Raw genomic sequence first — 57,671 nt, 5'->3', positions numbered from 1 at the left:
CAAAAACCACCTGAACGTTTTTGAAGAAACTACCATCGTTTACTTCTATAAACCCAAATGCGTTAGATGCTCTTAAAGTTCTTATCCATCCAGATATAACAATATCCTTAGAGAAAAACTCTTCAGAATTTCTGTAAAGTGATTTAACTAAAACTTCGTTTTTCATAAAATTTTACCTCCTTGTAACATTATTAAATAAAATAAAAAAACCTCTCGTTCCCATAAAATATGGGACGAAAGGATTACTTACGTGGTACCACCCAAATTGCCTAAAAAGGCCACTTAGTAAATTATTAACGGTATTTAGCCGTCTAAGCCTACACAAGCAATTGCTTTTTCGGTTAGAAACTCCGAGATGTTCTTCGCTTTTAACTTCGTATAAGGCTTACACCATCCCTTACTCGCTAAGACTACATTTAAAAGTTACTCTTCTCATCATAGTTAATATAATTATATGAATAAATCTTAATTAGTGTTAAGGTTATAAGTTAGATTTATTAAACTCTACCTTAATTTTAATAATTCGATTTTACAATACTTTACTAACATTTGCAACCTAAATTCATAATATATATTTATAGAGTATTCATTGGAGGTTGTAATGAATAAGAAGGATTTTTTACAAGAAAAATATGAAGAACTAAATAGACTAAAGATATCAATTCAAGACTATCCTAAAGAATCTATAGATAACATACTTAAATCTATTAGTAATATATGTGATGAGATAAACAAACATTTAGAAAATAAGAAACATAAAGAGGATAAGGATATTAAGAATACTAAAGAGAATAATGAAAATGATTATAATGATGAGTGTATTGATAATAATATCGAAGAGAAAGAAAATGATAGTAATGAAAATAGGAAAAGAAAGAAAAAGAGTAACGAGAAACATAATATTGAAAGAGAGGAGATTATACTTACAGAGCAAGAGCTTTCTGAGTTTAATGGGAAAGATGGAAAGCCGCCTTATATAGCTATAGATGGGATAATTTATGATGTAAGTAAAATAAATAAGTGGAAAAATGGACAACATCATGGAATGTTAGCAGGCCAAGTATTAACTGAAGAGTATTATAAGTGTCATAGTAAAAAGTTAAATTTAATAAAGAAAGCAAGAGTAGTTGGTAAGTTAAAAGAAGAAAATAGAGGAGATAGGGTTTTTACTAAGCAGGAATTAAGCAAGTATAATGGTAAAAATGGAATGCCAGTTTATGCAGCTGTAAATGGAGTCGTATATGACTTTACAAAAATTCTACAATGGCAAGGTGGAATGCATTATGGTTTAATGGCAGGACAGGATTTAACAGCATACTTTGAAGGGTGTCATTCAAATAATTTGGATATATTAAAAAATGGAACTGTTGTAGGTACACTTAAAGAGTCATAGAATGAAAAATATAAATTTAATTAATAAAAAAGCCTTCGGCTAGAATATACACTAGCTGAAGGCTATATTTATCTCTTTGAATAAGCAAATTACTTCTAAACATCAAAGAAATATAATTATTTAACTAACGGTACTAAAAGTTATTCTTGGCCACTTTCATAAGAGTGAGTTATTGAATTAGGGAAGTTTAACATAGCACAATCCTTAACTATTCTTTTGAATTCATATTCAATTTCTCTAATAGAAACATTTACTTCACCGTCATCAGAAATATCTATAAGTGCATAAGTGCAGTTAGGGCGACCAATTTTAGGTTTTCCTACACTACCTACATTAATATAAAGTTTATTATCAAATTTTTTGCAAGAAGGTATGTGGGTATGTGCACAAACTAAAACATCACCTGTAAAGTTGTTCATTGCTTGAACGGTATTTTCTCCATTTTCAAATAAGTACTCATTTATTTTTTCAGGACTTCCGTGAGTAAATACTATATTAACTCCATTAATAGAATATTCTAATTTAAGAGGTAGAGAATCTAAATAGTATTTATTAGAAACTCTAACTTCATTAACAGCCCAAGGTAAAGAAAAAGAATTTATAGTTGTATTTCTAATATAAGTATAATCACCATCTACAACAGAAGCATCGTAATTACCCTTTATACATGGAATCTCTCTTCTTCTTATTAAAGCAACTACTTCATTAGGATGTGGTCCATATCCTACTAAATCACCAAGACAGATTATCTTATCAACTTTTTGTTCATCTATATCTTCAAGCACTTTCATAAGTGCATATAAGTTTCCGTGAATGTCTGAGATTGCAGCTATTTTCATAAATTTATTTCCTCCTATTTACTAATAATATAATTATAACATTCAAATTTATTAATAAAAGAATAAATTCAAAGTTATAGATATTATAAAAATTTTGAAGTATTATTTATTAAAGAAACTCATTTTTTTATAAATTAAAATGATTAAATAGGAATATGAATGGAAGGTATGAAAAATGAAAGATTCAAGAGTTAAAAATGTATTAGTTCAAATGGAAAAAAATAATTTATCTCAAATACTTGTTACATCGCCTGAATCTATTTTTTACTTAACAGGAAAAATGATTCATCCAGGTGAGAGATTTTTAGCATTATATTTAGATGCTAATGGAAATCATAAATTTATAGTAAATAAGCTTTTCCCTATACACGAAGACTTAGGTGTAGAAATTGTTTGGTACGATGATATTGAAAATCCAATAGATAGATTAGCTAAGATAGTTAAGGCTGGGGAAGTTTTAGGTGTAGATAAAGATCTTCGTGCAACTTTCTTAATTGACTTAATGGAGAGAAATGTAGTTAAAACATTTACAAATTCATCACCAATAATTGATATGTTAAGAGCTATTAAAGATGCAGAAGAGATTCAAATAATGAAAGAAGCTTCTAAAATTAATGATGCCGTTATGCTAAAGCTTTGGAAGAATTTAAAACCAGGAAATTCTGAAAAATATTATGCTAATCTTTTATCAGAGATATATGAAGAAGAAGGTGCATCAGGATTTTCATTCTCTCCAATAATAGCTACTAGTCCAAATGGAGCAGATCCTCATCATGGAACAGGTAAGGATAAGATTAAAGTTGGAGATAGTGTAGTTTTAGATATTGGTGGAAGATATAAAAACTACTGCTCTGATATGACTAGAACAGTCTTTATAGGGAAAGAACCAAGTAAAGAGCATGCTGAAATTTATAATATAGTTAAAAATGCTAATGAAAAGGCTATTTCTATAATAAAAGAAGGAGTTAAATTCTCAGATATAGATAAGGCTGCTAGAAACTTAATAACTGATGCTGGATATGGAGAATATTTTACTCACAGAACAGGGCATAGTATAGGAATTGAAGTTCATGATTTTGGTAATGTAAGTTCAGTAAATCATGATGAAGTAAAGGCTGGAATGATATTCTCTGTAGAACCTGGTATATACCTAAAAGATAATATAGGAGTAAGAATTGAAGATTTAGTTCTTGTAACAAAGGATGGATGTGAAGTTCTAAATTCAGTTACTAAAGAAATTACTGTAATTTAAATAGGCAATAGTTAATTAGGTAATATGTAAAAGATAGTTAATTATAATAAGAGTTAAGTTAAACTTAGCTCTTATTTTTTTATGATAAAATTTTTATATGGAAAGTGTAAGATTAATATAAATATTTCGTTATATAAAGTAGAGGCTCAGTAAGGGGAATGTTATGAGAATAAATGAAAAAAATTTTCTTTCAAAATTGAGAAAAAAAGATGAAAAAGCCGGCTTTATGCCGACTTTTTATTAGAAAGTTATATTTTTAAGTATTAAATTACTTCAATAACTCTATTCATTAATTTTATAAAGTCATTTTTAACTCTAGCAGAAGTTTCGATAACTTCTTCATGATTTAAAGGTTGATCTAAAATACCTGCAGCCATGTTAGTTAAGCATGAGATACCAACTGTTTTGATTCCACAGTGATTTGCAACTATAACTTCAGGAACAGTAGACATACCAACAGCATCTCCACCCATAATTCTAGCGAATTTTACTTCAGCTGGAGTTTCATAAGTTGGACCTGAGAACATTACATATACACCTTGTTTTAAATCTATTCCAAGTTCTTTACCTACATTTAATACCTTATTTCTTAATTCTAAGTTATATGCCTCAGACATATCTGGGAATCTTGGCCCAAACTCATCTAAATTATGTCCGAATAAAGGATTTGAACCAGAGAAGTTTATATGGTCAGTTATAACCATTAAATCTCCAGCGTTAAAATCTTTATTAACAGCACCACAAGCGTTAGTTACTATAAGCTTTGATACTCCTAATAATTTCATAACTCTTACTGGAAAAGTTATTTTTTCCATAGAATATCCTTCGTAATAGTGGAATCTACCTTGCATTGCAACAACTTGTTTTCCACCTAAAGTTCCTATAACTAATCTTCCAGCATGGCCTTCAACAGTTGAAGTAGGGAAATTAGGAATATCAGAGTAATTATAGAATTCTGGGTTTTCTATAGAATCAGCTAAAGATCCTAGTCCAGAACCAAGTATTAGTCCAATTTCAGGTTTGTAATTACTTTTGCTTAATATGAAATCAGCAGAAGCTTTAATTTGAGTTAATAAATCCATTAAAATCACCTCTTAATTTTTATCTATTTAGTAAAAGTTCTCCTACTTTAACAACATCTCCAGCTCCAACAGTAAGAATTAAATCGTCTTTTTCAACCTTTGAAGCAAGATAATCTGCAACATCTTTATGAGTATGAAGATTTATACAATTTAAACCAGTTGCTCTAATTGCATCTCCTAATTGATCAGATGAAATAAGACCAGTATCTTTTTCTCTTGCAGCATATATGTCCATTAAAATAAGTTCATCTGAATCTTTAAAGCAATTAGTAAACTCTTCAAAAAGAGTTTTAGTTCTTGTGTAAGTATGTGGTTGGAAAACACAATATATTTTTTTATGAGGAATAATCTTAGCTGTTGATAAAGTAGCAGCAATTTCTACAGGATGATGAGCGTAATCATCAATTATTGTAGCCCCATTAAATTCACCTTTATGCTCGAAACGTTTGTGAGCTCCCTTACAATCAAATAAACCTTCAACTATATATTCATGAGGTATATTTAATATAAGAGAAGTACAAATACTAGCTAATGCATTTAATATATTATGCGATCCTGTTGTATTTAATTCAATATCGAAAAGATAGGTATCATCTTTAAATACTCTAAAGCTTGCGCAACCTCTATTATTGAACTTTATATTACGTGCAGTTACATCACCCTTATTTATACCATAACTTATAGTATTACATTTTGCATAATTTAAAACTTCCATAACTCTAGCATCTTCTGCACAACCAACTAAATATCCATCTGATGGAATTAAGTCAGAGAATTTTTTAAATGTGTCTTCTATATGATTTATATCTTTATAATAATCTAAGTGATCTGCATCAATATTTAATATTATTCCTATGTAAGGAAAGAATTTTAGGAAAGATGCCTTATACTCACAAGCTTCAGTAACGAAATATTCACTTTCACCTATTTTAAAATTACCATGTATAGCGTCAACATCACCACCAACTAAAATAGTTGGGTCAAGGTTTGCATTTAAAGTTATATGCGAAAGCATAGAAGTAGTTGTAGTTTTACCGTGAGTACCAGCTACAGCTACATTATATTTATGACCTTTCATTATATATCCTAAGAACTCGGCTCTATCCATTAGTTCAATGTTTTTTTCTTTTGCTTCTATTATTTCTGGATTACTAGCAGGAATTGCAGCAGTATATACTATTAAATCCACATTTTTAATGTTGTTTTTATTGTGACCTATGTATATTTCAGCACCAGATTTTCTTAATTTATTTAACACTTCAGATTCTTTTGCATCAGAACCAGAAACTTTATATCCTTTAGTTAATAAAACAGCAGCAAGTCCACTCATACTTACTCCGCCTATACCGATGAAGTGAACTTTCTTGTTTTTATCAGTATTTAAATCAAAAGACAAAATATCAACTCCTTTTAAATAGAATAGTTTCATTTATAATTATATACAAATTTATGAAGTTGAACACAAATTTTCATAAATATATAAAAAAATTATGGATATAAATATAAAATTCAATTATAATTGTAAGAATTATTTAAAATTAAGTAGTTAAAACTATTGATAATAGAAGTAATATAGAATAGAATATGAATATTAGGGCGAATTGAAGTTGGAATAATTCGGATTTTGAATAAAAAGGAAGGAAAAGGGTTATGGAAAAATTAAGTAGAAACAATAGAGTTGTTGCCATTACGAAGATATTGACAGAGACTCCTAACAAAGTTGTTGGATTAAATAAATTTTCGGAACTTTTAAATGCTGATAAATCTACAATAAGTGAAGATATAGTAATAGTAAGAGAATTATTAGAAAAATTAGAGATGGGTAAAATTGAAACTATTTCAGGAGCAGCAGGTGGAATAAAGTTTATACCAGATATGGGAAGTGCAAGTAAGTTAGAATTTTGCAATGAATTATGTGATTTACTAACAGAAGAAGGCAGAATAGTACCAGGAAATTTTGTTTACTTAACAGATATAATGTATAATCCTCAAATAATTAGTAAAGCAGGTGTAATTTTAGCTTCATATTTTAAAGATATGAATATTGATTATATAGTAACTGTAGAAACTAAAGGTATTCCATTAGCTTATGAAGTTGCTAAATGTTTAGGAATTGAGTTAGTTATAATAAGAAGAGATAACAAAATAACAGAAGGACCAACTGTTACTATAAATTATGTTTCAGGAACAAGCGGAAGAATTCAACAAATGTCCTTAGCTAAAAAGTCAATGAAACCATCAAGCAAATGTGTATTTATAGATGACTTTTTAAGAGGTGGTGGAACTGCTCAAGGGATAAAAGACCTTTTAAAAGAATTTGATTCTGAATTAGTAGGAACAGGTGTGTTAGTTGATAATATAGGTATAAAAAATAAGAGAGCTAGTGAGTACATAGCCCTTATTGAATTAGAATTTGATGAGAATACAGAAGAACTACATGTAAGACCATCAGAATTTATTAAATAATATAAAATCTACAGTTGCTTTTAGATAAATAAGAAATTTTAGTAAAAAAAAGGGTTTTAAAACTTTTTATAGAAATATATCTATTATAAAGCAACTGGAGGTGAAGTGAAGTGACAATCACAGACGTTAGAATCAGAAAAATAGCTACAGAAGGAAAAATGAAAGCTATAGTTTCTGTAACTTTTGATAATGAATTTGTTGTCCATGATATTAAAGTTATCGAAGGACAAAATGGTTTATTCATTGCAATGCCAAGTAGAAAGACACCTGATGGAGAGTTTAAGGATATCGCACATCCTATAAACACTGACACAAGAGAAAAAATGCAATCTTCTATATTAGCGGCTTATGAAGAAGCTATGCAAGAAGATGTCAATGTTGTAAACGAATAATTGCAAAAATAAAAGGAGATGAAACTCCTTTTATTTTTTTGGATAAATTAATGATATATATTCTTTTAGCAAAGGTTGAAATAATTATTCTTATGAAATATAATATATAAGAATACATACGAACGTTTTTGGATAAAATTAAAATTTTGTCCTTGATTTATATAAAAGAGGTGAATTTATGTATAAATGTGCTTTAATCTTAGCAGCTGGGCAAGGGACTAGAATAAAATCAGATTTACCTAAGGTTCTACATAAAGTTTGTGGAAAAGAAATGGTTAATCATGTTATTGATACTTTAAGAAAAGCTGACATTTCAGATATCAATGTAATAATAGGTAAAGGTTCAGAATTAGTTAAGGAAAAGACTTCATCAAGAGAAGTAAGCTACTCGCTTCAAGCAGAGCAACTTGGAACAGGACACGCAGTAAAGTGTGCTGTAGATTTCTTAAAAGATAAGAAGGGAACAGTTGCTATATTCTGTGGAGATGCGCCATTGATTACAGAAGAAACAGTAGTTAGCTTATTTGAAGAACATAATTCAAATAATAATAAAGCAACTCTTTTAACTTCAATTTTAGATGATGCGACAGGTTATGGAAGAATAATCAGAGATGGAAATGAAGTATTAAAGATAGTTGAGCATAAAGATTGTAACGAAGAAGAATTAAAAGTTACAGAGATGAATGCGGGAGTATATTGCTTTGATATAGAAAAATTATTAGAAGCTTTAGATAAGTTATCTAACAATAACTCACAAGGAGAGTATTACTTAACTGATGTTATAGGAATACTTAAATCTCAAGGAGAAAAAGTTGGAGCTGTAGTTATAGATTTTGAAGAAACTTTAGGTGTTAACTCAAGAGCTCAATTAGCTCAGGTTGAAGCTATACTAAGAAAAAGAATAAATGCAAAGCATATGGATAATGGGGTTACGTTAATAGATCCAAATAATACTTATATTGGTGCTGACGTTATTATAGGAAAAGATACAATAGTATATCCAGGTAACGTATTAGAAGGTAATACAGTTATAGGAGAAAGATGCACATTATATCCAAATTCAAGAATTAATAATAGTACTATAGAAAATGAAGTTGAAATTCAATCTTCAGTTATTTTAGATAGTAAGATAGGTGATAATACTACTGTTGGACCATTTGCATATATTCGTCCAGATTCAGTTATAGGTAGTCATGTAAGAATTGGAGATTTCGTTGAAATAAAGAAATCGATAATTGGTAACAATACTAAAGTATCTCACTTAACATATGTTGGAGATGCTGAAGTTGGAGAAAGCTGTAACTTTGGTTGCGGTACGGTTACTGTAAATTATGATGGTAAAAATAAAAATAAAACTATTATAGGAAATAATAGCTTTATTGGATGTAATACAAATTTAATTTCACCAGTTAAAGTTGAGGATAACACTTATATCGCAGCTGGATCAACTATAACAGATGATGTTAAGAGTGGGGAACTTGCAGTAGCAAGAGCAAAACAAAGAAATATTCCAGGATGGGTAGAAAAAAGAGGATTATTAAAGAAATAATTTAAATTAATATATATTTATTTTGTTTATAAACAAACTATGTAAAGCAATTTTAAGGAGGTTCTCATACTTATGATAACGCATGGAAAGAGTATAAAGATATTTACAGGAAATTCTCACCCAGAATTAGCAAAAGAGATTGCTGATTTACTAGGTATTCCACTAGGGCAAGCTAAAGTTTCTACTTTTAGTGATGGAGAAATATCTGTAGATATAAGTGAAACAGTAAGAGGATGTGATGTATTTATAGTACAATCTACAAGCTCTCCTGTTAATAATAACTTAATGGAACTTTTAATAATGATAGATGCATTTAAGAGAGCATCTGCAGGAAGAATTACAGCAGTTATGCCTTATTATGGGTATGCAAGACAAGATAGAAAAGCAAAATCAAGAGATCCAATAACAGCAAAATTAGTTGCTGACATTTTAACTGCAGCCGGAGCAGATAGAGTATTAACTATGGACTTACATGCAGCTCAAATTCAAGGATATTTCAATATTCCAGTTGATCACATGTTAGGTTCACCAATATTAGCTAAGTACTTCGTTAACAAAGGATTTGAAGATCAAGATGACGTAGTTGTTGTATCTCCAGACTTAGGAAGTGTTACAAGAGCTAGAAAGTTTGCAGATAAATTACATGCTCCTATAGCTATAATTGATAAGAGAAGACCAAAGGCTAATGTTTCTGAAATAATGAACATAATCGGAGATGTTGAAGGAAAGAGATGTATCTTAATCGATGATATGATTGATACTGCTGGAACTATAGCAAATGCTGCAAATGCGTTAAAAGACCTAGGCGCAACTCATGTTTATGCTTGTTGTACTCATGGAGTATTATCAGGACCTGCCTTCGAAAGAATAAATGGTTCTGCTATAGAGGAATTAGTTATGTTAAATACTATTCCATTACCAGAAAGAGATGACTTAGAAAAGTTCCAATCAATATCTGTAGCTCCTTTATTTGCAGAAGCAATAAAGAGAATTTACGATGATGAACCAATAAGTAAATTATTCGAGAACTAATAACATAGAGATAAAAAAAGAGGAGTTATTCAAAAATAACTCCTTTTTTTATTAATATTGTGTAACAAATGTAAACTTTATGAGAAAACTATTATTGTTTAAATATTTATAGTATAAAATATTTATAAGGGAAGGTGGAATTGGAATGGATGATAAATTTGGAAAAGTTTTAATTGTAGATGATGATACGCATATAAACGAATTAATAGATATGTATTTAAAAAGTTCAGGATACGAAACAAGACAATGTTTTAATGGAATAGATGCATGTAATATTGTTAATGAACAAAATATTGGATTAGTAATATTAGATATTATGTTACCAGGAAAAGATGGAATGGAAGTTCTTAAATATATAAGAAAGACGTCTAACATACCTGTGATAATGCTTACAGCTAAAGGTGAAGTTTTTGATAAGGTATTAGCCTTAGAGCTTGGAGCAGATGATTATATAGTAAAGCCTTTTGATCCAAAAGAGCTTATGGCTAGAGTTAAGGCTGTTTCAAGAAGATATACTACACCAACAACAAATGATGATTTATTAAAATTTAATGGATTAACTATAGATATTGGTGCATATGAGGTAGTTTATAAAGGGAATAATGTAAAGTTAGCTCCTAAGGAATTAGAATTACTTCACTTTATGGCTAGTAATCCTAATAAGGTATTTACAAGAGAACAACTAATGTATGAAGTATGGGGATATGATTATCCAGGAGATTCAAGAACTGTGGATGTTCACATAAAAAGATTAAGAGAAAAGATAAAAGGCGGAGAAGGTTGGGAAGTTCAAACTGTTTGGGGCGTTGGCTATAAATTTGAGGTGAAGTAAGCTTGAAAAAAAGAAGTATAGTAAGAAAGCTAATAATAACTTTTGCTTCAATAACAGGTGGAGTACTAACTTTAGTTGGACTTATATCAACTGTATGGATTAATGTTAGTTATACAGAACAAAGAATAGAGATTATTGATAAACAAATAGCTATAGTAGAGGAAACAGTAAGAGGGTATTTAAGACAAGAGAATGATTATAATGAAGTAGAGAAAATCTTGACTATGGCAAGTATGGCAAGTAATACTGATGGAATAGTAGTAGATAAATTAGGGTATATTTATATAGTTTCAAATTCTAAGTATGATGATATTAAGTATACAAAAGTTCAAATGCCAGAAAACATTAAATCTAAAATTGATGAAATGAAAAAGTATGGGAAAGCAGTTGTGCTATTAAAAAATGGACAGTTATTAAGTTATGTTAAGCCTATGTATTCTAATGGGGAAATAGAAGGATCTATAATCATGATTCCTAATAGTGCTTATGCAGGTAAAAATATAATGTGGATGATATGGATATCGATAGTAGTTGCAATGATAATTTCAGGTTTGATTATAAATTACTTCGCAAATAGATTAGTAGTTAAGCCTTTAGAAGAAATAAATAATGCCGCTAAAAGGTTAACTCAAGGAAACGTTAATGAAAGAGTTGATGTAAGATCAAATGATGAGATTGGTCAATTAGCGGAATCTTTTAATAGTATGGCTGAATCATTAGAAAAGGTTGATAATACTAGAAAAGAATTTATATCAAATGTGTCTCATGAGCTGAGGTCTCCGATAACTTCTATAAAGGGTTTCGTTGGAGGAATCTTAGATGGTGTTATACCAAAGGATAAGGAAACGTATTACTTTAAAATAGTATATGAAGAGATAAATAGACTTGCTAGATTAGTAAATGATTTATTAGATATATCTGCAATGGAAGCAGGTAAGTTTAATTTACAAAAGATTGATTTTGATATAAATGGAGTTATAAGTCTTTGTATATTAAATCTTGAAGGGAAAATTAAAAGTAAAGGATTAGATGTAAGAGCTGTTTTTGAAGAGAAGAGAAATTATGTAATAGCTGATAGAGATAGAATAATTCAAGTTCTAACAAATCTTCTTGAAAATGCTATAAAATATAGTAATGATAAAGGGCAAATAGAAGTAACTACTTATACAAAAGGAGAAAAGATATATATAAGTATATTTAACTCAGGTGAAAATATATCAAAAGAAGATTTAAATAATATTTGGGATAGATTTTATAAAAGTGATAAATCAAGAACCAATAAAGTAAGTACGGGATTAGGGCTACCTATAGTAAGATTGATTTTATCTCAACATAATGAAGATGTTTGGGTGGAAAATATAGACGGAAAAGGGGTAAAATTTACTTTTTCGTTAAAAAGAGCTGATTAACTAAGATGCATTTGGAGGGGATGCTATGGTCCGTAATAAGGTTCAAAGAGAAAAAATTAAAAATTATGAAGAGAAAGATTATAATATAAGTTTTAAAAAAAAGAGAACTAAATCAAGTATTAGATTTGGAGCTAAGCTTTTTATATATTTAATTATTGCAGCAGGATCAGGAGCAGTTTTTTCAGGAATAATGATGGATATTAAGTATGGAAATGCTATAAAAATTATTGAAGAATTTGCTAATGATGAAATGATTATAACGGATTATACAAAGATTATAAATACTATAAATCCTTCAATTGTTACTATTGAAAATTCATCAGAAGGATTTAATTTGAATAATGAAAATAATACTACTGGGATAATTTTAGATGAAAGTGGAAGTATACTTACAAATTATTCTTTGATAAAAGATTTTTCTAATATAGTTGTTAAGTTATCAGATAATAGCGTTGAACCTATAAATGCAAAATTAATGGTAAAAAATGAAGATATTGATTTAGCTATAATAAAAATAAAAACTGATGAAGAGTTAACGCCTGTGAAATTTGCTAAAAGCGATGAGTTGCTTATAGGACAGGGGGTTGCAGTATTAGGTAAAACTGTAGGTGATAATACTGTGGATACTGTCAGCCCAGGAATAATAACATCTATAGGAGAGAATACAAGATTAGAAGGAAAATCATATCAATTACTTCAAATAAGTGCACCTATAAATAAGAAAAATGCAGGTGGACCTATTTGTAATTCTAAAGGTGAAGTAATAGGTTTAGCAAGTTATAGTTTATCAGAGGCTAATAAAGATAGTGGGTTTTATTATGGAATTCAAATAAGAGATTTGCAGATTGTAATTAATTCTAGTAATGCATTTAAAAGTGTTCTGGGAATTAATGAAGGTGGTATAATAGCAGATAAAAACACTGAGTATAAAGGATTTTATGTTCAGGATTTAGATAAGAATGGAGATGCTTATAAAGCTGGAATTAAACCGACAGATATAATACTAGAAGTAGATAATACTCCAATAATAACTGTAGATGATGCCACTGCTGTACTTCAAAATAAAAAACCTGGAGATGTTCTAAAATGTACGGTTTTAAGAGAAGGAACTATAGAAGAGATAGAGGTAAATATAAATTAAAACTAAGATAATAGATATATGGTCATACATAATTAAAGGCAAATTATTTATAATTTGCCGTTTTTTTATTTGTCATTTAGGTTAAGATGTTTTGTACTTTTTTATATTGAAAATAAAATGTATAATAAAACGTAGCGATAAAATGGTATAATATACAATAGGTCTATATGCTTAGGAGGAAATTATAAGATGTTTTTAATAGTAGGATTAGGAAACCCAGGAAAAGAGTATGAAGGAACTAGACATAATATAGGTTTTGAAGCTGTAGATTATATAGCTGATAAGTATAATATAGAATTAAATAGGATAAAATTTAAAGGTATATTTGGGGAAGGTATGATAAATGGTAAAAAGGTTATCTTACTTAAACCAACAACATATATGAACTTAAGTGGAGAAAGTATAAGAGAAGTAGTTAATTTTTATAAAATATCTAATGAAGAAATAATTGTTATATACGATGACATAAGCTTAGAGGTAGGAAGATTAAGAATTAGAGAAAAAGGAAGTCATGGTGGACATAATGGGATAAAGAGCATAATAGCCAATTTATCAAGCGATGTATTTCCAAGAGTTAAGATAGGTGTAGGAGGTCCAAAGGGAGACCTAGTTTCTCATGTATTAGGAAAGTTTTCAAATAGTGAAATAGAAATCCTAAGAGAATCAATAATGGCAACATCAGAAGCAGTTACAACTATTTTATCAAAAGGTACAAAAGAAGCGATGAATAAATTTAACGGGTTTAAGGCAAGTGCCATAAGTGATTAAGGAAGGTGTATTTTGATGAGATTAGAGGGGATAATGAAGCCCTTAAGAGATAATGAAGAATTTAACCGTTTATTAGGATGTATGAATAAAGGTCAATATCCACTAAGTGCTTATGGATTATCAGAATCTGGAAAAAGCTATTTAATAAATGGTATTTTTGAAAATAGAGAAAACTCTATAGTTATAGTTACACATAGTGATATTGAGGCTAAGAATTTATATGAAGATTTAAGTCTTTACTCAACTGATGTTTACTATTTCCCAGTAAGAGAGGTAGTTTTTTATAACATAGATGCTATTTCGGGTGATTTGAGATGGGCTAGATTAAAAGTTATTAAGGAGATTTTACAAAATAAAGAGAAGAAGATAATTATAACTTCTATTGATGCTTTAACATCTTTATATACACCGAGAGAATATTACTATAATTATAGTATAAATATTGCACAAGGGTCTGAATTAGATTTAAAGGAATTATCTCAAAAGTTAATAGAATGTGGATATGAGAGAGTTGAAGCTGTTGAAGGAAAAGGTGAATTTTCTTATAGAGGAGGGATACTAGATGTATTTCCTCCTACGTCTGTTTATCCTTATAGAGTTGAACTTTTTGGAGATGAGGTAGACTCTATAAGAACGTTTAATACTGAATCTCAACGTAGTATAGAAAAGATAAAGAGTTTTGATATATTCCCTGCTAAAGAGATAATAATAAACTCTCAGGTTCAAGAAAAAGCAAGTGAAAAAATAAGAGAAGAATTAAATACTATATTAGATAACGCTAGTAAAAATGATAATGAGAGAATAGATAAGTTAACTAATATTGTTAGAAAGAACTTAGAATCATTAAAAGAAAGTTATACATTTGAGACTGTAGATAGTTATCTACCTTATTTTTATGATAAACCTGAAAGTTTATTTGATTATTTAGAAGGATATTTATTTATAATAGATGATATAAAGAGATGTAAAGGCAAAATCGACAGTATATATTATGAATTTAGTGAAAATTATACTGCATTTCTTCAAAGGGGAGATATTCTTCCATCTCAAAATAAGTTGTTATTAGATAAAGAAGAGCTTGCTATAAATATAAATAAAGAAGATGTTATTGCTGTAAACACATTTTTAGAAAATACTGATTTGATATCAACATATGAAGATATAGGGTTTAATCAAATGACATTAAGCCATTATCATGGTCAGTTAGATTTATTGATAGATGATATCAAAGATAAAAAAAGTAAGGGCTACAGAACCGTTATATTATCAGGTACAAGGGTAAGAGGTGAAAGGTTAGTTGAGACCTTAAGAGATAGAGAAGTTGAAAGTGTTTATAAAGATGTAATAGAAGATATTAAACCAGGTGAAGTTGTAATTACTTTTGGTAATTTACTTAAAGGATTTGAATATCCAGATTTAAATTTATGCATAATCTCAGATAAAGAAGTATTTGGAGAAGCTAAGAGAAAGCTTACTAAAAAAGTAGCACAAAGAAAAGGTGTTTCAAAAATACGAAGCTTTGCAGAGTTAAAGCCTGGGGATTATGTAGTACATGCTAATCATGGTATTGGTGTATTTAAAGGTATTAAACAAATTGAAGTCGCTGGAAGTACAAGGGATTATTTAGATATAGTTTATGATAAAGGTGATAAACTATATGTTCCAGTAGATCAATTAGATTTAGTTCAGAAGTATATTGGAAGTGAAGGAAAAACTCCAAAGATAAATAAACTTGGAGGAGCTGAGTGGCAAAAGGCTAAAGCTAAAGTAAGAAAATCTATAAATGAAATTGCAGAAGATTTAGTGAAGTTATATGCAGCTAGGTCTACTTTGACTGGTTATAAATATTCTAAAGATACAGAGTGGCAAAGACAGTTTGAAGATGAGTTCCCATATGAAGAAACACCTGACCAATTGACATCATTAGAGGAAATAAAGCATGATATGGAATCAGATAAACCTATGGATAGATTGCTTTGTGGAGACGTTGGATATGGTAAAACAGAAGTAGCTATAAGAGCAGCATTCAAAGCTGTTATGGATGGAAAGCAAGTTGCATTCTTAGTACCTACAACTATCTTAGCTGAACAGCACTATAAAAACTTTATAAAGAGATTTTCAGACTTCCCTGTTAAGATTGATATGATAAGTAGATTTAGAACAGCAAAACAGCAAAAAGCTACTTTACAATCTTTAAAAGAAGGTAATGTTGATATTTTAATAGGAACTCACAGATTAGTATCAAAAGATATAATGTTTAAGGATTTAGGTTTATTAATTATAGATGAAGAGCAAAGATTTGGGGTTGCTCAAAAAGAAAAGATTAAAGGATTAAAGAAAAATGTTGATGTATTAACATTAAGTGCAACGCCAATTCCTAGAACACTACATATGTCATTGACTGGGGTGAGAGATATTTCGGTTATTGAAACACCACCGGAGGAGAGATATCCTATCCAGACATATGTAGTAGAGCAAAATGACCAATTGATAAGAGATGCTATATTAAGAGAAATAAGTAGAGATGGTCAGGTTTATTTTGTTTATAACAGAGTAGGCACTATTCAGGATATGGCTAATTATATTAAAGATTTAGTTCCAGAATGTAAAGTAGGAATAATTCATGGTCAAATGACTGAAAAGGAATTAGAAAAAGAAATGATTGCATTTATGAATAAGGAATATAATGTTCTTGTATGTACAACGATCATAGAAACTGGTATAGATATTCCAAACGTTAATACCATGATAGTTCATGACTCAGATAAGATGGGATTATCCCAACTTTACCAATTAAGAGGAAGAGTAGGTAGATCTAATAGAATTGCTTATGCATACTTTATCTATACTAAAGATAAGGTGCTAACTGAAGTTGCAGAGAAAAGATTGAAAGCCCTAAAAGATTTTACAGAACTTGGATCAGGATTTAAAATTGCAATGAGAGACTTAGAGATAAGAGGTGCTGGTAATATGATGGGATCAGCACAGCATGGACATATGGCTACTATAGGGTATGATTTATATTGTAGAATGCTAGAAGATACAGTAAAACTTATTAAAGGAGAGATTGATAAGGAACCTGTTGAAACAACAGTGGATATAAAGGTTGATGCTTATGTTCCTTCAAGATACATTGAAGATGAAATTCAAAAGATTGAAGTTTATAAAAAGATTGCTGCTATAAGTAATATTGAAGATTATCAATATATTAAAGAGGAACTAGAAGATAGATATTCTAGTATACCAGATGCTGTTTATAATCTTATGGATATAGCTTATATTAAGAGCTTAGCTAAGGAATTGTATATAGAAGAAATAAAAGAAATGCCAAAAGAAATTAGATTTAAATTTGCATCAGATTTTAAAGGATACAACAATATATATAAGATTTTATTAAAACATTATAAAGAAAATGTAGTTATATATTTTGGAGAAAACCCTTCTTTTGCAGTTAAGCTAAACACAATAAAGAAGGAAGAAGCATTAAAATTCTATAGAGAAATGCTATTAAAGGTTATTGAAAATTCATAGAAAAATCAGATGGTAAAGTTTGAATAAAAGGAATATTATTGATATACTAGTATAGATAGCAACTATAATATGTAAAGTGAGGGAAATGATTTGAGAAGAATAAAAAGAATAGTACTTGCTGCAGTCGTTGCAACAATGGCTTTTTCAATGGCAGGATGTAATTTAATACAAAAGACTCCAGAAGCTATACAAAATACTGTTTTAGCTAAAGTTGGAAGCGAAAAAATAACTCTAGGTGATGTTGATACTGAGTTAAAGGCTGATATTGATTATCTAAAGGAACAATATGGTGAAGACTTTGAATCAAATATAGATGATGATCTTAAAGCTAGACTAAAAGAAGTAAGACAACAAGTTTTAGAAGCTTTAGTAGAAGAAAAAGTACTTTATTTAGAAGCTGAAAAGAGAGGTTTAGTACCTACTCAAGAAGAATTAGATAAAGAAGTAGCTGAAAGAACAGCTGAAATACAAGAAGCTTGGGGTGGAGAAGAAGCATTTGCACAAGCTAAAGAGTATTATGGATATACTGATGAAACTTTTAAAGAGTTTTTAGAAAATCAAGTAGTAATTCAAAAGGTTAAAGATGATATGTTTAAAGATATAAACATAACTGATGACCAAATAAATAAATATTATGAAGAACACAAAGATGAATATGTAAATTACGGGCAAGCTGACGCAAGACATTTATTATTCCAAACGGAAGAAGAAGCAAATGCTGCAAGTGAAAAAATAAAGAGTGGAGAAACTACTTTTGATGCTTTATTTACAGAATATGAAGGAAATAAAGCAAAAGCTACAGCTACAGATGCTACTGAAGAAGATCAAGCGTTACCTATAGCTGAAGATTTAGGTACAGTTTCTCATAATCAATCTAATTATGATCCTTTATTCTTAGAAGGATTAAAACCTCTTAAAGAAGGAGAAGTTTCAGAACCTATTAAAGGATATTATGGATATCATATAATAGAGGCTACAAATGTTACAGAAACAACTCCAAAAGAGTTTAATGATGAACTAAAAGAGGAAATAAAAGCTACTTTAGAAAATGAAGAGAAAAATAGTATATATGAAAATGAACTAGCTTCATTAAAGAAAGAATATAAAGTAAAACTTTACGAAAATAGACTTTAATTAAATAAAATATAATTAAAATTCAGAGAATGTTATTATTCTCTGAATTTTTTTATTATAAAAATATATTAAAATAAGCTAACATTAGATTTCTTGCCATAGAATTGAATTAATTCCTCTTTGATTAGATACGGATAAATATTGGGTATATGTGTATAAAATTTCTAATAACTCAAATAATAATATTGCAGTAAGATATTTATAATTATTTAAGGAGGTAACTCAAAGTAATGAAAGCAACAGGAATTGTTAGACGTATTGATGATTTGGGAAGAGTGGTTATACCAAAAGAAATAAGAAGAACTTTAAGAATAAGAGAAGGAGACCCATTGGAAATATTCACCGATAGAGAAGGTGGAGTAATTCTTAAAAAATATTCTCCAATAGGCGAGTTAACTGATTTTTCAAAGGAATATGCCGAAAGCTTACAAGGCTCAATTGGACATATTGTATTAATTGCGGACAAAGATACATTTATATCAGCGAGTGGAGCACCTAAAAAAGATTACTTAGAAAGAAAAATAAGTTCTGAATTAGAAAACGTTATGAATGATAGAAAAGCTGTAATAATTACAGAGCAAAACAAGACAATCCCTCTACATAATGATGAGGATGAAAAGTTATATTCAAATCAAGTTGTAGCACCAATAATTGCTGAAGGAGATGCAATAGGAGCTGTATTAATAATTTCAAAAGAAGAGAATGAAAAATTCACTGATCTTGAATTAAAGCTTGCAGAAACTGCGGCTGCTTTTTTAGGAAAACAAATGGAACAATAAAGTTGATATTAAGCAATCGTAATTGTAAAAAATTAATGTTACAGAATAAATTAGTAATAATACCTCTAAACTTAAAATAATAATTATTATTAGTGATAAAAAACTTTATAAGTTTGGAGGTATTTTATGAAAAAGCAATCTTTGATTAAAGGAAGTATAATTCTAGGAGCTGCTGGAATAATAGCCAAGTTCTTAGGATTATTTTTTAGGTGGCCACTTATATTATTAATAGGTGATGAAGGAATAGGATATTATCAATTATCTTATCCATTATATATGTTTTTTGTAGCTATAGCGTCAGGTGTACCGGTAGCTATGTCTAAGATGATATCAGAAAGAAATGCAGTAGGAGATATAGAAGGTACATACGAAATAGTTAAAGAATCAACTTATTTAATGTTAGTGTTAGGAATAGGTACGTCCTGTGTATTATTTTTCTTTGCAAAACCTATTATTTCTTTTTTGAAATGGGACCCAAAATCTTATTACGCTTTAATAGGAATTTCATTTGCACCTATAGCAGTTTCTATTATGACTATTTTTAGAGGATTTTTTCAGGGATTACAGAACATGACTCCATCTGGAGTATCTCAAATATTAGAACAAGTGGGTAGAGTAATCGTAGGAGTTGGACTAGCCTTTGTGTTATTACCAAGAGGTATAGAGTTTTCTGCAGGAGGAGCAGCATTTGGAGCAGCTGCAGGGGGAACTATAGCATCTATATATCTATACATTAAGTACAGAAAAGTAAAAAAGAGTATGGGTATAAAGAAAATAAGGACAAACACTGATGTATTAAATAAAATACTAAAAATGGCTATTCCTATATCAATAGGAGCTACAGCAGGAACTATAATGAATTTGATAGATGCTGTATTAGTACCACAAAAGCTTATAGAGTCTGGAGTAGCTGATCCTACAGCCTTATATGGACAATTAACAGGAAAAGCAGCAGTTCTTGTTAATATCCCTTTGACACTATCTATGGCATTAGGCACATCTTTGATACCTATAATAGCAGAGAATTATGTGCTTAGAAAAAAGGTAGAATTAGAAAGTAAAACTAATTTAGCTATGAAGCTAGCAGTAGTAATAGCTTTTCCTTGCACAGTAGGATTATTTTGCTTAGCAGGGCCAGTTATGAAGTTGTTATTTTTTAAAGCTTATGATGGTTATGAAATTTTAAAATATCTTTCTTTATCAATACCGTTTATAATTATTACACAAACTACTACATCCATATTGCAAGGTACAAACCATTATATTAGGCCTGTTATAAATCTTTTTATAGGATGTATAGTAAAAGTAATATTAACTATGTTCTTAGTGCCAATTCCACAGATAAATATATTTGGAGCAGTAATAGCTAGTATAGCTTCGTATGTAACAGTTACAATCCTTAATATAGTTGCTTTAAAGACAAAGATAAAAACAAAGTTAGATGTATATGATTCAATTATAAAGCCATTAATGTCATCTTTAATAATGGGAATAATGGTAAGTATAACTTATATTTTTTCTATAGGAAGAACAAATAATAATAGTATTTCTTGCTTATTATCAATATTTGTGGGTATTATTATATATATAATAGCTATTTTAGTTTTTAGAGTTTTTAGTATAAGTGAAATTAAAAATAGGGTAGTTAGAAAATGATTTGTAAGGAGAGTACTATATGATAAAAATAGTAGGGTTAGGGCCTGGTGCACCAGAAGCATTAACTATTGGAGCAGTAAAAACTTTAGAAGAAAGCAATAATTTATATTTTAGAACAGAGAAACATCCTACAGTAGATTATTTAAGAGATAGACTAAAGGGATTTAAAACTTGCGACAATTATTATGAAGAAGGTAATAGTTTTGATGAGGTTTATCAAAATATAGCTAATGATATCATAGAGGAATATAGAAAAACAAAAGAATTAGTTTATGCAGTTCCTGGACATCCGCTAGTAGCTGAGAGATCTGTATTAAACATAATAGATTTATGTGAAAAAAATAATATTGAGTATTCGATATTGCCAGCAGTTAGCTTTGTTGATGCCATGATGGATAGACTAAAAATAGATCCTATAGAAGGGTTAAAGATAATAGATGCTTTTGATATAAAAAATCAAATATTAGATAAAAGAATAGGAACAATAATAACTCAAGTATATAATGGATTAATAGCTTCTGAAGTTAAATTAGAATTATTAGAACATTATAATGATGATACTGAGATAATATATGTAAGAGCGGCAGGAATAGAAGGTCAAGAATCTATAAGAAAGATTCCACTTTACGAATTAGATATGCAGGAAGATATAGATTATTTAACATCAGTATATATTCCTAAAGATTTAAATAATAAGAAGGACTTTTATGACTTTTTAGAAATTATAGAAACTTTAAGAGGAGAAAATGGGTGTCCTTGGGATAGAGAGCAAACGCATGAAAGTATAAAAAATAATCTCTTAGAAGAATGTTATGAAGTTATAGAAGCTATTGATAAAGATGATATAGATTCGTTAATAGAGGAATTAGGAGATATACTTTTACATGTTGTATTCCATGCTACAATAGGAAAAGAGGATGGATATTTCAATATTAATGATATAATAGAAAGTGCTTCTAAGAAAATGATATATAGACATCCTCATGTTTTTAAAGATGAGAATCTAGAAACATCAGAAGAAGTGGTAGCAAACTGGGAAGAACTAAAGAAAAAAGAAAAAGAGTATAATACTATATCAGAAGAAATAGAAGGTATAGCTAAAACTTTACCAGCTTTAATTAAAGCTCATAAAGTTCAAAAGAAAGTGTCTAAAGTTGGATTTGATTTTGAAGACGTAAATGAGGCGGCAACAAAGGTAGAAGAAGAATTAAAAGAAGTTTTAAATGTATATAAATCCAATAATAGGGAAAAGATAATAAATGAGGTTGGAGATTTATTATTTGCCTGTGTTAATGTTTCTAGAATGTTAAGTGTAGATGAAGAGGAAGCACTAAATACTAGCATTAAGAAATTTTCAAAAAGATTTTCTTACATTGAAAAAAATATTTTAGATTCTGGTAAAAACATAGATGATGTATCACTTGATGATATGAATAAACTATGGGAAGAAGCTAAGAAATTTGATTAGCAAAAGATAAGGTATTTTTACAAATATTTAAGCTTTTCATAATAAATATTATAGAGGAATAAGTTGTGTGCTAGATTACATGAAAATGATGTAATAAATATATTTTTATAGTAAAAAAACCATATTTCTATAGACTAGCAAAGAAAGTGGAGATATAATAGGTAAATGTAGTATAGTACATAATATCGTAGTTTACTACGAAACTACAACTGTTTATTTAAGGAGGATGTAATCGTGAATAAAGCAGAATTAATTACTAAAATGGCAGAAAAAAGCCAATTAACTAAGAAAGATGCTGAAACAGCTTTAAAGGCTTTCGTTGAGTCAGTTCAAGAAGCTTTAGAAAATGGTGAAAAAGTTCAATTAGTTGGATTTGGTACTTTTGAAACTAGAGAAAGAGCAGCTAGAGAAGGAAGAAATCCAAGAACTAAAGAAGTTATAAGCATCCCTGCATCTGTAGTTCCAGTATTCAAAGCAGGAAAAGAATTTAAAGAAAAAGTTAACAAGTAGTAGTAGTAGAAACCCGAGATTACTCGGGTTTTTATAATATAAATATATATTTAAAAGGAGAGGTAAGTTATGAGGCTAGATAAATACTTAAAAGTATCTAGAATAATAAAGAGAAGAACGGTAGCTAAAGAAGCTTGTGAAGGTGGAAGAGTTTCTATAAATGGTAAGGTTGCAAAGCCATCTACAGTTGTAAAAGAAGGCGATATAATAGAAATAGCTTTTGCAACTAGAAGCCTTAAGGCAAAGATAGTAAATATTGCTGAACATGTGAGAAAAGAAAATGCTAAAGCAATGTATGAGATATTAGAAGGCGAAGAGGATAAAGAATAAAATAGGATACTTACTCATATATTTTAAACAAGAAGTATATGGGGGAGTAGTTATGGAAAAAAAAGATATAAGCAAAATAGAAGAAAATAAAGGAAATCTGATCTTAGAAAATAGGAAGAAGCTTACACTTTCAGGAGTAGTAGAAGTAATAAGCTTCGATGAAGAAAAGATATTACTAAATACAAAATTAGGGGCGCTAACTATAAAAGGAACTGAATTAAAGATGAATAAATTAGATGTTCAAAATGGAGATGTAACAATAGTTGGAGATGTATGGTCAATGGTGTATAGTGGCAAAGAAATGAAAAAAGAAAAAGAAAGTATAATTGGAAGGCTATTTAAGTAGAGTATTATGCCATTACCAACAAGTGCACAGTTTAATATAATTTTATACTCAATATTAGCTGGTATATTGACAGGAGCTATGTTTGATTTGTATAGAATTATAAGAGGCAGTAAAGTTCCTAAAATAATAATTGCAATTGAAGATATATTATTTTGGATTTTAGCTGCCTTAGTGGTATTTTGTTTCTTGCTTTACACCAATTATGCATTTTTAGGAGCATACGTATATTTATTTATGCTTGCAACATTGTTTATTTATTTAAAGTTAGTTAGCCCAATTTGTTTAAAATTTGAGATTAAGATGTTAAATTTTTTAGGAAAGATGTCAAGAATAGTAGTTAAGAATGTATTATATCCATTTAAAATTATATTTTATAATATTATGGGGAAAAATAATTAGAAGAGAAGCTATAAGTTGTATAAAAATGACTTGAATAAAATATGTAGAGTGTTTAAAATATAAATATAGATTATTAAAAAGAGGGTTCTATATTTATGAGGAAAAAGATAACCTTAAGAAGCATAGTAATTATTATTCTGTTTGTAGTATTTGGATTTAATGTTGTTAAACAAACTATGGCTATAAAAAGAATAAATAATGATATAGCTAAAAAAAGTGAACAACTCAATGAAAAAAAAGAAGAAAACAGAAAATTACAAGCTGAGTTAGAAAGGGTACAATCGAATTACGATTACCTAGAAAAGTTAGCAAGAGAAAGACTTGGACTTATTAAGGAAGGTGAACAAATAATACTTCCTTCAGAGCCTCAAGAGTAAGATGATTAACATATTACTAAAAGGGTTATTATTAATAATGACATATATTTATTAAAAATTTAAGGAGGATTCTTTGTAGCATGACATTAGCGGCAGGAAAAATATTAGAAGGTACAGTGGTTAATATCACAAATTTTGGAGCGTTTGTAGAGATAGAAGGAAAGACTGGATTAGTCCATATCTCAGAGGTTGCAGACTCTTTTGTTAAGGATATAAGAGAACATCTTAATGAACAAGATAAAGTAAAAGTAAAAGTTATTTCAATCGATGATAATGGAAAAATCAGCTTATCTATTAAACAAGCTAATGTTAAGAAGAAATCAGTAAAACCAGCAGAATTCGAATGGGGTACAGAAAAGAAAAAAACTAATACAGCTAATTTCGAAGATATAATGTCTAGATTCTTAAAAGATAGTGAAGAAAGACAACAAGATTATAAGAAAAATCAAGAATTTAAAGGTAGAAGCAAAAAAAGCTTTTAATTAGAGTTATATATAATATATATAGATAATAAAGATTGTGTAAAGGCAGTCTTTATTTTTTTATTTTTAGTTATTTTTTTAATAAATATAGAGTTTGGAGACATAATAAGCCTAATAAATTAACAAAAAAACTACTTTTTTAAATATTAAAAGAATGGCTATATTACTAGGTTTGAGGGTAAAGTTTGATGCTGATTACATCGTAAAATTGATAAAAATTAAAAAAAAATAAAAAATGTGTTGACAGTATAATAATCATAATATATAATTAATTTTGTCGTCAGGCGGCGACAACAAAACGTGCTGAAGTGGCGGAACAGGCAGACGCACAGGACTTAAAATCCTGCGGTAGCGATACCGTACCGGTTCGATTCCGGTCTTCAGCACCAAATAAACTAAATTCAACTTTAATAACGCGGGGTGGAGCAGTTGGCAGCTCGTCGGGCTCATAACCCGAAGGTCGTAGGTTCAAGTCCTGCCCCCGCAACCAACATGGCGGAATAGCTCAGCTGGCTAGAGCACTCGGTTCATACCCGAGGTGTCGTAGGTTCAAGTCCTATTTCCGCTACCAAATACGCTGAAGTGGCGGAACAGGCAGACGCACAGGACTTAAAATCCTGCGGTAGCGATACCGTACCGGTTCGATTCCGGTCTTCAGCACCAAGTTGAATTTAGTTTAACAATAACGCGGGGTGGAGCAGTTGGCAGCTCGTCGGGCTCATAACCCGAAGGTCGTAGGTTCAAGTCCTGCCCCCGCAACCAAACATGGCGGAATAGCTCAGCTGGCTAGAGCACTCGGTTCATACCCGAGGTGTCGTAGGTTCAAGTCCTATTTCCGCTACCAGATACGCTGAAGTGGCGGAACAGGCAGACGCACAGGACTTAAAATCCTGCGGTAGCGATACCGTACCGGTTCGATTCCGGTCTTCAGCACCAAGACTTAAAACTTAGTTTTAAGTCTTTTTTTTATTTCTAAATAATGTTTAAATGATCTCACGAAATGTGAGATTTTTTTATTTAAAAAATATTCTATGAATTTATACAAGAAATTATTACTATAATTAATTTCGAAAAATTTATCTTAAATTAGGTTTTGCGACAAAAAATAGATTTTTAAATTAGGTAGTAAAAAGATTTTATGTAATCTTAACTATAAAACTATATATATAAATAGAAAAAAATATTATCTTGTCTTATGAAAAAAGCTATGTAGGTACATTAACTGACATAATAGTAGATTAATGAAATGTTATAATCAATATACAAATTATGGAAAAGGGTGAGTGTTATGCAATACGAGGTTAAGGTACCTACATATAAAAGAGTAAATAAAAGAAAAATAAATTTGGAAAGCAACTTAGCTACGATGATAGTAGCCTTTGTTATAGGGATTACATTAGGAAGAGTAAACCTTAATTTTGTTGAAGGTTTAACTTTAGCACCTTTTGGAATAGCTTACTTAATATCTACAATAATTAAGAGACAAGAAAGAGAATATTTAACTGCTTTTGTTTCAGTTAGTTTAGGATATTTAAGTACCTATAAGGTTATTGATAATGCATTTATATATTTTATAATAGCTGTATCTATTGTTACATATGGATATGTAATGAATAAGTTAGATAAAAAAATAAGCAAGAAGATATTGTTTTTAATAACAACTACAATTTATGTGGCTTTAGGAACTGTTATTGGAAATCAAGGAATAGGTATAAATTTAGGATTTTCAATTATAGAGGCTATATCAATAATACCATTTTTCTATATTATTAATTATGGTGTAAGTTGTTTATCTGAAATAAAGACAAACTATATATTTTCTGTAGAAGAACTTATAAGTATTGCTATAATACTATGTTTAATAGTTGCAGGAATAGGTGGATTTGAACTTCTAGGTATAAAAATAAGAGATCTTTTAGGATTAATTGCAGTAATTACAATTGCGTATTCTGGTGGGATCTCAGCAGGAACTATACTTGGAGTAACTATGGGAATTATAATAGGAATAACAACAAAAAACTTATTTTTGCCAATAGGCCTCTATAGTATATGTGGATTGATTGTCGGGATATTTAAAGATACTGGTAAAATATTCTCTGCATTAGCATATATAATAGCTTATTTTTTAGTTGTTATGTACTCTGATAGTATAGGACTAGCTAATATCTTTCAAGTGAGTATATCTGCGATTTGGTTACTTTTAATTCCTAATAATTTTATTAAAGATATATTAGCAGAAATAAATAATGAAGAAAAAAGTAAAAATATAAATGAAATACAGATTCAAGGAATAAAGAATGAATTCATGGATAGATTAGATGGGTTCAAAAATATATTAAACACAATATCGGATTCTTTAAATAATTTATCTGAAAATAATAATTTACTTATTAAAAATAAGAGTGTAGCATTGATAGAAAATCTGGCTGATAGAGTGTGTTCTAATTGTGAATTGAATAATAAATGTTGGGGAAGAGAGCTTCATACTACTTTTTCGTGTTTTGGTGAATTAATAGGTAGTTGTGAAAGTGGAAAAATTATAATTCCAAAAGATTTAGATAGAAAGTGTGTTAAGTTAAATACTTTATTAAAAGGAACCGAAAATTTACTTAATAATTATACTGTAAATGAAAATGTGAAAAATAGGCTAGTAGAAGGTAGAAAATTAATTGCTAATCAAATGAATAATATGTCTATAGCAATGGATGATATTATAAGAGATTTTGAAAAAGATGTTACTAATTGTATGGAAGTAGACAAGCTGTTAAGAAAAACATTCGTGAAAAATAATATAAAATATAATGATTTATATAGTTATACTGATAGATGTGGCCATTTAAAAATAAAGGTTAAAAGAGATAATTGTGAAGGATGTAGTTATTGTATAAAGAATGTATTACCGGTAATAAGTGATTTAATAAAGATACCATTATCGTTAACTGATGATGGATGTAGAATTAATCCTAATAATAATGAGTGTACATTTGTAATAGAAGAAACACCAAAATATAATATATTATCTTATGCAGCATTTACACCTAAGGATGGAGAAAAATACTCTGGTGATACTTTTAGCTTTGGAAAAAATAAAAATGGACTATATGTAACTATTCTTAGTGATGGTATGGGATCAGGACCTGAAGCTGGGGCAGAAAGCAACATAACAGTAAATCTAATAGAAAAATTTATGGAACAAGGCTTTGATGAGTCTACATCTATAAATACGATAAATTCTATAATGGGAATGAAGTTTAATGAAGATGAAAAATTTACAACATTAGATATGAATTCTATTGATTTATATACAGGTGATGTTTCTTTTATTAAGGTCGGAGGTGTAGTTAGCTTTATAAAGAGAGGTAAAGAGGTAGAGGTGATAGAAAGTTCTGAGTTACCTTTTGGAATTTTAGATAGTATTGAAATTAAGAAAATAAAGAGAAAGATAAAACATGGAGATATTATAGTTACAATAACTGATGGAATTTTAGATGTTGATAAAAATAATGCTGGAAATTATAAATGGGTTAAAGAGTATTTAGAAAAGAGTACTAATAATCCAGAATATTTATCAAGAGATATTTTGGAAAAAGCAAAGGAGTTAAGTAACGGAAAGATATTTGATGATATGACTGTAGTTGTTTCAAAGGCATACTCAATTTATTAGTAAGAATTAATAATGAATAATTATGGATGGAACTGCTTTGGCAGTTCCTGAATAAAACTTATAAAGTCAGCATTGCTGACTTTATTCATTGATTATTATTTTTTTATCTTAATTATTAATTGATAGAAATATTTACATTAAAATATTGTAAAGGTATTATATATATAATATTAAAAAAATATAATTATAGGAGAAAACAAGTGTTAGATAAAGTAAGAAAGTATATTATAGAAAATAGACTTATAGAAAATGGTGATAAGATTCTTGTAGCTTTATCAGGTGGACCGGATTCGGTATGTTTATTACATATATTAGCTAGGTTAAGAAGTGAATTTAATTTGAAATTAGGAGCAATACATATAAATCATTTATTAAGAGGTGAAGAAGCTCTTGAAGATGAGAATTATACAAAAGATTTATGCAGGGCTTTAGAAGTAGAAAATTATATAGAAAGAATAGATATAGCAACTATAGCAGCAAAAGAAGGTCAATCTATAGAACTAGCAGGGCGTGAAGAAAGATATAAAGCTTTTAATAAAATAAAAGAAAAGTTTTCTTATGATAAGATTGCAGTAGCACATAATTCAAATGATCAAGCAGAAACTATTTTAATGAGGCTTATGAGAGGAAGTGGATTAGACGGATTAACAGGGATTAAGGCAAAAAGAGAAGATGGAATAATAAGACCTATTCTTTGTTTAAATAGAAATGAAATTGAAAAGTATTGTGAAGATTATAAATTAAATCCAAGAATAGATAAAAGCAATTATGAGAAGATATATAATAGAAATAAAGTTAGATTAGATATTCTTCCTTATATGAAAGAGAATTTTAATGATGATATTATTGATACTTTAAATAGAATGGCTTTTTTATTACAAAAGGATAATGAATATTTAGAAGAAGTTGCAGAAATAGCCTATAACAAATATTGTGAAGAAAAAAATGATGCAATTATTGTAAGTAAAAAGCTTTTTGAAGAAGAAAAGGAAGCTATAATAACTCGGGTATTAAAGAGAGGTTTTAAAAAGATTTCAAATTCTCATAAGAACTTTGAAATGAAGCATATAGTAGATATTATAGAGTTATCAAAATTGGGAACTAATAAAGAGATACATTTAACAAATGGGATAATAGTTCAAAATGTTTATGGGGATATAATATTTAGACAGAGAAAAAGCAAAAATGAAAAGATTAAAGATAAAGAAATTTATATTAAAAAAGAAGAGTTAATAAACCAATTTGAGTTTGATAACTATAAAATTGATATGCAAATTATCAACAAAAAAAATAACATAGAATTTTCCAATAATGACTTAATAAAGTTTTTTGATTATGATAAGATAGAAGAAGGAATTATTGTAAGATACCGTAAAGATGGAGATAAAATGGTGCCTATAGGAATGAAGGGTACTAAAAAGCTAAAAGATATCTTTATAAATTTAAAGATTCCAAAGGAAAGTAGAGACATAATTCCTATAGTTTGTTTTGATGAAAAAATAGCTTGGGTTGTAGATGTCAAAGTTTCTGAACAATTTAAAGTAACTAGTAATACAAAACAAATATTAAAAATAACATTTAAGGAAAGGGTTTAAAAAAATGGTGAATGACGTTCAAGAAATACTATTAAGTGAGGAAAAAATAGCTTTAAAAATAAAGGAATTAGGAAAAGCTATAAGCGAGGAATACGCAGGGAAAGATTTATTAGTTATAGGGGTATTAAAAGGTTCAGTAATATTTGTTTCAGACCTAGTTAGAAATATTTCTATTCCATGTGAAATGGATTTTATGTCTGTATCAAGCTATGGAGAATCATCAGAAAGTTCTGGAGTAGTAAGAATTCTTAAGGATTTAGATAATAGTATAGAAGGTAAAGATGTAATAATAGCAGAGGATATAATAGATAGTGGAATTACTTTAGAATATTTAGTTGATTTCCTTAAAGGAAGAAATGCAAAATCTATAGAGATAGTTACATTATTAAGTAAACCAGCTAGAAGAAAGGTTGATATAGATGTAAAATATATTGGATTTGAGGTTCCAGATGAATTCTTAGTTGGATATGGATTAGACTATGCTAATAGATATAGAAATTTACCTTTTGTAGGAATTTTAAAAAGATCAGTTTACGAAAAATAATATTTAGGCAAATAGATTTTAAGTGAAGAAAGGGGGGCCTTGGATGAAGAAGTATTCAAGTGCAACTGTATGGATAATAGCCATATTTTTATTAATTCTATCAGCTACATTTTTACTAAATGGAGGCAATACAGCTGACAAAATAGTATTTAGTGATTTTCAACAAAAATGGATAAACAATGAGATTGAAAGTGTTACGATTCAAACAGATAAAATGACCATTACAGGAGAAACAAGGGATGGTAAGAATTTTACTGTTTATGCACCAGATACTATGATAGAGGCACTTAATGCTCAATATCCTAAAGATGACGTTAAGATGGAATACATACCACCATCAAATAATAGTTTTTGGGTAAGTATTATTCCGACAATTATGATTATGGTGTTATTTGGGATATTTATATTTATTTTCACCCAACAATCTCAAGGTGGTGGCGGTGGAAAAGGAGTTATGAATTTTGGAAAGAGTAGAGCTAAAATGATGACTCCTGATAGTAAGCGTGTAACATTTAATGATGTTGCAGGAGCTGACGAAGAAAAAGCCGAGTTAGAAGAAATAGTAGATTTCTTAAAACAACCATCAAGATACACAGAAATGGGAGCAAGAATACCGAAAGGAGTTCTTTTAGTAGGGCCACCTGGAACAGGTAAAACTTTATTAGCTAAGGCAATAGCTGGTGAAGCTGGAGTGCCATTCTTCAGTATATCTGGGTCAGATTTCGTTGAAATGTTTGTTGGGGTAGGTGCTTCAAGAGTTAGAGACCTATTTGAACAAGCAAAGAAAAGTGCACCATCATTAGTGTTTATCGATGAAATAGATGCTGTTGGTCGTCAAAGAGGAGCTGGATTAGGTGGAGGTCATGATGAAAGAGAACAAACACTTAATCAATTACTTGTTGAGATGGATGGATTTGGAGCTAATGAAGGAATAATCATGATAGCAGCTACAAATAGACCAGACATACTTGACCCGGCACTTTTAAGACCAGGTAGATTTGATAGACAAATAGTTGTTGGAAGACCTGATAGACAGGGTAGAGAAGCAGTTTTAAAGGTTCATACTCAAAAGAAACCTTTAGATGAAAATGTTAGTTTAGAAGTTTTAGCTAAGAGAACACCAGGATTTAGTGGTGCAGATTTAGAAAACTTAGCAAATGAAGCAGCACTTTTAGCTGTTAGAAAAGATAAGAAAAAAATTGGTATGGATGAGTTTGAAGAAGCTATAACAAGAGTTATAGCAGGTCCAGAAAAGAAGAGTAGAACTATAAGTGAGCATGATAGAAAGCTTACTGCTTATCATGAGGCAGGGCATGCTGTTGTAATGAAATTATTAAAACATTCAGATCCTGTACATGAGATAAGTATCATTCCAAGAGGTATGGCTGGTGGATACACTATGCACTTACCTACTGAGGATAGAGCTTATACATCAAAGGAAAAATTAAAAGATGAGATGGTAGGACTACTTGGAGGAAGAGTAGCAGAAAAATTAGTTCTTGGAGATATAAGTACAGGTGCTAAAAATGATATAGATAGAGCTTCATCTATTGCTAGATCTATGGTTATGGAATATGGAATGAGTGATGAAATAGGAACTATTTCATATGGAAGTGACAATAATGAAGTTTTCTTAGGAAGAGACTTAGGTAGAGGTAGAAACTTCAGTGAAGAAGTAGGTGCTAAGATAGATTTAGAGGTAAAGAAATTTATATCACAAGCATACGATACAGCTGAAACATTATTAAAGAATAATATTTCAAAGCTACATGCAGTTGCTGCTGAATTGTTAGATAAAGAAAAAATTGATGGCAAAGAATTTGAAGCAATATTTGATGCGAATTAATTGATATAGTTTTAGGTATAATAATAAAGGATACTGTTATTTAATTAAACAGTATCCTTTTTGCTTATTAAATCTAATAGAAATAATCGATAAATTATGTAAAGATTAAACTTAGTATATATTAGTAAAGTCAATAAAATAATAAAGTAAGAATATTAATGTTAAAAAAGGCATTTATGATTTATTTTACAAAATAAATACTAAATTACCAAATGACTTTAATAAAAAGAGTGAAAAAAATAATAAAGTATGCTACAATACGAATGAAAAGTTTAATATATAAATATATATTCGTATGGAGGTATGAGATGAGAAACGTTTATGATACACCACTTAACACAAGATATGCATCAAAAGAAATGAGTTATATATTTTCAGATGATATGAAATTTTCTACATGGAGAAAGCTTTGGGTAGCCTTAGCAGAGGGAGAAAAGGAACTTGGGTTAGATATAACTGAAGAGCAGTTAGAAGAATTAAGAGCGAATATAAATAATATAAATTATGATGAGGCAATAAAGAAAGAGAAGGAAGTAAGACATGACGTAATGAGCCATGTTTACGCTTACGGTCTTCAATGTCCTAATGCTAAAGGAATAATACATTTAGGAGCTACAAGCTGTTATGTAGGAGACAATACAGATATTATTATTTTAAGAGATGCTTTAGAGTTAATTAAAAATAAAATAGTTACAGTTTTAGATAGATTAAGTAAATTTGCTATGGAATATAAAGGAATGCCGACATTAGGCTTTACTCATTTCCAACCAGCGCAATTAACTACAGTAGGGAAAAGAGCAACTCTTTGGATGCAAGACCTAGTTATGGATATAGAAAATATTGAATTCCTTTTAAGTACTTTAAAATTAAGAGGAGTTAAGGGGACTACAGGTACTCAAGCTAGCTTTATGACTCTTTTTAACGGGGATGAAGAAAAGGTTAAAGCATTAGATAAAATTGTTGCAAAAAAGATGGGATTTGAAAAAAGTTATGGAGTTACAGGTCAAACATATCCAAGAAAGCTTGATTCAATAGTATTAAACACATTATCAGAGGTAGCACAAAGTGCTTATAAATTTAGTAATGATTTAAGATTACTTCAAAGCATGAAGGAAATGGAAGAACCTTTTGAAAAGAATCAAATAGGGTCATCTGCTATGGCATATAAGAGAAATCCTATGAGAAGTGAAAGAATAGGGGCACTTGCTAGATATGTTATAGTAGATTCATTAAATCCAGCAATAACAGCTGCAACTCAATGGTTTGAAAGAACATTAGACGACTCTGCAAATAAGAGAATAGCAGTTGCAGAAGCATTTTTAGCTTTAGATGGTGTATTAAATCTTTACATAAATATTTCAGAAAATATGGTTGTATATGATAAAGTAATAAGAGCTCATGTTGATAATGAACTTCCATTTATGGCTACTGAAAACATAATGATGGAAGCTGTAAAAAGAGGTGGAGACAGACAAGAACTTCACGAAAGAATTAGAATTCATTCAATGGAAGCAGCTAAGAGAGTTAAAGGCGAAGGACTTGATAATGACTTAATTAAGAGAATAATTGCTGATGATTCGTTTAAATTAACTGAAGAAGAAATTTTAAATATAATAGATCCGAAATTATTCACAGGAAGAGCTGAAAGTCAAGTTGTTGAATTTATTGATGAGTATGTAAATCCTATAATAGATAGATATAAAAATGCAGTTGATATAAAGAGTGAAATAACAGTATAATAAATGCTCCCTTAGGGGAGCTTTAATATTGATAGTAATTATGCATATGTTTACGAATTATATAAAAATAAAGCCCAAAAATATTCGTAATAAATATTGAAACTTTTAAACTACTTTGATACTATGGTACAGGGACATAAAATGTCTCTAAATACTTTATATAGAAAATTATGTCTTAAAAGGAGGCAGTTGAAATGTCGACATTTATTGTTTTAGGAGCTCAATGGGGAGATGAAGGTAAAGGGAAGATGACAGATTACTTAGCTGAAGAAGCAGAAGTAGTTGTTAGATTCCAAGGAGGAAATAATGCAGGTCATACTGTAGAAGTTGGTGAAAAACAATATAAACTTCACTTAATACCTTCAGGAATATTACACGATGAAAAGTTAAATGTAATAGGAAATGGTGTAGTTGTAGACCCAATAGCTCTTTTTTCTGAAATAGATTATTTAGAAAGAGAAGGCGTTAAAGTAACTCCAGAAAAATTAATAGTAAGTGATAGAGCACATGTTATAATGCCATACCATAAGACTCTTGATAAATTAAAAGAAAAAGCAAGAGGTAAAAATGACATAGGAACTACAGGAAAAGGGATAGGACCATGTTATACAGATAAATTTGAGAGATGTGGAATAAGAATATGTGACCTTATAGATAAGGAAGTATTTAAAGAAAAATTAGAGAATAACATAAAGCTTAAAAATGATTATATAACTAACATACTTGGAGGAGAACCTCTAAACTTTGATGAAATATACAATGAATATGTAGAGTATGCTGAAAGATTAAAACCTTTCGTTCAAGATACTTCAGTGAGAATATATGATGATATAAAGAAAGATAAAACTGTTCTATTTGAAGGAGCGCAAGGTATGCTTCTTGATATAGATTATGGAACTTATCCATTTGTAACATCATCAAATACAACTGCTGGAGGAGTTGCAAGTGGTGTTGGTATAGGACCAAATATGATTACAAATGCTGTTGGTATAGCTAAAGCATATACTACTAGAGTTGGTAAGGGACCATTCCCAACAGAATTAGAAAATGAAACTGGAGAATGGATAAGAGAAAAAGGTCATGAATATGGAGTAACTACAGGTAGATCTAGAAGATGTGGATGGTTAGACATTGTTATCTTAAAAACATCTGTAAGAGTAAGTGGATTAACTTCATTAGCTGTTACAAAGATTGATACTTTAGCTGGATTAGATAAAGTTATGATGTGTGTAGGATATAAGTTTAATGATAAAGTAATAGATTATTTCCCTGCTAGCTTAGAAGACTTAGCTAAATGTGAACCTATATATGAAGAATTTGAAGGTTGGGATGAATCAGTAGCGGATGCAAGAAGCTATGAAGAGTTACATCCAAACGCAAGAAAGTATTTAGAGAGAATTGAAGAATTAACTGATACAAGAATATCAATAGTTTCTGTTGGTCCAAGAAGAGATCAAACTATGAGAGTAAAACCATTATAATTTATAAAAATAAAGCTGTTGCGAATTATGCACAGCTTTATTTTTTTTATTCTTTATAAATTATACTTCAATTTAATTATGAACATATTTACCGAAGGTTAAATAATGAAAGGGTAGTAGTTTAGCAGGAGAAATTTATTCAGCTTAAAAACTTCTATATAATGTTTAATTTAAATGATAATTGTAATAAACACGAATATTAAATGGGAAATAAAATTAATTATGTGGAATATAATACGAATATTAATATTAAATTTATAAAAAATGTTGACTTATTTTTAAAATAGATGTTATTATTTAAATAACAAGGGATAATATGGAATTGATAAAAATTTAAATAAAATTTTAATATTATTGGAGGATAATTTATGGCTTGCAATAGAATTATATTCGTTGAAAAAAAAGAAGGGTTTGATGTTGAAGGTAAATTGCTTTTAGAAGATTTTAGAGATAATCTTTCTATTAAAACTTTAGATAATGTTAGAGTTTTAAATAAGTACATAATTGGAGAACTTGAAGAACATTATTACAAGATAGCTTTGAAGACTATTTTTGGTGAATTACCAGTAGATAATATTTATGAAGGAAGCTTAGAAATAAAAGAAGGTGATATTGCTTTTGGAGTAGAGTATCTACCAGGTCAATATGATCAAAGAGCTGATTCAGCTTCAGAATGTTTAATGCTTTTAACAAAAGAAAAAAGAGTGGAAGTTAAGTGGAGCAAAATTATAATTCTACAAGGTAATTTATCTATTGAAGATGTAGAAAAAATAAAAGCATATTTTATAAATCCAGTTGATTCAAGAGAAGCAGATATAAATTCATCAGAGCTAACAAATGAATATAAAGAGCCAAAAAATGTAGAAATTCTAAATGGTTTTATTAATAAGAATATAGATGAACTAAAAGAATTTCATAAAGAGATGGGATTAGCCATGAGTATAGGAGATTTAGAAATGATAAGAAAATATTTCTTATCAGAAGGTAGAAATCCTAGTATCACTGAAATAAAAGTTATCGATACTTATTGGTCAGACCACTGTAGACATACTACCTTTTTAACTTCAATAAAAGAAATAGAAATAGAAGATGGAAAATACAATGTTCCAGTAAAAAAATCATATGAAGCATACATGAAATCAAGAGATTTTGTTTATGGAGAAAATACGGATAGAGATATAAACTTAATGGATTTAGCTGTCATATGCATGAAGGAATTAAGAAAAAGAGGACTTACAGAAGATTTAGATATATCAGATGAAATAAATGCATGCTCAATAAATATAAAGGTTGAAACTAATAATGGAGAAGAAGAATATCTTCTAATGTTTAAGAATGAAACACACAACCATCCAACAGAAATAGAACCTTTTGGAGGAGCAGCAACTTGTCTTGGAGGGGCTATTAGAGACCCACTTTCAGGAAGAACTTACGTATATGGAGCTATGAGGGTTACAGGAGCAGCTGATCCGACAGCTAGTATAGAGGAAACTATAAAAGGTAAATTACCTCAAAGAACTATTACTCTTGGAGCTGCAAGTGGGTATAGTTCATATGGTAATCAAATAGGACTTGCAACAGGACAAGTTGATGAAGTTTATCATCCTAATTATGCTGCTAAGAGAATGGAAGTTGGAGCAGTTATTGCAGCAGCACCAAAGGAAAATGTAAGACGTGAAGAGCCGCAAAAAGGAGATGTTGTAGTTCTTTTAGGTGGAAAGACTGGTAGAGATGGTGTTGGTGGAGCTACAGGATCTTCAAAGGAACATACTGAAGATTCAATAAATGAATGTGGAGCAGAAGTTCAAAAAGGAAATCCTCCAACGGAAAGAAAAATTCAAAGACTTTTCAGAAATAAAGAAGTTACAAGAATGATAAAAAGATGCAATGATTTTGGAGCAGGTGGAGTTTCAGTTGCTATTGGAGAGTTATGCAGAGGTCTTGATATAGATTTAGATAAGGTTCCTAAAAAGTATGAAGGATTAGATGGAACTGAAATAGCTATATCGGAATCTCAAGAAAGAATGGCAGTAGTAATAGAAAAAGAAAATTTAGAAAAGTTTATAAGATTATCTAATGAGGAAAATTTAGAAGCCGTAGTTGTTGCGGAAGTTACAGATACAGAAAGATTAAGAATGTTCTGGAGAGGCAATGCAATAGTAGATATTAAGAGAAGTTTCTTAGATACAAATGGGGAAACTCAAGAAACAAACGTGAAGGTAACTGCACCAGATGAATATCCATTTGCAGTAGGAGATGTAAATGTAAAAGATAAATGGATAGAAACTCTTAATACTTTAAATGTATGTGATAAAAAGGGATTAATCGAAAGATTTGATTCGACTATTGGAAGTGGAACAGTTCTAATGCCGTTAGGAGGGAAATACTCAAGAACTCCAGCAGAAGGTATGGTATTTAAAATTCCTGTGCAAAATGGAGAAACTAATTCAGCTTCAATAATGACGTACGGATTTAATCCAGAGCTTGGAGTTTGGAGCCCATTTCATATGGCATACTATGCAGTTATAGAATCAATAACTAAGCTTTCTTGTATTGGCGGAGATTATAGAAAAGCAAGATTAACATTCCAAGAGTATTTTGAAAAGTTAGGAGATAAAAAGGAAAGATGGGGAAAACCATTTTCAGCATTATTAGGTGCATATAAAGCTCAAATGGATTTAGAGATACCTGCTATAGGAGGTAAGGATTCTATGTCTGGAAGCTTTGGAGAAATGGATGTACCACCAACGCTTGTATCTTTTGCTGTTGGAATGATAGATAGTTCAAAAGCTATATCACCAGAATTTAAAAAGGTTGGTTCAAAAGTAATATTAGTCAAATCGGAAAAAGATGAAGATGGAACGTTAAAAACTGAAATGTTTAAAAACAACTTAATTACTTTAAATAAGCTAATAGAAGAGAAAAAAATTCTAAGTGCATATTCACTTAAATTTGGTGGGGTATCAGAAGGTTTAAGTAAGATGGCTTTAGGAAATGGAATTGGGGTTAAGTTTAATTCGTTATCTAATGAAGAGTTGTTTGGATTTAATTATGGTAGCTTCATTTTAGAAATTAAAGAAAATATAGATGAAAAAGAACTTTCGACTATGAATTACAAAGTAATAGGTAAAACAATTAATGAAAATTCAATTATTTCTGAAGATATAGATTTAGAAATATCTTTAGATGAAATAAGCAGAGAGTATGAAAGAAAATTAAAAAATGTATTTAAAGCAAAAACAAAAGCTTCAGAAGAAAAAATAGAAGAGGTTTTATATAAAGAAGAAAATAAAGTTTCACCTTTAATAAAGGTTGCAAAACCAAGAGTTGTTATTCCGGTATTCCCAGGAACAAACTGTGAATATGACTGTAGAAGAGCATTCGAAAGAGAAGGTGGGGATGTTAAAGAAGTAGTTTTAAGAAACTACAATAAGGAATCACTTTTAGAATCTTTAGACATATTGAAGCAAGAAATTGATAAATCTCAAATAATAATGCTACCAGGTGGTTTCTCAGCAGGAGATGAACCTGATGGATCAGCTAAATTTATAGTTAATATCTTTAGAAATGAAAAGATAAAAGAATCTGTTATGGAATTATTAAAGAATAGAGATGGATTAATGTTAGGAATTTGTAACGGCTTCCAAGCATTAATAAAGTTAGGGCTTTTACCATACGGTGAAATATGTGACATAGAGGAAGAGATGGCGACATTAACTTTTAATAATATAAATAGACATATGTCATCGATGGTTAGAACTAAAATAGTATCTAAAAAATCACCATGGTTCAATGAAGTTAATTTAGGAGATATTCATTCAGTACCAATATCTCATGGAGAAGGAAGATTTGTTGCTCCAAAGGAACTATTAGAAACACTTATGAAAAATGGACAAATAGCAACTCAATATGTTGATTATGAAGGAAATATTTCAATGGATATGCCTTATAATCCAAATGGGTCAATGCTAGGAATAGAAGGAATAACAAGCCCTGATGGAAGAATATTAGGAAAGATGGCTCACTCCGAAAGAACAGGAAGCAATCTTTATAAGAATATGGAAGGCAATTTTGAGCAAGGGTTATTTAAATCAGGAATCAATTATTTTAAATAATTGATTCCTAAAGTAAGGAGAGTGTATTTCATGAAAGTAGCAATATTTTTTGGAAGTAAATCAGATACTGAAGTAATGAGAGGTGCAGCAACTGCATTAAAGGAATTTGGAGTAGAGTATAAAGCATTTATTCTTTCAGCTCATAGAGTACCTGAGAAGTTAGAAGAAACTTTAAGAGAAATCGAAAAAGAAGGATATGAAGTTATTATTGGAGGAGCTGGACTAGCAGCACATCTTCCAGGTGTAATAGCATCTCAAACTGTATTACCTGTAATAGGAGTTCCTGTTAAAGCGGCGTTAGATGGTATGGATGCTCTTTTATCAATAGTTCAAATGCCAAAATCTATTCCGGTTGCAACTGTAGGAATTAATAATAGTTACAATGCTGGTATGTTAGCAGTTCAAATGCTGTCATTAAAGTATCCAGATATTAAAGAGAAATTAATTGAATTTAGAATAAATATGAAGAAAAAATTTATAGAAGAAAATGGACAAGGAGTGGAATTGTAATGGTTAATAAGTATGAAAAATTATATGAAGGAAAAGCAAAACAAATTTTTAGAACTGACAATGAAGAACATGTAATAGTTCATTATAAAGATGATGCTACAGCTTTTAATGGGGAAAAGAAAGCTCAAATACAAAATAAAGGTGTTCTTAACAATCAAATTACATCAATGATTTTTGAAATGTTAAATAAGAATGGAATCAAGACTCATTTTATAGAAAAGTTAAATGATAGAGATCAACTTTGTAAAAGAGTAGAAATAGTGCCACTTGAAGTTATAGTAAGAAATGTTGCTGCTGGAAGCATGGCAAAGAGATTGGGATTAGAAGAAGGGTTTAAATTGAAGACTACTGTTTTTGAATTATCATACAAAGATGATAGTCTAGGTGACCCGTTAATAAATGATTATCATGCAGTCGGTATTGGAGCAACTACTTTTGAGGAATTAAATAACATTTACGAAATGACTGCTAAGATAAATGATTTATTAAAAGAATTCTTTAAAAAGCAAAATATAGATTTAATAGATTTTAAAATTGAGTTTGGTAGATTGCCAAATGGTGAAGTTGTTTTAGCTGATGAAATATCACCAGACACGTGTAGATTCTGGGATTCAACAACTGGAGAAAAGTTAGATAAAGATAGATTTAGAAGAGATATGGGTAATGTTGAAGAAGCATACGTAGAAATTTTAAAGAGAATACAAGGGTAAAATAAAGAATTTAAGGGAGATTTAAAAATGATAAATTCATCAATTGATATTATGGATCCTGCAAATGGTAAATTTAAAGACGAATGTGGTGTTTTTGGGATATATGTAAATAAACCAGTTGATGTTGCATCAGTAACTTATTATGGTCTTTATGCACTTCAACATAGAGGACAAGAAAGTGCAGGAATAGCAGTTGCTAATGGAGAAGAAGTAAAAATTCATAAGGGACTTGGTTTGATTACAGAAGCTTTTAATAGTGATAATTTAGATTATCTTAAATCTTTAAATGGGAATATAAGCGTAGGTCATGTTAGATATTCTACAGCTGGAGCTAAAACAGTTGAAAATGCTCAACCGCTTTTAGCAAATACAAAGTTAGGGCCTATAGCTATGGCTCATAATGGAAATTTAGTAAATGCTGATGTTATACGTGAGTTATTAGAGGATGGTGGACATGTTTTTCATACATCAGTTGATTCAGAAGTTTTAGCATCACTTATAGCTAGAGGTTCTAAAAGAGGCATAGAAAGAGCTGTTGTTAATGCAATTTCTGCAGTAAGAGGTTCTTTTGCGATGGTTATTATGACAAAGGATAAACTAATAGGAATAAGAGATCCGCACGGAATAAGACCTCTATGTCTTGGAAAGATTGATGAAGGATATATTCTTTCTTCTGAAAGTTGTGCTTTAGATTCGGTAGGGGCAGAGTTGGTTCGTGATATAGAGCCAGGAGAAATAGTAGTAATCGATAGTGATGGAGTTAAATCTATTAAGTATTCAGAAGGAACTACATGTCAGACTTGTGCTTTTGAATATATATACTTTGCAAGACCAGATTCAGTTATAGATGAATTAGATGTTTATAATACAAGAGTTAAACAAGGAGAAGTTCTTTATCAAGAACACAAAATAGATGCTGATTTAGTAGTAGCAGTGCCTGACTCAGGAATACCAGCAGCTGTTGGATATTCTAAGGCTTCAGGAATTCCTTATGAGATGGGATTTGTTAAAAATAGATATGTGGGGAGAACGTTTATATCACCATCTCAAGAACTAAGGGAAAGAGCAGTTGCAGTAAAGTTAAATCCTCTTAAAGTTAATGTAAAAGGAAAAAGAGTTATTCTTATAGATGATTCCATAGTAAGAGGTACTACATCAAAGCATTTAATAGATTCTTTAAGAAGGGCAGGAGCAACAGAGGTACATTTTCTTGTAGCTTCACCAATAGTTAAATTTCCTTGTTATTTTGGAATAGATACTCCTTATAGAAGTGAACTTATAGGAGCTAATAAATCAGTAGAAGAAATAAGAGAAACAATAGGTTGTGATTCTTTAGGATACTTAAGTTTAGAGGGAATGTATGAAGGGTTTTACGGAAGAAGAAACTTCTGTGTAGGATGTTTTAATGGAGTTTATCCAGTTTCAGCACCGATGGAAAAATTAAATGAGAATCTTGAGGAGGAAGAAGTGTTATGCTAACTTACAAGGAATCAGGGGTTAATATAGAAGAAGGATATAAGTCTGTAAAGCTTATTCAAAACTATGCAAAAGAAACTATGAGTAAGTATGTTTTAAATGGGTTAGGTTCTTTTGGAGGGATGATTGAAATACCAGAAGGGTACAGAAGACCAGTGTTAGTTTCAGGAACTGATGGAGTAGGAACTAAATTAGATATAGCTTGTAAAAAGAGAAAGTATGACACTGTAGGTATAGATTGTGTCGCTATGTGCGTGAACGATATTTTATGTCATGGAGCAAAACCTTTATATTTCTTAGATTATATAGCATGTGGAAAGCTTGAAGCAGAGGTAGCAGCAGATTTAGTAAAAGGTGTTTCAGAAGGGTGTCTTCAATCTGATTGTGCATTAATCGGTGGAGAAACTGCCGAAATGCCAGGTTTTTATAAAGAAGGGGATTATGATATTGCAGGCTTTGCAGTAGGTGTAGTTGAAAAAGAGCAAATAATAAGTGGGCAAGACATTAAAGAGGGGGACAAGCTTATAGGAATAGCCTCTTCTGGAATTCATTCAAATGGATATTCTCTTGTAAGAAAAGTGTTTACTGATTTAGATAGAGAATTTAATGGTAGACCAATATATGAAACACTTTTAGAACCAACTAAGATATATGTTAAACCGGTTTTAAGTATATTAGATAAATTTAAAGTAAAAGGAATGGCGCATATAACAGGTGGCGGATTTATTGAAAATGTTCCAAGAATGTTTAATGGAAGAGAAAATCTAACTGCGGTTATAGAAAAGGAAAGTTACAAACTTCCTGAGATATTTTTAGAGATGGAAAGATTAGGTGTTAATAGAGAGCATATGTATAACACTTTTAATATGGGAATAGGATTTATCTTATGTGTAGATGAAAAAGATGTTAACGAGATTTTAAGTGAGCTTAAGGAATGTGGAGAAGAGGCTTATGAAATTGGCTATATAACATCTGGAGGTGAGGGTATTTGTTTAAAATAGCAGTACTTGCTTCTGGTGGAGGTTCAAACCTTCAATCAATAATAGATAAAATTAATGATGGATACATAAATGCTTCAATAGATGTTGTTATTGGAAGTAAAGATGGAATATATGCTTTAGAGAGAGCAAAAAAGCATAATATAAAAACTTGTGTTATTAGTAAGAAAGAATTTGGGTGTGAAACATCTAATAGGATTTTAGAAGTAGTAAAAGATGTTGATTTAATAGTATTAGCTGGATATCTATCAATATTAGAAGGTGAAATATTAAAGGTATTTAAAAATAGAATAATCAATATTCATCCTTCTCTTATCCCAGCCTTTTGCGGAGATAAAATGTATGGCGAGTACGTACATAAAGCTGCTATTGAAAAAGGTGTTAAATATTCAGGATGTACAGTTCATTTTGTAAATGAAGAGGTTGATGGAGGTGCGATAATCTTACAGGATATAGTAAGTGTAACACCTGATGATACCTATGAAACTCTTCAAAAAAAGATTTTAGTAAAAGAGCATTTAAATCTTCCTAAAGCAATTAAGCTTATAAGTGAAGGGAAAATTGAGATAGTAAACAATAAGGTTATTATAAAAGAAGAGGTGTAGTATGAAAAAAAGAGCTTTAATAAGTGTTTTCAATAAAGATGGAGTTTTAGATCTAGCAAGATTTTTAGAAAGTATAGATGTAGAAATTATTTCTACAGGTGGAACATTTAAATACTTAAAAGATAATGGGATAAATGTTGTTGAGGTAAATGAAGTAACAAATTTTCCAGAGATGCTAGACGGAAGAGTTAAGACATTACACCCAATTATACATGCAGGTATATTAGCTATAAGAGATAAAGAAGAGCATATGAATACCTTAAAAGAAAGAGGAATAAACACAATTGATTATGTTGTAGTTAACTTATATCCTTTCTTTGAAAAAGTACGTGAAGATTTAAGCTTCGAGGAAAAGGTTGAATTTATAGATATTGGTGGCCCAACAATGCTTAGATCAGCAGCTAAGAATTTTAGAGATGTTGTTGTTTTAAGTGATAAAGAGGACTATGAGAGAGTTATAGATGAAATAAAGAAAAATGGAGAGGTTTCATTTAAATTAAGAAAGATTTTAGCAGGTAAGGTATTTAACTTAACTAATGCTTATGATGCAGCTATATCTAACTTCTTATTAGAAGGTGAAGAAGAATATCCTGAATATCTTTCTATTTCGTATAAAAAGAAACAAAGCTTAAGATATGGTGAAAATCCACATCAAAGTGCTGCTTATTATTCATCAAATGAGTTTGACGGAGCTATGAATAGCTTTGAAATATTAAATGGAAAAGAGTTATCCTACAATAATATAAAAGACTTAGATATTGCATGGAAAGTATGTAATGAATTTGAGGAAACAGCTTGTTGTGCATTAAAACATAATACACCTTGTGGAGTTGCAATAGGAGAATCTTCATTTGAAGTTTATAAGAAAGCTCATGATGCAGATCCAATATCTATATTTGGTGGAATTGTTGCAGTAAATAGAGAGATAGATGAAGAGACTGCTAAAGAAATGAGCAAAATATTCTTAGAAGTTGTTGCAGCCCCATCATTTACTGAAGGAGCTTTAGAAGTTTTAAAAGCTAAGAAGAATTTAAGAGTGATAAAATGTAATCAAAAGCCAAGTGCTAAAAAATTTATGGTAACTGTAGATGGTGGAATATTAGTTCAAGAAGAAGATTTAAAATTACAAAATGAATTAAAAGTTGTTACAGAAAAGAAGCCAACTGAAAATGAATTAAGAGATATGGAATTTGGAATGAAGGTTGTTAAATATGTAAAATCTAATGCTATTGTTGCTATTAAAGATGGAGTAGCAATAGGAATTGGTGGAGGACAAGTTAATAGAATTTGGGCAACTACTGAAGCGTTAGAAAGAGGAAAAGGAGCAACTGTATTAGCATCAGATGCATTCTTTCCATTTAGAGATTGTGTAGATGAAGCTGTAAAATATGGTATAAAGGCAATTATTCAACCAGGTGGCTCTATTAGAGATGAAGAATCGATAACTGCATGTAATGAACATGGAATATCAATGGTGTTTACAGGAATTAGACATTTTAAACACTAATTTTATAAAGCTATATGAAACTAATCTTTCATATAGCTTTAATTACAGGGGGATTTTTTAATGAAGATTTTATTAGTTGGTTCTGGCGGTAGAGAAAGTGCTATTGCTTTTAAGATAATTCAAAATGAAAAGGTATCTGAGATATATGTAGCGCCAGGAAATGGTGGAACAGCTTTATATGAGAAATGTGAAAATATAAATATAACTGATATAGATGAACTTTTATCTTTTGCAAAAGAGAATAATATAGATTTGACTATTGTTGGGCCTGAAGAACCTTTAACTAAAGGGATAGTAGATAAGTTTAGAAGCGAAGGCTTAAGAATATTTGGACCTGATAAAAAAGGAGCTGAACTTGAAGGAAGTAAAAGTTTTTCAAAAGACTTCATGAAAAAGTATGGAGTTAGCACAGCTGAGTATGAAGTATTTTATGATGCTGAAAAAGCAAAAGCATACTTAGAAACTTGTAGCTATCCAATAGTTATAAAGGCTGATGGATTAGCTGCTGGAAAAGGTGTAGTTATTTGTGAAGAACTAAATACAGCTTTAGATACTATAGATTTATTTATGGTTCAAGATATGTTTAAAGGAGCAGGTAAGAAGGTGGTTATAGAAGAGTTTTTAGTAGGTATAGAAGCTTCTATATTATCAATAACAGATGGAAAAACGATAATACCATTTTTATCTGCAAAAGATCATAAACAAATATTTGATGGAAATAAGGGACCTAATACAGGTGGAATGGGAGTAGTTTGCCCAAATCCTTACGTAACAGATGGAGTATTAAAAGATTTCTACGAAAACATAATGGATAAAACCTTAATGGGTATTAGAGAAGAAGGAATGGATTTTAAAGGAATAATATTCTTTGGAATAATGATAACTGAAAAAGGCGTTAAACTTTTAGAATATAACGTTAGAATGGGAGACCCTGAAACTCAGTCAGTTCTTACTTTAATGAAGACAGACCTTTTAGATTTAATTGAAAAAGCGTTAGATGAAAAATTAGAAGATTCAGAAGTTGAGTGGGAAGAAGGATATTGTGTTAATGTAGTGCTTTCTTCAAAAGGTTATCCTGATAAAGCTTGCACAGGCTATGAAATAGAAATTGATAATACAGAGTTAAGTAATGTATTTGTAGCTGGAGCAAAATTAGAAGAGGGTAAGTTAATAACTAATGGTGGAAGAGTTTTATCTGTTGTTGGAAAGGGAAGAACTTTAGAAGAGGCAAGAGAGGCTGCTTATAAAATTAGAAAAAAAGTTAATTTTGAAGGAGCTTATTGTAGAAGTGATATTGGAATTGCAAAATAATTATATTTTAAATACTATGTTAAATTTGTATGTTTAGGTGATATAATGAAAAAAATAATAATAAATGCCTAGTTAGGGGGTAATAAAAATGAAAAGTGATATAGATATAGCACAAGAAGCTAAGATGGAGCCAATAATAAAGATTGCAGAATCTATAGGTTTAAATGAAGATGAGATAGATCTTTATGGCAAATATAAATGTAAATTATCTTTAGATATTTTAAACAAAGAAGGAAAAGACGGAAAGTTAGTTTTAGTAACAGCAATAAATCCAACTCCAGCAGGAGAAGGTAAATCAACAGTTACAGTTGGGCTAGGTCAGGCTTTATGTAAATTAGGTAAAAATTCTATAATTGCATTAAGAGAACCTTCTTTAGGACCTGTATTTGGAATAAAAGGTGGAGCAGCTGGAGGTGGATATTCTCAAGTAGTTCCAATGGAAGATATTAATTTACACTTTACAGGTGATATGCATGCTATTACAAGCGCAAACAATTTATTATGCGCAGCTATAGATAATCATATTCATCAAGGAAACTTATTAAGAATAGATACAAGAAAGATTCTATTCAAAAGAGTTATGGATATGAATGATAGAGCATTAAGAAATATAGTAGTTGGAATGGGTGGACCGATTAATGGTTTCTTGAGAGAAGATGGATTCATGATAACTGTTGCATCAGAAATTATGGCGATTCTTTGCTTAGCAACTGACCTAAAAGATTTAAAAGAAAGAATGGGAAATATATTAATTGCATATGATTTAGACAATAATCCTGTCTATGCAAAACAATTAGAAGTTCAAGGTGCTATGGCATTATTAATGAAAGATGCTATAAAGCCTAATTTAGTTCAAACTTTAGAAAATACTCCTGCAATAATACATGGAGGACCTTTTGCTAATATTGCCCATGGATGTAATTCTATAATTGCAACAAAGATGGCATTAAAGCTTTCTGATATAGTGGTAACAGAAGCAGGTTTTGGAGCAGATTTAGGTGCTGAGAAGTTCTTCGATATTAAGTGTAGATATGGTGAATTAGCACCAAGTTGTGTAGTTTTAGTGGCTACAATAAGAGCTCTTAAGCATCACGGTGGATGTAAGAAAGATGAATTAAATATTCCAAATGTAGAAGTATTAAAAAATGGATTATCTAATTTACAAAAACAAATTGAAAATATTCAAAAATATAATGTTCCGGTAGTAGTAGCTATAAATAGATTCTTGACAGATAGTAAAGAAGAGGAAGAAGCTATAAAGGAATTCTGCGAAGAGCTAGGGGTTAAAGTTGCACTTTCAGAGGTCTGGGAAAAAGGTGGAGAAGGTGGAATAGAACTAGCTAATGCAGTTATTCAATCTTTAGATGAAAAATCAGAATTCTCTCCTATATATAATAAAGAAGAATCTATAGAATCAAAAATATTAACTATAGCTAAAGAAATTTATGGAGCAACTGGTGTTAACTATACTAATGCTGCTAAAAAGCAAATAGCTAATTTAGAAAGAATAGGTTTGGATAAACTACCAATATGTATGGCGAAAACTCAATATTCATTATCAGATGATCCAACGCTTCTAGGAAGACCAGAAAACTTTACTATAACTGTTAAGGAAATAAGAGTTTCAAATGGAGCTGGATTTATAGTTGCTTTAACTGGAGATATAATGACAATGCCAGGATTACCAAAGGTTCCAGCGGCTAATAAAATGGATATACAAGAAAATGGAAAAATTGTTGGATTGTTCTAAAGTGACAACGTCTAAATACTTGACAAAAGTTATGTAATTGTTAAAATTAAAGTATTGATTAAATTATTAGGATATAAAGATTAAAGGCAGCTTAAAGGCTGCTTTTAATTATATTAAGGTGGTGCTTGTATGATATTGTTAGTAGATGTGGGAAATACAAACATAGTTATTGGAATATATAATGAAAACGAATATATAGCTAGTTGGAGAATTTCTACAGACACAAAAAAAACTTCTGATGAATATAGTATTCAACTTATGCAGTTATTTGTTCAAAATGATTTAGATCCTAAAAAAGTAAAAGGTATAATCATATCATCAGTTGTACCTAATATAATGCATTCTTTGGAGAATATGGTTAGAAAAAGTTTTGATATAGAACCTATAATTGTTGGACCGGGAATCAAAACTGGAATTAACATAAAGTATGATAATCCTAAGGAAGTAGGAGCAGATAGAATTGTAAATGCTGTAGCGGCAAATGAACTTTATAATAGAGATTCAATAATAATAGATTTTGGTACAGCGACAACTTATTGTGCCCTAACTAAGGAAGGTAATTACTTAGGTGGATGTATATCTCCAGGAATAAAGATAGCTTCAGATGCTTTGTTTGAAAGAGCAGCTAAATTACCAAGAATAGAGCTAGAGGTACCTAAAAATATTATATGTAAAAACACAATAACAAGTATGCAAGCTGGAATTCTTTATGGATATATAGGACAGGTTGAATATATTGTTAAAAATACTAAAGAAGAGATGAAAAGATTAGGGTTAGAAGAACCTTTTGTAATAGCTACTGGAGGTTTGGCAAATACAATTGCTAGACATACAGATGTTATAGATGAAGTTAAAGGTGATTTAACATTAGAGGGGTTAAGAATAATATACGAAAAGAATAAGGAGTAACAAAAGATGAAAATAGGAAACCTTACTTTTAATAATAATGTTTTCTTAGCACCAATGGCAGGAGTTACTGATATTTCCTTTAGAGGATTATGCAAAGAAATGGGATGTGGATTAGTTTATACTGAAATGGTTAGTGCAAAAGCATTATATTATGGAAGTGATAACACTAAAGCATTATTAAGAATAGCGGATGAAGAAAAACCAGTAGCAGCTCAGATTTTTGGAAATGATCCTAAAATAATGGCGGAAGTGGTTGAAAAATATTTTAATCCAAGAGAAGATATTTGTATCTTAGATATAAATATGGGATGTCCTGCGCCCAAAATAACAAAAAATGATGAAGGATCTGCTTTGATGAAAAATCCTAAATTAGCAGCAGAAATAGTAAGTAGTATAAAGAAGGTCTCGAACAAGCCTGTAACTGTAAAGTTTAGAAAAGGCTATGATGAAGAAAATATTAATGCTGTAGAATTTGGTAAGGCTTTAGAGGAAGCAGGTGCTGATGCAATAGCAATTCATGGAAGAACAAAAAAACAAATGTATGAAGGTAAAGCAGATTGGGATATAATAGCTAAGGTGAAGAATTCTGTTTCAATTCCTGTAATAGGAAATGGAGATGTATTTACACCTGAAGATGCATTGAATATGAAAAAAATTACCAATTGTGATGCTATTATGATTGCAAGAGGTAGTATGGGAAATCCATGGATATTTAAGCAGATAGAAGATGTTCTAAATGGTAAAGATGCTTCTATTGTAACTGATGTAGAAAGAATAAATATGTGTATAAGACATTATGAGTTAGCTTTAAAATATGATGGAGAACATAAAGCTGTAAGAGAAATGAGAAAACATGCATCGTGGTATCTTAAAGGATTACCAAATAGTAGTGAGTTAAGAAACACTATTAATTCAATGGATAAGAGTTCTAATGTTATAGAAATATTAAATGAGTATAAAAATGTTTTGAGATAATATAATACTATAGTGTAATTTATATGAAAATACAGAATATTATTAAAGAAAGTACTGCCTTTTATGGTTTGTAATTTTATTGACATATTAAAAGTGCTGCTTTATAATATTTAAAATGATTTCAAGATTATTAACCTATAAATAGGGATTTAATAAAGTAAGATTCGAAGGGGAGAAAGATATGAGTCAAACAAAAAAGTTTATAATGACTTATGAAGGAGTTAAAAAGCTAGAAGAAGAGTTAGAATATCTAAAAACAGTTAAAAGAAAAGAAATAACTGAAAAGATCAAGGTAGCTTTAGGGTATGGGGACTTAAGTGAAAACTCAGAATATGATGAAGCAAAGAACGACCAAGCATTTACAGAAGGAAGAATTCTTCAATTAGAAAATATGTTAAAAAATGCACAAGTTGTAGATGAAAGTGAAATCCCAAGCGATACAGTTTCAGTAGGATCAGTAGTTAAGCTTATGGATTATGACTTTGATGAGGAAGTTGAATACACAATAGTAGGATCAGCAGAAGCAGATCCAATGAACTTTAAAATCTCAAATGAATCACCAGTAGGAGAAGCATTACTAGGTAAAAAAGTTGGGGATGTTGTAGAAGTTACTGTTCCAGAAGGAGTAAGTAAGTTCGAAGTTCTAGGAATTAGAAGAGCTTAATTGGAGGTATAATTAATGTCAACTGAAGAAATGAATATACAAGAGCTAGAATCTCAGTTCAGTGAGCAAGAAGCTTTAAGAAGAGAAAAGTTAGCAAAGTTACAAGCTGAAGGAAAGGATCCTTTTGATGTATACAAAGTAAATAGAACTCACTCTTCAAAAGAAGTAAAAGATAACTTTGATACTTTAGAAGGTAAAGAGGTAACAGTAGCAGGAAGAATTATGTCAAAGAGAGGACAAGGAAAAGTTGTTTTCTCAGATATCCATGACAGAGACGGAAAAATTCAATTATTCATAAAGATTGATGAAGTTGGAGAAGAAGCTTTAAAGCAATATAAGACAAATGACATAGGTGACTGGGTTGCTTGTACTGGGGAAGTTTTTAAAACTAAAACAGGTGAAGTATCAGTTAAGGCTAAAGAAATAGAGTTAATTTGTAAATCTTTAAAACCACTTCCTGAAAAATGGCACGGTTTAAAAGATCCAGATTTAAGATATAGACAAAGAGAAGTAGATATAATAACTAATCCAGAAGTTAAAGAAACTATAATTAAGAGAACTCAAATTATTAAAGGGATAAGAGAATTCTTAGATAATAGAGGATTCTTAGAAGTTGAAACACCAATATTAGGTGCTATAGCTGGTGGAGCTGCTGCAAGACCATTTATAACTCATCATAATACATTAGATATAGATATGTATTTAAGAATAGCAACAGAATTATACTTAAAGAGATTAATTGTTGCTGGTCTTGAAAAAGTATATGATATGGGTAAAAACTTCAGAAATGAAGGTATGTCAGTAAGACATAACCCAGAATTCACTATGATAGAGCTATATGAAGCTTATGCTGATTATAACGATATGATGGAAATAACTGAAAATATGATTGAATATGTTTGTAAAAAGGTAAATGGAACAACTAAGGTTACTTACCAAGGTACTGAAATTGACTTTAAAGCACCATGGAGAAGAATAACTATGGTTGATGCTGTTAAGGAATATGCTGGAATAGACTTCAATGAAATTAAAACAAATGAAGAAGCTCAAGCTATTGCTAAAGAAAAGCATTTAGAATTCCCAAAACCATTAAATACTGTAACTAAAGGTGAAGTATTAAATATGTTATATGAAGAATTCTGTGAACAGCATATGATCCAACCAACATTCATTATAGATTATCCAGTAGAAATTTCACCTCTTACAAAGAAAAAGAGAGGAAATGAAATGTTCACTGAAAGATTTGAAGGATTCGTGTTTGGTAGAGAATTATGTAATGCATATTCTGAATTAAATGATCCTATAGTTCAAAGAGAAAGATTTGCTCAACAAGCTAAAGAAAGAGAACTTGGGGATGATGAAGCTTACATGATCGATGAAGAATTCATGAGCGCATTAGAAACAGGTATGCCACCAACAGGTGGTCTTGGAATAGGAATAGATAGATTAGTAATGTTCTTAACTGATTCAGCGTCAATAAGAGATGTTATACTATTCCCAACAATGAAACCATTAAACTAGTTAAAAACCGCCGAAAGGCGGTTTTGCTTTGTTAAGAATTAAAATTTAATAATTAATATTGAAATAATAGTAGAGTTTTAAGTGAGATAAATAGCTAAAAAATAAATAAAATAAAAATTTATAAAAAAATAAACAAAAAGGGTTGCATTTTATATAAAAGTTGATATAATAGATTATGCAATGACGTTCCGCGATAGCTCAATGGTGGAGCACTCGGCTGTTAACCGATAGGTTGGAGGTTCGAGCCCTCTTCGCGGAGCCATTTTAAAACTTCATTGCAAAAGTTTAAAGGAAACTCACTCAACAGAGTTGAGGAGTACAAGATTCTAACTAAATCGGAGATTTAGAGAATCATAGCATTCCGCGATAGCTCAATGGTGGAGCACTCGGCTGTTAACCGATAGGCTGGAGGTTCGAGTCCTCTTCGCGGAGCCATTTTAAACTTAATAAAAAGAAGGTAACTTACTCAACTAGCGTTGATAAGTACAAGGTTATTAACTAAATCGAAGATTTGGATAACCATAGCATTCCGCGATAGCTCAATGGTGGAGCACTCGGCTGTTAACCGATAGGCTGGAGGTTCGAGTCCTCTTCGCGGAGCCATTTTTATTTTAGAAGAGTTTTGTAAGAACAGATTAGTCTGATTTTACAAAACTTTTTTTCTTTATTCAAAATAATTTTTAAAACATAATAATTTATGTAATGACGTATAATGCTAATTTGCTTGACATATACATGTGTTTTGGTAAAATTAATATATAATTTAATAAACGCTGTGAAAAAGAGGAGTAGTTTTAATATTTCTTTAAGAGAGATGATGGTTGGTGTAAATCATTAGGAATGTAAAATGAATGGAGCTTTGGAGTGTATTATTTTAAAGATGGGCTTAAGCCAAGAAGGGTGGAACCGCGGAATAGTTATTTCGTCCCTTTGTGGTTTTAGGGCTTTTTTTATTATAAAAAATTATTTAATGATTAATAATGAATAATTAACTGGTCAAAAAATTAATCTTTACTATTCAATATTAATTATTAACTATCAATTAAATTTAGGAGGAATCATATATGGCAGTAGAAAAAACTATGGAAAAGATAGTTGCTTTATGTAAGAGTAGAGGATTTGTATTCCCTGGATCAGAAATATACGGTGGATTAGCGAATTCATGGGATTACGGCCCATTAGGAGTAGAATTTAAAAATAATGTTAAAAAAGCTTGGTGGAAGAAGTTCGTACAAGAAAGCCCATATAATGTTGGTGTTGATTGTGCAATATTAATGAATCCAGAAGTTTGGGTTGCATCAGGACACGTTGGCGGATTCTCAGATCCACTTATGGACTGTAAAGAATGTAAATCAAGATTTAGAGCTGATAAATTAGTTGAAGATCATATGACAGAAAGTGGAGTAGAAGTTGCTTCAGCTGATGGATGGACTAATGAAGAATTAATGGAATATATAACTAAGAACAACATAGTTTGTCCTAAGTGTGGAAAAATGAACTACACTGATATAAGAAAGTTCAACTTAATGTTCAAGACATTCCAAGGGATAACAGAAGATTCAGCTAGCACTGTATACTTAAGACCAGAAACTGCTCAAGGTATATTTGTTAACTTTAAATCAGTTCAAAGAACATCAAGAAAGAAAGTTCCATTTGGTATAGCTCAAATAGGTAAATCTTTCAGAAATGAAATAACTCCAGGTAACTTCACTTTCAGAACAAGAGAATTCGAACAAATGGAATTAGAATTCTTCTGCAAACCAGGAACAGATTTAGAATGGTTTGGATACTGGAAAGATTACTGCTGGAACTTCTTATTAAACTTAGGTGTAAAAGCTGAATGTTTAAGAATGAGAGATCATGGTGAAGAAGAATTATCATTCTACTCAAATGCAACATCTGATATAGAATATTTATTCCCATTTGGTTGGGGAGAACTTTGGGGAATAGCTGATAGAACAGACTATGACTTAAAGAAGCATGCTGAACATTCAGGAACAGATATGACTTATTTAGACCCAACAACTAATGAAAAATATGTTCCATACTGTATAGAACCATCATTAGGAGCAGATAGAGTTGCATTAGCATTCTTAGTAGATGCATATGATGAAGAAGAATTAGAAGGTGGAGATGTTAGAACTGTAATGCACTTACATCCTGCATTAGCTCCATATAAAGCTGCTGTACTTCCATTATCTAAGAAGTTATCAGAAAAAGCTGATGAAGTTTATGCTATGCTTTCTAAAAACTTCAATATTGAATATGATGAAACTGGAAGTATAGGTAAGAGATATAGAAGACAAGATGAAATAGGTACTCCATTCTGTATAACAATTGACTTCGAAACAGAAAATGATGGATGTGTAACTATAAGACATAGAGATTCTATGACACAAGAAAGAGTTAAAATTGAAGAATTAAATGACTTTATAGCTAAGAGCTTAGAGTTTTAATGTAATTAGGGCTGTTTGATAAACAAACAGCCCTTTATTTATATATCTGTATCGAAATTTAGGATTAATAGAATATAATAAGTTATGATGTTATAATAATTTTATATATGGGATAAAATTCAAATATGTAGAGATTTGTATAGGATTATTTTTGCTCTGGAGGATATTATGAAAAGAGATTTTAAAGAATTTAAGGAATTTATTAAAAATAAAAAAGTTGCAGTAGTTGGAATAGGGGTTAGTAATATTCCTTTAATAAACTTTTTATTAAAACTAGGGGCTGAAGTTACAGCTTTTGATAAGAAAACTAAAGAAGATTTAGGTGGGGTTTATGATGACTTTATATCTAAAGGTGTAAAGATGGAGCTAGGAGAACATTATCTTGATAATCTTACTGGATTTGAAGTTGTTTTTAAGACTCCTTCTATGAGAATAGATTGTGATGCCTTAGTTAAAGTTAAAAATGAAGGCGCTTATGTAACGTCTGAGATGGAAGAGTTCGTTAGATACTGTAAAGGTAAAGTATATGCAATTACAGGTTCTGATGGGAAGACTACAACTACAAGTATAGTAGCGAAGCTCTTAGAAGCTGAAGGATATAAAACTTGGGTGGGTGGTAATATAGGTACACCTCTATTTGCTAATATTGAAGAAATTGAAGACGAGCATAGGGTTGTCTTAGAGTTATCTAGTTTCCAACTTATGACTATGAACTTACCAGTAGATGTTGCCATAGTAACAAATCTTACACCTAATCATTTAGACATGCATAAAGGAATGCAAGAATATATAGATTCTAAGAAGAATATTTTCTTATATCAAAATGAATCAGATATATTAGTAGTAAATAGAGAAGATGAGATAACTTATGAATTTGAGAAAGAAGCTAAAGGTCATATTAGAGAGTTCAGTTCTAAGAGAGTATTAGAGCATGGAGCTTATTATAAAGAAGGTGCTTTATATCTAGAAGATAAGAAGGTATGTGAAAAAGAAAATATTATTATTAAAGGTATGCATAATGTAGAAAATTATTTAGCTGCATTTGCTGCGACTAAAGATGATGTAAAAATTGAAACTATGAAAAATGTAGCTGAGACATTTGGTGGGGTTGAACATAGATGTGAATTTGTAAGAGAGATTGATGGTGTTAAGTATTATAATGATTCAATAGCATCAACCCCTACTAGAACTGTAGCTGGATTACGTGCTTTTGATAAAAAAGTGATTTTAATTGCTGGAGGGTATGATAAGCATATTCCTTTTGAACCATTAGCTGAAGATGGATATCCATATATTAAAGAAGTAGTAATTTTAGGAGCTACTAAATATAAAATAAAAGAAGCTTTTGAAAAACTTAAATTAGAAAAAGGTATAGATGTTCCAACTGTAATGGTTGAATCTTTAGAGGAAGCTGTAGAAGTTTCAAGAAAGATAGCTACTGAAGGGGATATAGTAACTTTATCTCCTGCATGTGCATCCTTTGATATGTTCCCTAATTTTGCAGTAAGAGGAAATAAGTTTAAGGAAATAGTCAACGCTACGAATTAATAGGAAAATGAGTTAAATTTGATAATAGAAAGTGAGCTAGAGTATTTTTATATAATCTAGCTCATTTTTATGAATGAAATCTAAGTAAATATATTAGTTAATATGAAAAATAAACTTCCACATATCCTGGTGTATCAATATATGAATAAATAAGAAAAAAAGAGAAAAAAAGAGTAATATAAAAATAATTAAAATAGATAAAATGCAAACATTGCAAGAAAATGAAGAAAGATGGTAACATAGTAAAAGTCGTCGGCAGTAATTATTAAATAACTGAAGATGATGAGTTGAAAACATTGATTAAAAGTTAAAAAAACTTTTTAAAAAATATGTTGACAACAAAAAAGATAAATGTTATCATAAAAAAGCAGTCGGGAATGATTGCTAAATGATCTTTGAAAATTGAACAGAATATAAATTAAGAACCAGCAATTCTTTTGAGAGTTTTTAAAATATTAAAGACTCAAAGTAATTTGAGCAACAGATTAAACTTTTTATTGAGAGTTTGATCCTGGCTCAGGACGAACGCTGGCGGCATGCCTAACACATGCAAGTCGAGCGAGTTGATCCCTTCGGGGTG

The 57,671-nt window shown here is 30.0% G+C and carries 46 protein-coding genes, 10 tRNA genes, 1 rRNA gene and 2 other annotated features (1 of these 59 running past the window's edge); of the genes, 53 read left to right on the top strand and 4 right to left on the bottom strand.

What is annotated here, in order from left to right; translation table 11 throughout:
• Nucleotides 1-166: the 5' portion of an asparagine--tRNA ligase gene (asnS, locus tag LQE93_RS12360; protein WP_055265083.1), read on the bottom strand. It extends 1,229 nt beyond the left edge of the window; the window shows 166 of its 1,395 coding nt (coding positions 1-166); the start codon lies at nt 164-166; its stop codon lies beyond the left edge, outside the window.
• A 60-nt stretch (nt 167-226) separates the two neighbouring features.
• Nucleotides 227-448 (bottom strand) — a binding site (T-box leader).
• A gap of 153 nt (nt 449-601) precedes the next feature.
• Here asnS and LQE93_RS12355 point away from each other — a divergent pair.
• Nucleotides 602-1,393 (top strand): cytochrome b5 domain-containing protein, encoded by a 792-nt coding sequence (locus LQE93_RS12355; protein WP_186837752.1) that lies wholly within the window; start codon nt 602-604, stop codon nt 1,391-1,393.
• 140 nt (nt 1,394-1,533) lie between these two features.
• Here the strand turns inward: LQE93_RS12355 and LQE93_RS12350 are convergent, their stop codons facing one another.
• Nucleotides 1,534-2,232: a metallophosphoesterase family protein gene (locus tag LQE93_RS12350; protein WP_055265079.1), complete on the bottom strand. Its 699-nt coding sequence runs from the start codon at nt 2,230-2,232 to the stop codon at nt 1,534-1,536.
• A gap of 175 nt (nt 2,233-2,407) precedes the next feature.
• Between LQE93_RS12350 and LQE93_RS12345 the strand changes: the two genes are divergently transcribed.
• Nucleotides 2,408-3,484 (top strand): M24 family metallopeptidase, encoded by a 1,077-nt coding sequence (locus LQE93_RS12345; RefSeq protein ID WP_055265077.1) that lies wholly within the window; start codon nt 2,408-2,410, stop codon nt 3,482-3,484.
• Between the two features lie 263 nt (nt 3,485-3,747).
• On the opposite strand, the gene LQE93_RS12340 is transcribed toward LQE93_RS12345, so the two are convergent.
• Entirely contained in the window at nt 3,748-4,566 is an 819-nt protein-coding gene (locus LQE93_RS12340; protein ID WP_055265075.1) for a purine-nucleoside phosphorylase, read from the bottom strand.
• A 19-nt stretch (nt 4,567-4,585) separates the two neighbouring features.
• Entirely contained in the window at nt 4,586-5,962 is a 1,377-nt protein-coding gene (murC, locus tag LQE93_RS12335; RefSeq protein WP_186837753.1) for a UDP-N-acetylmuramate--L-alanine ligase, read from the bottom strand.
• 254 nt (nt 5,963-6,216) lie between these two features.
• On the opposite strand from murC, the gene purR reads away from it, so the two are divergent.
• The 51 genes from purR to LQE93_RS12080 all read left to right on the top strand — a co-directional run.
• Nucleotides 6,217-7,032 (top strand): pur operon repressor, encoded by an 816-nt coding sequence (gene purR / locus LQE93_RS12330; RefSeq protein ID WP_231073860.1) that lies wholly within the window; start codon nt 6,217-6,219, stop codon nt 7,030-7,032.
• Nucleotides 7,033-7,142: 110 nt separating this feature from the next.
• Nucleotides 7,143-7,424: a septation regulator SpoVG gene (spoVG, locus tag LQE93_RS12325; RefSeq protein ID WP_055265069.1), complete on the top strand. Its 282-nt coding sequence runs from the start codon at nt 7,143-7,145 to the stop codon at nt 7,422-7,424.
• 178 nt (nt 7,425-7,602) lie between these two features.
• Complete coding sequence (gene glmU, locus LQE93_RS12320; protein ID WP_186837755.1) at nt 7,603-8,973, top strand: bifunctional UDP-N-acetylglucosamine diphosphorylase/glucosamine-1-phosphate N-acetyltransferase GlmU; 1,371 nt, start codon at nt 7,603-7,605, stop codon at nt 8,971-8,973.
• 72 nt (nt 8,974-9,045) lie between these two features.
• The gene (locus tag LQE93_RS12315) at nt 9,046-10,005 is read left to right on the top strand and encodes a ribose-phosphate diphosphokinase (RefSeq protein ID WP_186837756.1); all 960 of its coding nucleotides are present in this window, start codon (nt 9,046-9,048) and stop codon (nt 10,003-10,005) included.
• 145 nt (nt 10,006-10,150) lie between these two features.
• Nucleotides 10,151-10,837: a response regulator transcription factor gene (locus LQE93_RS12310; RefSeq protein ID WP_055265063.1), complete on the top strand. Its 687-nt coding sequence runs from the start codon at nt 10,151-10,153 to the stop codon at nt 10,835-10,837.
• 2 nt (nt 10,838-10,839) lie between these two features.
• A complete protein-coding gene (locus tag LQE93_RS12305; RefSeq protein WP_055265061.1) occupies nt 10,840-12,246 on the top strand; it encodes a HAMP domain-containing sensor histidine kinase in 1,407 nt (468 codons plus the stop codon).
• Between the two features lie 25 nt (nt 12,247-12,271).
• Nucleotides 12,272-13,387 carry a S1C family serine protease gene (locus LQE93_RS12300; protein ID WP_231073858.1) on the top strand — a complete coding sequence of 372 codons (1,116 nt, stop codon included), beginning with the start codon at nt 12,272-12,274 and terminating at the stop codon, nt 13,385-13,387.
• Between the two features lie 189 nt (nt 13,388-13,576).
• Nucleotides 13,577-14,155 (top strand): aminoacyl-tRNA hydrolase, encoded by a 579-nt coding sequence (gene pth, locus LQE93_RS12295; protein WP_055265057.1) that lies wholly within the window; start codon nt 13,577-13,579, stop codon nt 14,153-14,155.
• A 15-nt stretch (nt 14,156-14,170) separates the two neighbouring features.
• Complete coding sequence (mfd, locus tag LQE93_RS12290; protein ID WP_231073888.1) at nt 14,171-17,686, top strand: transcription-repair coupling factor; 3,516 nt, start codon at nt 14,171-14,173, stop codon at nt 17,684-17,686.
• Between the two features lie 90 nt (nt 17,687-17,776).
• A complete protein-coding gene (locus LQE93_RS12285; protein WP_055265053.1) occupies nt 17,777-18,820 on the top strand; it encodes a peptidylprolyl isomerase in 1,044 nt (347 codons plus the stop codon).
• A gap of 230 nt (nt 18,821-19,050) precedes the next feature.
• On the top strand, nt 19,051-19,599 hold the full coding sequence (gene spoVT / locus LQE93_RS12280; protein WP_055265051.1) for a stage V sporulation protein T: 549 nt from the start codon (nt 19,051-19,053) through the stop codon (nt 19,597-19,599).
• Between the two features lie 126 nt (nt 19,600-19,725).
• Entirely contained in the window at nt 19,726-21,255 is a 1,530-nt protein-coding gene (locus LQE93_RS12275) for a putative polysaccharide biosynthesis protein (protein WP_186837761.1), read from the top strand.
• A gap of 19 nt (nt 21,256-21,274) precedes the next feature.
• On the top strand, nt 21,275-22,723 hold the full coding sequence (mazG, locus tag LQE93_RS12270) for a nucleoside triphosphate pyrophosphohydrolase (protein WP_186837762.1): 1,449 nt from the start codon (nt 21,275-21,277) through the stop codon (nt 22,721-22,723).
• Between the two features lie 234 nt (nt 22,724-22,957).
• Nucleotides 22,958-23,233 (top strand): HU family DNA-binding protein, encoded by a 276-nt coding sequence (locus LQE93_RS12265; RefSeq protein WP_032116936.1) that lies wholly within the window; start codon nt 22,958-22,960, stop codon nt 23,231-23,233.
• Nucleotides 23,234-23,302: 69 nt separating this feature from the next.
• Nucleotides 23,303-23,563, top strand: coding sequence for an RNA-binding S4 domain-containing protein (locus LQE93_RS12260; protein WP_055265045.1), 261 nt, complete (start codon nt 23,303-23,305; stop codon nt 23,561-23,563).
• Between the two features lie 52 nt (nt 23,564-23,615).
• The gene (gene yabP, locus LQE93_RS12255) at nt 23,616-23,909 is read left to right on the top strand and encodes a sporulation protein YabP (RefSeq protein WP_055265043.1); all 294 of its coding nucleotides are present in this window, start codon (nt 23,616-23,618) and stop codon (nt 23,907-23,909) included.
• Nucleotides 23,910-23,915: 6 nt separating this feature from the next.
• Nucleotides 23,916-24,308 carry a spore cortex biosynthesis protein YabQ gene (gene yabQ, locus LQE93_RS12250; RefSeq protein ID WP_055265041.1) on the top strand — a complete coding sequence of 131 codons (393 nt, stop codon included), beginning with the start codon at nt 23,916-23,918 and terminating at the stop codon, nt 24,306-24,308.
• A 95-nt stretch (nt 24,309-24,403) separates the two neighbouring features.
• Complete coding sequence (locus LQE93_RS12245; protein WP_055265039.1) at nt 24,404-24,685, top strand: FtsB family cell division protein; 282 nt, start codon at nt 24,404-24,406, stop codon at nt 24,683-24,685.
• Between the two features lie 80 nt (nt 24,686-24,765).
• Entirely contained in the window at nt 24,766-25,167 is a 402-nt protein-coding gene (locus tag LQE93_RS12240) for a S1 domain-containing RNA-binding protein (protein ID WP_055265037.1), read from the top strand.
• Nucleotides 25,168-25,469: 302 nt separating this feature from the next.
• Nucleotides 25,470-25,556 (top strand) — tRNA-Leu (locus tag LQE93_RS12235).
• Between the two features lie 25 nt (nt 25,557-25,581).
• Nucleotides 25,582-25,657: transfer RNA gene (locus LQE93_RS12230), tRNA-Met, on the top strand.
• A gap of 4 nt (nt 25,658-25,661) precedes the next feature.
• Nucleotides 25,662-25,738 (top strand) — tRNA-Met (locus LQE93_RS12225).
• 5 nt (nt 25,739-25,743) lie between these two features.
• Nucleotides 25,744-25,830 (top strand) — tRNA-Leu (locus tag LQE93_RS12220).
• A gap of 23 nt (nt 25,831-25,853) precedes the next feature.
• A tRNA-Met gene (locus LQE93_RS12215) sits at nt 25,854-25,929 on the top strand.
• A 5-nt stretch (nt 25,930-25,934) separates the two neighbouring features.
• Nucleotides 25,935-26,011 (top strand) — tRNA-Met (locus LQE93_RS12210).
• A 5-nt stretch (nt 26,012-26,016) separates the two neighbouring features.
• Nucleotides 26,017-26,103: transfer RNA gene (locus LQE93_RS12205), tRNA-Leu, on the top strand.
• Nucleotides 26,104-26,455: 352 nt separating this feature from the next.
• Nucleotides 26,456-28,831, top strand: a complete 2,376-nt coding sequence (gene spoIIE / locus LQE93_RS12200) for a stage II sporulation protein E (protein ID WP_186839704.1) — start codon at nt 26,456-26,458, stop codon at nt 28,829-28,831.
• A gap of 200 nt (nt 28,832-29,031) precedes the next feature.
• On the top strand, nt 29,032-30,426 hold the full coding sequence (gene tilS / locus LQE93_RS12195) for a tRNA lysidine(34) synthetase TilS (RefSeq protein ID WP_231073856.1): 1,395 nt from the start codon (nt 29,032-29,034) through the stop codon (nt 30,424-30,426).
• A 4-nt stretch (nt 30,427-30,430) separates the two neighbouring features.
• Nucleotides 30,431-30,970 (top strand): hypoxanthine phosphoribosyltransferase, encoded by a 540-nt coding sequence (gene hpt / locus LQE93_RS12190; protein ID WP_055265031.1) that lies wholly within the window; start codon nt 30,431-30,433, stop codon nt 30,968-30,970.
• Nucleotides 30,971-31,013: 43 nt separating this feature from the next.
• A complete protein-coding gene (gene ftsH / locus LQE93_RS12185; protein ID WP_055265029.1) occupies nt 31,014-32,816 on the top strand; it encodes an ATP-dependent zinc metalloprotease FtsH in 1,803 nt (600 codons plus the stop codon).
• A 308-nt stretch (nt 32,817-33,124) separates the two neighbouring features.
• The gene (purB, locus tag LQE93_RS12180; protein WP_055265027.1) at nt 33,125-34,555 is read left to right on the top strand and encodes an adenylosuccinate lyase; all 1,431 of its coding nucleotides are present in this window, start codon (nt 33,125-33,127) and stop codon (nt 34,553-34,555) included.
• Between the two features lie 194 nt (nt 34,556-34,749).
• On the top strand, nt 34,750-36,036 hold the full coding sequence (locus LQE93_RS12175; protein ID WP_055265025.1) for an adenylosuccinate synthase: 1,287 nt from the start codon (nt 34,750-34,752) through the stop codon (nt 36,034-36,036).
• A 368-nt stretch (nt 36,037-36,404) separates the two neighbouring features.
• Nucleotides 36,405-40,151, top strand: coding sequence for a phosphoribosylformylglycinamidine synthase (locus LQE93_RS12170; RefSeq protein ID WP_231073854.1), 3,747 nt, complete (start codon nt 36,405-36,407; stop codon nt 40,149-40,151).
• 30 nt (nt 40,152-40,181) lie between these two features.
• Nucleotides 40,182-40,661 carry a 5-(carboxyamino)imidazole ribonucleotide mutase gene (gene purE / locus LQE93_RS12165; protein WP_231073852.1) on the top strand — a complete coding sequence of 160 codons (480 nt, stop codon included), beginning with the start codon at nt 40,182-40,184 and terminating at the stop codon, nt 40,659-40,661.
• On the top strand, nt 40,661-41,371 hold the full coding sequence (gene purC, locus LQE93_RS12160) for a phosphoribosylaminoimidazolesuccinocarboxamide synthase (protein ID WP_055265019.1): 711 nt from the start codon (nt 40,661-40,663) through the stop codon (nt 41,369-41,371). The genes purE and purC overlap by 1 nt, the downstream gene beginning before the upstream one ends.
• Nucleotides 41,372-41,398: 27 nt before the next feature.
• Nucleotides 41,399-42,850, top strand: coding sequence for an amidophosphoribosyltransferase (purF, locus tag LQE93_RS12155; protein WP_055265017.1), 1,452 nt, complete (start codon nt 41,399-41,401; stop codon nt 42,848-42,850).
• Entirely contained in the window at nt 42,844-43,848 is a 1,005-nt protein-coding gene (gene purM, locus LQE93_RS12150) for a phosphoribosylformylglycinamidine cyclo-ligase (protein WP_186839373.1), read from the top strand. Before purF ends, purM begins: the two co-directional genes overlap by 7 nt.
• Nucleotides 43,836-44,450 carry a phosphoribosylglycinamide formyltransferase gene (gene purN / locus LQE93_RS12145; RefSeq protein ID WP_055265013.1) on the top strand — a complete coding sequence of 205 codons (615 nt, stop codon included), beginning with the start codon at nt 43,836-43,838 and terminating at the stop codon, nt 44,448-44,450. Before purM ends, purN begins: the two co-directional genes overlap by 13 nt.
• A gap of 1 nt (nt 44,451) precedes the next feature.
• On the top strand, nt 44,452-45,957 hold the full coding sequence (gene purH / locus LQE93_RS12140) for a bifunctional phosphoribosylaminoimidazolecarboxamide formyltransferase/IMP cyclohydrolase (protein ID WP_231073850.1): 1,506 nt from the start codon (nt 44,452-44,454) through the stop codon (nt 45,955-45,957).
• Between the two features lie 60 nt (nt 45,958-46,017).
• Nucleotides 46,018-47,268, top strand: a complete 1,251-nt coding sequence (purD, locus tag LQE93_RS12135; RefSeq protein WP_231073848.1) for a phosphoribosylamine--glycine ligase — start codon at nt 46,018-46,020, stop codon at nt 47,266-47,268.
• An 88-nt stretch (nt 47,269-47,356) separates the two neighbouring features.
• Complete coding sequence (locus LQE93_RS12130) at nt 47,357-49,018, top strand: formate--tetrahydrofolate ligase (RefSeq protein ID WP_231073846.1); 1,662 nt, start codon at nt 47,357-47,359, stop codon at nt 49,016-49,018.
• 129 nt (nt 49,019-49,147) lie between these two features.
• On the top strand, nt 49,148-49,927 hold the full coding sequence (locus LQE93_RS12125) for a type III pantothenate kinase (protein ID WP_055265005.1): 780 nt from the start codon (nt 49,148-49,150) through the stop codon (nt 49,925-49,927).
• Nucleotides 49,928-49,933: 6 nt separating this feature from the next.
• On the top strand, nt 49,934-50,902 hold the full coding sequence (dusB, locus tag LQE93_RS12120; protein ID WP_186839376.1) for a tRNA dihydrouridine synthase DusB: 969 nt from the start codon (nt 49,934-49,936) through the stop codon (nt 50,900-50,902).
• A 181-nt stretch (nt 50,903-51,083) separates the two neighbouring features.
• Nucleotides 51,084-51,566 carry a transcription elongation factor GreA gene (gene greA, locus LQE93_RS12115; RefSeq protein WP_055265001.1) on the top strand — a complete coding sequence of 161 codons (483 nt, stop codon included), beginning with the start codon at nt 51,084-51,086 and terminating at the stop codon, nt 51,564-51,566.
• Between the two features lie 15 nt (nt 51,567-51,581).
• Nucleotides 51,582-53,087 carry a lysine--tRNA ligase gene (lysS, locus tag LQE93_RS12110; RefSeq protein ID WP_055264999.1) on the top strand — a complete coding sequence of 502 codons (1,506 nt, stop codon included), beginning with the start codon at nt 51,582-51,584 and terminating at the stop codon, nt 53,085-53,087.
• Nucleotides 53,088-53,274: 187 nt separating this feature from the next.
• Nucleotides 53,275-53,349: transfer RNA gene (locus LQE93_RS12105), tRNA-Asn, on the top strand.
• Between the two features lie 98 nt (nt 53,350-53,447).
• Nucleotides 53,448-53,522: transfer RNA gene (locus LQE93_RS12100), tRNA-Asn, on the top strand.
• 93 nt (nt 53,523-53,615) lie between these two features.
• Nucleotides 53,616-53,690, top strand: a tRNA-Asn gene (locus LQE93_RS12095).
• 163 nt (nt 53,691-53,853) lie between these two features.
• Nucleotides 53,854-54,020 (top strand) — a binding site (T-box leader).
• Between the two features lie 131 nt (nt 54,021-54,151).
• Nucleotides 54,152-55,543 carry a glycine--tRNA ligase gene (locus LQE93_RS12090; RefSeq protein ID WP_231073845.1) on the top strand — a complete coding sequence of 464 codons (1,392 nt, stop codon included), beginning with the start codon at nt 54,152-54,154 and terminating at the stop codon, nt 55,541-55,543.
• A gap of 168 nt (nt 55,544-55,711) precedes the next feature.
• Complete coding sequence (gene murD, locus LQE93_RS12085) at nt 55,712-57,091, top strand: UDP-N-acetylmuramoyl-L-alanine--D-glutamate ligase (protein WP_231073843.1); 1,380 nt, start codon at nt 55,712-55,714, stop codon at nt 57,089-57,091.
• A gap of 493 nt (nt 57,092-57,584) precedes the next feature.
• Nucleotides 57,585-57,671: ribosomal RNA gene (locus LQE93_RS12080) — 16S ribosomal RNA — on the top strand; the annotation flags it as partial.

Source organism: Clostridium sp. NSJ-145, from assembly GCF_021044725.1.
Classification (GTDB): domain Bacteria; phylum Bacillota; class Clostridia; order Clostridiales; family Clostridiaceae; genus Clostridium; species Clostridium disporicum_B.
This window is presented reverse-complemented; position numbering and strand designations above follow the sequence as displayed.

Bases quoted from the DNA above. Each gene is read 5' to 3' on its own strand.
- spoVT (WP_055265051.1), top strand. From the start codon at position 19,051: ATGAAAGCAACAGGAATTGTTAGACGTATTGATGATTTGGGAAGAGTG.
- LQE93_RS12355 (WP_186837752.1), top strand. From the start codon at position 602: ATGAATAAGAAGGATTTTTTACAAGAAAAATATGAAGAACTAAATAGA.
- LQE93_RS12175 (WP_055265025.1), top strand. From the start codon at position 34,750: ATGTCGACATTTATTGTTTTAGGAGCTCAATGGGGAGATGAAGGTAAA.
- purC (WP_055265019.1), top strand. From the start codon at position 40,661: ATGGTTAATAAGTATGAAAAATTATATGAAGGAAAAGCAAAACAAATT.
- lysS (WP_055264999.1), top strand. From the start codon at position 51,582: ATGTCAACTGAAGAAATGAATATACAAGAGCTAGAATCTCAGTTCAGT.
- purH (WP_231073850.1), top strand. From the start codon at position 44,452: ATGAAAAAAAGAGCTTTAATAAGTGTTTTCAATAAAGATGGAGTTTTA.
- LQE93_RS12300 (WP_231073858.1), top strand. From the start codon at position 12,272: ATGGTCCGTAATAAGGTTCAAAGAGAAAAAATTAAAAATTATGAAGAG.
- yabP (WP_055265043.1), top strand. From the start codon at position 23,616: ATGGAAAAAAAAGATATAAGCAAAATAGAAGAAAATAAAGGAAATCTG.
- mfd (WP_231073888.1), top strand. From the start codon at position 14,171: ATGAGATTAGAGGGGATAATGAAGCCCTTAAGAGATAATGAAGAATTT.
- LQE93_RS12345 (WP_055265077.1), top strand. From the start codon at position 2,408: ATGAAAGATTCAAGAGTTAAAAATGTATTAGTTCAAATGGAAAAAAAT.
- LQE93_RS12310 (WP_055265063.1), top strand. From the start codon at position 10,151: ATGGATGATAAATTTGGAAAAGTTTTAATTGTAGATGATGATACGCAT.
- LQE93_RS12315 (WP_186837756.1), top strand. From the start codon at position 9,046: ATGATAACGCATGGAAAGAGTATAAAGATATTTACAGGAAATTCTCAC.
- purF (WP_055265017.1), top strand. From the start codon at position 41,399: ATGATAAATTCATCAATTGATATTATGGATCCTGCAAATGGTAAATTT.
- purR (WP_231073860.1), top strand. From the start codon at position 6,217: ATGGAAAAATTAAGTAGAAACAATAGAGTTGTTGCCATTACGAAGATA.
- yabQ (WP_055265041.1), top strand. From the start codon at position 23,916: ATGCCATTACCAACAAGTGCACAGTTTAATATAATTTTATACTCAATA.
- LQE93_RS12090 (WP_231073845.1), top strand. From the start codon at position 54,152: ATGGCAGTAGAAAAAACTATGGAAAAGATAGTTGCTTTATGTAAGAGT.
- LQE93_RS12275 (WP_186837761.1), top strand. From the start codon at position 19,726: ATGAAAAAGCAATCTTTGATTAAAGGAAGTATAATTCTAGGAGCTGCT.
- ftsH (WP_055265029.1), top strand. From the start codon at position 31,014: ATGAAGAAGTATTCAAGTGCAACTGTATGGATAATAGCCATATTTTTA.
- dusB (WP_186839376.1), top strand. From the start codon at position 49,934: ATGAAAATAGGAAACCTTACTTTTAATAATAATGTTTTCTTAGCACCA.
- pth (WP_055265057.1), top strand. From the start codon at position 13,577: ATGTTTTTAATAGTAGGATTAGGAAACCCAGGAAAAGAGTATGAAGGA.
- LQE93_RS12125 (WP_055265005.1), top strand. From the start codon at position 49,148: ATGATATTGTTAGTAGATGTGGGAAATACAAACATAGTTATTGGAATA.
- LQE93_RS12245 (WP_055265039.1), top strand. From the start codon at position 24,404: ATGAGGAAAAAGATAACCTTAAGAAGCATAGTAATTATTATTCTGTTT.
- purD (WP_231073848.1), top strand. From the start codon at position 46,018: ATGAAGATTTTATTAGTTGGTTCTGGCGGTAGAGAAAGTGCTATTGCT.
- mazG (WP_186837762.1), top strand. From the start codon at position 21,275: ATGATAAAAATAGTAGGGTTAGGGCCTGGTGCACCAGAAGCATTAACT.
- LQE93_RS12170 (WP_231073854.1), top strand. From the start codon at position 36,405: ATGGCTTGCAATAGAATTATATTCGTTGAAAAAAAAGAAGGGTTTGAT.
- murD (WP_231073843.1), top strand. From the start codon at position 55,712: ATGAAAAGAGATTTTAAAGAATTTAAGGAATTTATTAAAAATAAAAAA.
- LQE93_RS12240 (WP_055265037.1), top strand. From the start codon at position 24,766: ATGACATTAGCGGCAGGAAAAATATTAGAAGGTACAGTGGTTAATATC.
- LQE93_RS12130 (WP_231073846.1), top strand. From the start codon at position 47,357: ATGAAAAGTGATATAGATATAGCACAAGAAGCTAAGATGGAGCCAATA.
- LQE93_RS12340 (WP_055265075.1), bottom strand. From the start codon at position 4,566: ATGGATTTATTAACTCAAATTAAAGCTTCTGCTGATTTCATATTAAGC.
- LQE93_RS12260 (WP_055265045.1), top strand. From the start codon at position 23,303: ATGAGGCTAGATAAATACTTAAAAGTATCTAGAATAATAAAGAGAAGA.
- LQE93_RS12350 (WP_055265079.1), bottom strand. From the start codon at position 2,232: ATGAAAATAGCTGCAATCTCAGACATTCACGGAAACTTATATGCACTT.
- purB (WP_055265027.1), top strand. From the start codon at position 33,125: ATGAGAAACGTTTATGATACACCACTTAACACAAGATATGCATCAAAA.
- hpt (WP_055265031.1), top strand. From the start codon at position 30,431: ATGGTGAATGACGTTCAAGAAATACTATTAAGTGAGGAAAAAATAGCT.
- purM (WP_186839373.1), top strand. From the start codon at position 42,844: ATGCTAACTTACAAGGAATCAGGGGTTAATATAGAAGAAGGATATAAG.
- spoIIE (WP_186839704.1), top strand. From the start codon at position 26,456: ATGCAATACGAGGTTAAGGTACCTACATATAAAAGAGTAAATAAAAGA.
- glmU (WP_186837755.1), top strand. From the start codon at position 7,603: ATGTATAAATGTGCTTTAATCTTAGCAGCTGGGCAAGGGACTAGAATA.
- greA (WP_055265001.1), top strand. From the start codon at position 51,084: ATGAGTCAAACAAAAAAGTTTATAATGACTTATGAAGGAGTTAAAAAG.
- purE (WP_231073852.1), top strand. From the start codon at position 40,182: ATGAAAGTAGCAATATTTTTTGGAAGTAAATCAGATACTGAAGTAATG.